The 49,005-nt window shown below is 70.3% G+C and carries 52 protein-coding genes and 1 pseudogene (1 of these 53 running past the window's edge); 29 read left to right on the forward strand and 24 right to left on the reverse strand.

Annotated elements, in window-relative coordinates; genetic code table 11:
* From H7I41_RS05640 to H7I41_RS05650, 3 genes are all read right to left on the reverse strand, one after another.
* Positions 1-3,475, reverse strand: partial view of a type I polyketide synthase gene (locus H7I41_RS05640; RefSeq protein WP_264011585.1) — the 5' portion only. It extends 704 nt beyond the left edge of the window; only the first 3,475 of its 4,179 coding nucleotides appear in the window; its start codon is at positions 3,473-3,475; its stop codon lies off the left edge, out of view.
* Positions 3,472-5,190, reverse strand: a complete 1,719-nt coding sequence (locus H7I41_RS05645; RefSeq protein ID WP_264011586.1) for a fatty acyl-AMP ligase — start codon at positions 5,188-5,190, stop codon at positions 3,472-3,474. Before H7I41_RS05645 ends, H7I41_RS05640 begins: the two co-directional genes overlap by 4 nt.
* Before the next feature lie 184 nt (positions 5,191-5,374).
* Positions 5,375-5,641, reverse strand: a complete 267-nt coding sequence (locus tag H7I41_RS05650) for an acyl carrier protein (RefSeq protein WP_264011587.1) — start codon at positions 5,639-5,641, stop codon at positions 5,375-5,377.
* Between the two features lie 206 nt (positions 5,642-5,847).
* On the opposite strand from H7I41_RS05650, the gene H7I41_RS05655 reads away from it, so the two are divergent.
* A complete protein-coding gene (locus H7I41_RS05655; RefSeq protein WP_372503684.1) occupies positions 5,848-7,185 on the forward strand; it encodes a phosphatase PAP2 family protein in 1,338 nt (445 codons plus the stop codon).
* A gap of 6 nt (positions 7,186-7,191) precedes the next feature.
* Here H7I41_RS05655 and H7I41_RS05660 read toward each other — a convergent pair whose 3' ends face one another.
* The 5 genes from H7I41_RS05660 to H7I41_RS05680 all read right to left on the reverse strand — a co-directional run bounded on the left by H7I41_RS05660 (position 7,192) and on the right by H7I41_RS05680 (position 12,265).
* The gene (locus tag H7I41_RS05660) at positions 7,192-7,404 is read right to left on the reverse strand and encodes a hypothetical protein (protein ID WP_264011588.1); all 213 of its coding nucleotides are present in this window, start codon (positions 7,402-7,404) and stop codon (positions 7,192-7,194) included.
* A gap of 97 nt (positions 7,405-7,501) precedes the next feature.
* Positions 7,502-8,677 (reverse strand): cytochrome P450, encoded by a 1,176-nt coding sequence (locus H7I41_RS05665; RefSeq protein ID WP_264011589.1) that lies wholly within the window; start codon positions 8,675-8,677, stop codon positions 7,502-7,504.
* Positions 8,674-10,194 (reverse strand): bifunctional 3-(3-hydroxy-phenyl)propionate/3-hydroxycinnamic acid hydroxylase MhpA, encoded by a 1,521-nt coding sequence (gene mhpA, locus H7I41_RS05670; RefSeq protein ID WP_264011590.1) that lies wholly within the window; start codon positions 10,192-10,194, stop codon positions 8,674-8,676. Before mhpA ends, H7I41_RS05665 begins: the two co-directional genes overlap by 4 nt.
* The gene (locus H7I41_RS05675; RefSeq protein ID WP_264011591.1) at positions 10,191-11,126 is read right to left on the reverse strand and encodes a fumarylacetoacetate hydrolase family protein; all 936 of its coding nucleotides are present in this window, start codon (positions 11,124-11,126) and stop codon (positions 10,191-10,193) included. The genes mhpA and H7I41_RS05675 overlap by 4 nt, the downstream gene beginning before the upstream one ends.
* Positions 11,123-12,265 carry a VOC family protein gene (locus tag H7I41_RS05680; protein ID WP_264011592.1) on the reverse strand — a complete coding sequence of 381 codons (1,143 nt, stop codon included), beginning with the start codon at positions 12,263-12,265 and terminating at the stop codon, positions 11,123-11,125. Before H7I41_RS05680 ends, H7I41_RS05675 begins: the two co-directional genes overlap by 4 nt.
* Positions 12,266-12,391: 126 nt before the next feature.
* Between H7I41_RS05680 and H7I41_RS05685 the strand changes: the two genes are divergently transcribed.
* Positions 12,392-13,054: a TetR/AcrR family transcriptional regulator gene (locus H7I41_RS05685; RefSeq protein ID WP_264011593.1), complete on the forward strand. Its 663-nt coding sequence runs from the start codon at positions 12,392-12,394 to the stop codon at positions 13,052-13,054.
* A 2-nt stretch (positions 13,055-13,056) separates the two neighbouring features.
* On the opposite strand, the gene H7I41_RS05690 is transcribed toward H7I41_RS05685, so the two are convergent.
* Together H7I41_RS05690 and H7I41_RS05695 are read right to left on the reverse strand one after the other, a co-directional pair.
* Complete coding sequence (locus tag H7I41_RS05690) at positions 13,057-13,422, reverse strand: hypothetical protein (protein WP_264011594.1); 366 nt, start codon at positions 13,420-13,422, stop codon at positions 13,057-13,059.
* A gap of 111 nt (positions 13,423-13,533) precedes the next feature.
* On the reverse strand, positions 13,534-13,998 hold the full coding sequence (locus tag H7I41_RS05695; RefSeq protein WP_264011595.1) for a lipoprotein LpqH: 465 nt from the start codon (positions 13,996-13,998) through the stop codon (positions 13,534-13,536).
* 131 nt (positions 13,999-14,129) lie between these two features.
* Between H7I41_RS05695 and H7I41_RS05700 the strand changes: the two genes are divergently transcribed.
* Positions 14,130-15,038: a haloalkane dehalogenase gene (locus tag H7I41_RS05700; RefSeq protein ID WP_264011596.1), complete on the forward strand. Its 909-nt coding sequence runs from the start codon at positions 14,130-14,132 to the stop codon at positions 15,036-15,038.
* Here the strand turns inward: H7I41_RS05700 and H7I41_RS05705 are convergent.
* A complete protein-coding gene (locus H7I41_RS05705; protein WP_264011597.1) occupies positions 15,035-15,448 on the reverse strand; it encodes a lipoprotein LpqH in 414 nt (137 codons plus the stop codon). The genes H7I41_RS05700 and H7I41_RS05705 overlap by 4 nt on opposite strands.
* A 69-nt stretch (positions 15,449-15,517) precedes the next feature.
* On the opposite strand from H7I41_RS05705, the gene tgt reads away from it, so the two are divergent.
* The 4 genes from tgt to hpnE all read left to right on the forward strand — a co-directional run bounded on the left by tgt (position 15,518) and on the right by hpnE (position 20,744).
* A complete protein-coding gene (gene tgt, locus H7I41_RS05710; RefSeq protein WP_264011598.1) occupies positions 15,518-16,753 on the forward strand; it encodes a tRNA guanosine(34) transglycosylase Tgt in 1,236 nt (411 codons plus the stop codon).
* Positions 16,754-16,860: 107 nt separating this feature from the next.
* The gene (locus H7I41_RS05715) at positions 16,861-18,078 is read left to right on the forward strand and encodes a saccharopine dehydrogenase family protein (protein WP_264011599.1); all 1,218 of its coding nucleotides are present in this window, start codon (positions 16,861-16,863) and stop codon (positions 18,076-18,078) included.
* Between the two features lie 10 nt (positions 18,079-18,088).
* Complete coding sequence (locus tag H7I41_RS05720; protein ID WP_264011600.1) at positions 18,089-19,393, forward strand: acetyl-CoA hydrolase/transferase family protein; 1,305 nt, start codon at positions 18,089-18,091, stop codon at positions 19,391-19,393.
* Positions 19,386-20,744 (forward strand): hydroxysqualene dehydroxylase HpnE, encoded by a 1,359-nt coding sequence (gene hpnE / locus H7I41_RS05725; protein ID WP_264011601.1) that lies wholly within the window; start codon positions 19,386-19,388, stop codon positions 20,742-20,744. The genes H7I41_RS05720 and hpnE overlap by 8 nt, the downstream gene beginning before the upstream one ends.
* Here hpnE and H7I41_RS05730 read toward each other — a convergent pair.
* Positions 20,731-21,522, reverse strand: a complete 792-nt coding sequence (locus H7I41_RS05730) for an amino acid ABC transporter ATP-binding protein (protein WP_264011602.1) — start codon at positions 21,520-21,522, stop codon at positions 20,731-20,733. The genes hpnE and H7I41_RS05730 overlap by 14 nt on opposite strands.
* Positions 21,519-22,922 (reverse strand): ABC transporter permease subunit, encoded by a 1,404-nt coding sequence (locus H7I41_RS05735; protein WP_264011641.1) that lies wholly within the window; start codon positions 22,920-22,922, stop codon positions 21,519-21,521. The genes H7I41_RS05730 and H7I41_RS05735 overlap by 4 nt, the downstream gene beginning before the upstream one ends.
* A gap of 135 nt (positions 22,923-23,057) precedes the next feature.
* On the opposite strand from H7I41_RS05735, the gene H7I41_RS05740 reads away from it, so the two are divergent.
* Positions 23,058-24,194, forward strand: a complete 1,137-nt coding sequence (locus H7I41_RS05740; RefSeq protein WP_264011603.1) for an FHA domain-containing protein — start codon at positions 23,058-23,060, stop codon at positions 24,192-24,194.
* Positions 24,195-24,203: 9 nt separating this feature from the next.
* Here the strand turns inward: H7I41_RS05740 and gluQRS are convergent, their stop codons facing one another.
* Positions 24,204-25,085 carry a tRNA glutamyl-Q(34) synthetase GluQRS gene (gene gluQRS / locus H7I41_RS05745; RefSeq protein WP_264011604.1) on the reverse strand — a complete coding sequence of 294 codons (882 nt, stop codon included), beginning with the start codon at positions 25,083-25,085 and terminating at the stop codon, positions 24,204-24,206.
* Positions 25,086-25,127: 42 nt separating this feature from the next.
* On the opposite strand from gluQRS, the pseudogene H7I41_RS05750 reads away from it, so the two are divergent.
* Positions 25,128-26,421: pseudogene (locus H7I41_RS05750) on the forward strand (13E12 repeat family protein).
* A gap of 131 nt (positions 26,422-26,552) precedes the next feature.
* On the opposite strand, the gene H7I41_RS05755 reads toward H7I41_RS05750, so the two are convergent.
* On the reverse strand, positions 26,553-27,185 hold the full coding sequence (locus H7I41_RS05755) for a class I SAM-dependent methyltransferase (RefSeq protein ID WP_264011605.1): 633 nt from the start codon (positions 27,183-27,185) through the stop codon (positions 26,553-26,555).
* A gap of 75 nt (positions 27,186-27,260) precedes the next feature.
* Between H7I41_RS05755 and H7I41_RS05760 the strand changes: the two genes are divergently transcribed.
* Positions 27,261-28,154, forward strand: a complete 894-nt coding sequence (locus H7I41_RS05760; RefSeq protein WP_264011606.1) for an alpha/beta fold hydrolase — start codon at positions 27,261-27,263, stop codon at positions 28,152-28,154.
* Here the strand turns inward: H7I41_RS05760 and H7I41_RS05765 are convergent.
* From H7I41_RS05765 to H7I41_RS05775, 3 genes are all read right to left on the reverse strand, one after another.
* Positions 28,146-28,361, reverse strand: coding sequence for a hypothetical protein (locus H7I41_RS05765; protein ID WP_264011607.1), 216 nt, complete (start codon positions 28,359-28,361; stop codon positions 28,146-28,148). The genes H7I41_RS05760 and H7I41_RS05765 overlap by 9 nt on opposite strands.
* Before the next feature lie 143 nt (positions 28,362-28,504).
* Positions 28,505-29,092: a TetR/AcrR family transcriptional regulator gene (locus tag H7I41_RS05770; protein ID WP_264011608.1), complete on the reverse strand. Its 588-nt coding sequence runs from the start codon at positions 29,090-29,092 to the stop codon at positions 28,505-28,507.
* A 24-nt stretch (positions 29,093-29,116) separates the two neighbouring features.
* Positions 29,117-29,962 carry an alpha/beta fold hydrolase gene (locus H7I41_RS05775; protein WP_264011609.1) on the reverse strand — a complete coding sequence of 282 codons (846 nt, stop codon included), beginning with the start codon at positions 29,960-29,962 and terminating at the stop codon, positions 29,117-29,119.
* A 60-nt stretch (positions 29,963-30,022) separates the two neighbouring features.
* Between H7I41_RS05775 and H7I41_RS05780 the strand changes: the two genes are divergently transcribed.
* The 4 genes from H7I41_RS05780 to H7I41_RS05795 all read left to right on the forward strand — a co-directional run bounded on the left by H7I41_RS05780 (position 30,023) and on the right by H7I41_RS05795 (position 33,472).
* Positions 30,023-30,652 (forward strand): TetR/AcrR family transcriptional regulator, encoded by a 630-nt coding sequence (locus H7I41_RS05780; protein WP_264011610.1) that lies wholly within the window; start codon positions 30,023-30,025, stop codon positions 30,650-30,652.
* A gap of 75 nt (positions 30,653-30,727) precedes the next feature.
* The gene (locus H7I41_RS05785) at positions 30,728-31,741 is read left to right on the forward strand and encodes a vWA domain-containing protein (protein WP_264011611.1); all 1,014 of its coding nucleotides are present in this window, start codon (positions 30,728-30,730) and stop codon (positions 31,739-31,741) included.
* Between the two features lie 28 nt (positions 31,742-31,769).
* A complete protein-coding gene (locus H7I41_RS05790) occupies positions 31,770-32,723 on the forward strand; it encodes a vWA domain-containing protein (protein ID WP_264011612.1) in 954 nt (317 codons plus the stop codon).
* A complete protein-coding gene (locus H7I41_RS05795) occupies positions 32,720-33,472 on the forward strand; it encodes a hypothetical protein (RefSeq protein WP_264011613.1) in 753 nt (250 codons plus the stop codon). The genes H7I41_RS05790 and H7I41_RS05795 overlap by 4 nt, the downstream gene beginning before the upstream one ends.
* 6 nt (positions 33,473-33,478) lie before the next feature.
* Here the strand turns inward: H7I41_RS05795 and H7I41_RS05800 are convergent, their stop codons facing one another.
* Positions 33,479-33,847, reverse strand: a complete 369-nt coding sequence (locus H7I41_RS05800) for an STAS domain-containing protein (RefSeq protein WP_264011614.1) — start codon at positions 33,845-33,847, stop codon at positions 33,479-33,481.
* A 162-nt stretch (positions 33,848-34,009) separates the two neighbouring features.
* Between H7I41_RS05800 and H7I41_RS05805 the strand changes: the two genes are divergently transcribed.
* Genes H7I41_RS05805 through H7I41_RS05825 form a run of 5 tightly spaced genes read left to right on the forward strand, consistent with a single transcriptional unit; the run spans position 34,010 to position 38,542 of the window.
* On the forward strand, positions 34,010-34,900 hold the full coding sequence (locus tag H7I41_RS05805; RefSeq protein WP_264011615.1) for an STAS domain-containing protein: 891 nt from the start codon (positions 34,010-34,012) through the stop codon (positions 34,898-34,900).
* A 28-nt stretch (positions 34,901-34,928) separates the two neighbouring features.
* Entirely contained in the window at positions 34,929-35,303 is a 375-nt protein-coding gene (locus H7I41_RS05810; protein ID WP_264011616.1) for an STAS domain-containing protein, read from the forward strand.
* Entirely contained in the window at positions 35,300-35,722 is a 423-nt protein-coding gene (locus H7I41_RS05815) for an anti-sigma regulatory factor (RefSeq protein ID WP_264011617.1), read from the forward strand. The genes H7I41_RS05810 and H7I41_RS05815 overlap by 4 nt, the downstream gene beginning before the upstream one ends.
* A gap of 4 nt (positions 35,723-35,726) precedes the next feature.
* Positions 35,727-36,353 carry a SpoIIE family protein phosphatase gene (locus H7I41_RS05820; RefSeq protein ID WP_264011642.1) on the forward strand — a complete coding sequence of 209 codons (627 nt, stop codon included), beginning with the start codon at positions 35,727-35,729 and terminating at the stop codon, positions 36,351-36,353.
* Positions 36,350-38,542: a SpoIIE family protein phosphatase gene (locus tag H7I41_RS05825; RefSeq protein ID WP_264011618.1), complete on the forward strand. Its 2,193-nt coding sequence runs from the start codon at positions 36,350-36,352 to the stop codon at positions 38,540-38,542. The genes H7I41_RS05820 and H7I41_RS05825 overlap by 4 nt, the downstream gene beginning before the upstream one ends.
* A gap of 22 nt (positions 38,543-38,564) precedes the next feature.
* On the opposite strand, the gene H7I41_RS05830 is transcribed toward H7I41_RS05825, so the two are convergent.
* Together H7I41_RS05830 and H7I41_RS05835 are read right to left on the reverse strand one after the other, a co-directional pair.
* Positions 38,565-39,584, reverse strand: coding sequence for a cobalamin B12-binding domain-containing protein (locus H7I41_RS05830; protein WP_264011619.1), 1,020 nt, complete (start codon positions 39,582-39,584; stop codon positions 38,565-38,567).
* On the reverse strand, positions 39,581-40,891 hold the full coding sequence (locus tag H7I41_RS05835) for a PP2C family protein-serine/threonine phosphatase (protein ID WP_264011620.1): 1,311 nt from the start codon (positions 40,889-40,891) through the stop codon (positions 39,581-39,583). Before H7I41_RS05835 ends, H7I41_RS05830 begins: the two co-directional genes overlap by 4 nt.
* Positions 40,892-41,066: 175 nt before the next feature.
* Here H7I41_RS05835 and H7I41_RS05840 point away from each other — a divergent pair, with 175 nt between their 5' ends.
* The 7 genes from H7I41_RS05840 (at position 41,067) to H7I41_RS05870 (ending at position 45,446) form a co-directional block, all read left to right on the forward strand.
* The gene (locus tag H7I41_RS05840) at positions 41,067-41,411 is read left to right on the forward strand and encodes an STAS domain-containing protein (protein ID WP_264011621.1); all 345 of its coding nucleotides are present in this window, start codon (positions 41,067-41,069) and stop codon (positions 41,409-41,411) included.
* 49 nt (positions 41,412-41,460) lie between these two features.
* Positions 41,461-41,919: an ATP-binding protein gene (locus tag H7I41_RS05845; protein WP_264011622.1), complete on the forward strand. Its 459-nt coding sequence runs from the start codon at positions 41,461-41,463 to the stop codon at positions 41,917-41,919.
* A gap of 85 nt (positions 41,920-42,004) precedes the next feature.
* On the forward strand, positions 42,005-42,406 hold the full coding sequence (locus tag H7I41_RS05850) for an STAS domain-containing protein (protein ID WP_264011623.1): 402 nt from the start codon (positions 42,005-42,007) through the stop codon (positions 42,404-42,406).
* Positions 42,407-42,489: 83 nt separating this feature from the next.
* On the forward strand, positions 42,490-43,686 hold the full coding sequence (locus tag H7I41_RS05855; RefSeq protein WP_264011624.1) for a cytochrome P450: 1,197 nt from the start codon (positions 42,490-42,492) through the stop codon (positions 43,684-43,686).
* A 4-nt stretch (positions 43,687-43,690) separates the two neighbouring features.
* Positions 43,691-44,116 (forward strand): nuclear transport factor 2 family protein, encoded by a 426-nt coding sequence (locus H7I41_RS05860; RefSeq protein WP_264011625.1) that lies wholly within the window; start codon positions 43,691-43,693, stop codon positions 44,114-44,116.
* Positions 44,117-44,160: 44 nt separating this feature from the next.
* A complete protein-coding gene (locus tag H7I41_RS05865; protein WP_264011626.1) occupies positions 44,161-44,568 on the forward strand; it encodes a VOC family protein in 408 nt (135 codons plus the stop codon).
* 2 nt (positions 44,569-44,570) lie between these two features.
* A complete protein-coding gene (locus tag H7I41_RS05870) occupies positions 44,571-45,446 on the forward strand; it encodes a rhomboid family intramembrane serine protease (protein WP_264011627.1) in 876 nt (291 codons plus the stop codon).
* Here the strand turns inward: H7I41_RS05870 and H7I41_RS05875 are convergent.
* From H7I41_RS05875 to H7I41_RS05885, 3 genes are read right to left on the reverse strand one after another with little or no spacing between them, the layout of a single operon-like run.
* Complete coding sequence (locus H7I41_RS05875) at positions 45,443-46,399, reverse strand: TIGR03557 family F420-dependent LLM class oxidoreductase (RefSeq protein WP_264011628.1); 957 nt, start codon at positions 46,397-46,399, stop codon at positions 45,443-45,445. The two genes, H7I41_RS05870 and H7I41_RS05875, sit on opposite strands and share 4 nt — an antisense overlap.
* Positions 46,400-46,454: 55 nt before the next feature.
* Positions 46,455-46,715 carry a hypothetical protein gene (locus H7I41_RS05880; protein WP_264011629.1) on the reverse strand — a complete coding sequence of 87 codons (261 nt, stop codon included), beginning with the start codon at positions 46,713-46,715 and terminating at the stop codon, positions 46,455-46,457.
* 37 nt (positions 46,716-46,752) lie between these two features.
* Positions 46,753-46,977 carry a hypothetical protein gene (locus H7I41_RS05885; protein WP_264011630.1) on the reverse strand — a complete coding sequence of 75 codons (225 nt, stop codon included), beginning with the start codon at positions 46,975-46,977 and terminating at the stop codon, positions 46,753-46,755.
* A gap of 181 nt (positions 46,978-47,158) precedes the next feature.
* Between H7I41_RS05885 and H7I41_RS05890 the strand changes: the two genes are divergently transcribed.
* The 3 genes from H7I41_RS05890 to H7I41_RS05900 all read left to right on the forward strand — a co-directional run.
* Complete coding sequence (locus tag H7I41_RS05890; protein ID WP_264011631.1) at positions 47,159-48,067, forward strand: oxygenase MpaB family protein; 909 nt, start codon at positions 47,159-47,161, stop codon at positions 48,065-48,067.
* A 2-nt stretch (positions 48,068-48,069) separates the two neighbouring features.
* Positions 48,070-48,321 (forward strand): hypothetical protein, encoded by a 252-nt coding sequence (locus H7I41_RS05895; RefSeq protein ID WP_264011632.1) that lies wholly within the window; start codon positions 48,070-48,072, stop codon positions 48,319-48,321.
* A gap of 33 nt (positions 48,322-48,354) precedes the next feature.
* On the forward strand, positions 48,355-49,005 hold a 651-nt coding region (locus H7I41_RS05900; RefSeq protein ID WP_264011633.1), incomplete at its 3' end, for a hypothetical protein.

Below are 49,005 nucleotides of genomic sequence, written 5' to 3' on the forward strand. Positions count from 1 at the left end.
GCAGCTCGTCGAGCGCGGCGTGGTCGTTGTGCGGGAACGGCCGGCGGGTGGCCCCCGACAGGATGCAGCCCTGCATGATGCTGTCGTGCGCGAGGCTGTCGTGGATCACCAGGTCGCCCTGGCCGAGCAGGTGCCCGATGACCGTGACGTTGGTGGCGTGGCCACTGACGAGAGCGATCGCGTCCTCGGTCCCGAGCAGTTCGGCCAGTGCGAGCTCCAGTTCGCGGTGCACGGGCTTCTCACCCGAGATCGGCCGCGACGCAGAGCACGAGCTGCCCCAACGGCGCACCGCGTCAGACACCGCCTCGGCCACCGCGGGGTGGCCCGACATCCCCAGGTAGTTGTAGCTGGAGAAGTTGATCACCTCGGCACCGTCGATGATCGAGGTGTCACGGGTGACGCCGTCGTTGACCCTGAAGTAGGGGTTGTCGACGCCGATGGCCGCGCCGAAGGCGAATCGCTCGGCCAGCGCCTTCACCTCGTCGAACTCCGCGATCCGGAACTGCGGGCGGACGGCCGGCGCCGCTGCGGGTGCCGTTGTCGGAGAGGGGGTTTCCTGCCCGCCTGCCATGCTGATCACATCGGCGAGTGTGGTGGCCGGGCCGAAGCCGGCCGGGTCGATGGCGACGCCGGGGAGCTTTCTCGCCAGGCCGCCGAAGACGTCGGCCACCATGATCGAGTCGAACCCGAGGTCGCCGACGATGGTCTGCGCGCTGCGGAGATCCTGCTCGGGGAATCCGCTGACCCGCGCGATCTCGGAGCGCACGATCGCCGTCGTGTCAACGGCCGGGTTCGCCTGCGGCGCAATCGCGGTCGACGCGGGAGCCGGTGCCCTGCCCTGACCGTACGCGGCGAGCACGGCCGCCTGCTCGCGGAACAGCGCGATGAGATCGTCCATCGTCGAATCCTTCGTTGAGACATTCGCCGGCCCGGCGGCTGCCGCAGTCGGTTCGGTGAACCAGAACCGGTTGGCGGTGCTGAACGAGTAGCCGCTGAGCCGGTGAACGGCCCGGGCCTCCGGCGGGTACAACAGGTCCCACTCGGGGTCGAGTCCGTCGCGGTACAGCGCGGCGACGGCTCGGGTGAGGTCGGTGCCGACGGCCAGAGCGGGTGGCGCACCCTGGTGCGCTCGCGTGATCATCTGCGCTAGCGTGCGTTTGGCGCCGAACTCGACGAGATGCGTCGGCTCGGCCTTCATCGCCTCCGCTACCGCGTCGGCGAACCGCACGGTGGCCCGGATGTGGGCGGTCCAGTACGCGGCGTCCATCGGTTCGTCATCGCTGAGCAGCCGGCCGTGCAGAGTGGAGAAGACCGGCACGGCGGGCAGTCCGTAGGAGCACGATGCGGCGACGGCGGCGAACTCGGTGGTCATCGGGTCCATCAGCCGCGAGTGGAACGCGTGCGAGACGTTGAGCCGGCGCACGGTGATCCCGGCTGCTTCCAGGCTGTTCGCGGCGTCGTCGATCGCGTCCGTCGCACCGGACAGCACGATCTCGCCGGTGCCGTTCACCGCGGCGAGGTCGAGGGGAAAGTGGTCCGCAAGCTCGACGATGGTGCCCGCGTCGGCGCGCACGGCGAGCATGCCGCCGCCGGGCGGTAGCTGCTGCATGAGACGGCCGCGTGCGGCGATCAGGCGGCACGCGTCGTCGAGGCTGAACACCTCGGCCACGGCGGCCGCCGTGTACTCGCCGATGCTGTGCCCGAGCAGCCAGGCCGGGTCGGCGCCGAGCCGGCGCAGCGCCTGGGCCTGCGCGTACTGCAGCGCGAAGATCGCGGGCTGGGCGAACTCGGTGCGATCGATGCCCGTGTCGTCCATGACGTCGCGGATGGAGGACCCGAGATGCGGGGTCATCGCCGCGTCGACCTCGTCGAAGGCGTCCCGGAACACCGTGCTGGTCTCGTAGAGAGCCGTCGCCATGCCGGGGTACTGGGTGCCCTGGCCGCTGAACAGCCAGCCGGTCGACATGCCGCCTGCGGTGCCCGTGGCGTACTCCCCGCGCAGCGCTGCGACGGCCTCGGCACGGTCGCCGGCGACGATCGCCAGCCGTACCCTGCCGGAGGCCTTGATGCGGTTGGTCGACCAGCACAGCTGCACCAGTGGAGCGTCGCTGTCCTCGATGTCGCGGGCCAGCAGTGATGCGTTGCGGCGCAGATCTTCTGCCGAGCCCGCCGAGAGGGTGAGCACTCCGGGGCCGGTCGCCGCAGGCGCAGGCTCGGCCGGCGGCGCGCCGGCGAGGACCATGTGACAGTTCGTGCCGCCGATGCCGAAGCTGGAGACCCCGGCGATCGCGGTGCCCGGCGCCAGTTCCATCGGCTCGGCCAGCATCCGCAGGCCGCCGTCGGCGAGCCGCAGTTGTGCGTTCTCGGAGTCCGCGAAGCGCGACGGCGGCACCACTCGATGGTGCAGGCTGAGAACCACTTTCAGCAGGCCGGCGATACCGGCTGCGCCCTCGGTGTGGCCCAGGTTGCCCTTGATCGACCCGACGGCGCAGGGCGTGTCGCGGCGTGAACGGTGAGCGTGTGCAAGCGCTTTCGCCTCGATCATGTCGCCGAGCAGGGTCCCGGTGCCGTGCGCTTCGATGAAGTCGATCTGCTCGGGTTGGATCCCCGCGGCGCGGTAGGCCGCCGCGGCGACCTGCTGCTGCGCCCAGCGGTTCGGCGCGGTGATGCCGTTGCTGCGGCCGTCGCTGTTCACCGCGCTGCCCTTGATCACGGCGTAGATCGGCAGCCCGGCGGCGAGCGCATCGGAGCACCGGCGCAGGACGACGACGGCGACGCCCTCACCCCGGCCGATGCCGTCTGCCTTGCCGCTGAACGGTTTACAGCGGCCGTCCGGCGCCGCCAGGCCGGCCTTCGTGTAGAAGACGTTCAGGGCGGGCGTGAGGCTGAGGTTAACACCGCAGGCGATCGCCTGATTGCACTCGCCTGCGCGCAGCGACTGGACGGCCAGATGCGCTGCGACCAGTGACGACGAACATGCGGTGTCCACGGCGAGGCTCGGGCCCTTGAGGTCCAACTGGTAGGACAGCCGGTTCGCGGTCATGAAGTAGCCGTTGCCGGTGCCGTCCTGCGCGCTGATGGTGCGGTAGTCGCTCATGTGCAGATGAGCCCATTCGTTGGCCATCACGCCCACGAACACCCCGGTGTCGGAACCGGCCTGCCCCCGAGGGTCGAGGGTGGCGTTCTCCAGCGCGCGCCACGTCGTCTGCAGCAGCAGCCGCTGCTGCGGGTCCATCGCCTCCGCCTCGCGCGGCGCGATGCCGAAGAAGTCGTTGTCGAACGCATCGGCGTCATCGATCAGGCCGCCGGCCCGGTGGTTGACGACGCCGTCGTCGAGCAGTCCCGCGGCGTCCCACCGCTCGGCCGGGATCTCGTCGATGCCGTCCGCGCCGTCGAGCAGCAGCCGCCACAGTGCGCCGGGGTCCGCTGCCTTGGGGAAGCGGCAGTCGAGGCCGACGACGGCGATGTCGGTCATCGCGGGCGCTCCTCGTAGACGATGTCGGTGAGTTCGCCCTTCAGGAAGGCCTCCCGCATCGATGCGCGCTGCACCTTCCCGCTGGTGGTGAGGTGGATACCGCCGCGTTCGACGAACACCACGCCGGGCGCGGGGATCTCGAAGCCTCTTGCCACGGCGGCTCTGACGGCGGCGGCGAGTTCGGCGCAGCTCGTGTCGCCCAGCAGCTCGGTCTTGACGGCCTGGATCAGCACCAGGCGTTCGGCGTCGTCGACGTCGACCGATACCGCGCACCCCCGTGATCCGGCGACGGCCGGGTGCACGTCCTGGACGAATTCCTCGATGTCCTGCGGGTAGAGGTTGCGGCCGTTGGCGATCAGCAGGTCCTTGAGGCGCCCGGTGACGAAGAGCTCGCCGTCGTGCAGCAGCCCGAGGTCGCCGGTACGCAGGTACGGCCCCTCGCCGTCGGCGGTCTCGGCGCGGAACTGCTCGGCCGTCTGCACGGGACGGCGGTGGTAGCCGCTGGCGACGCTGCGGCTGCGCAGCCAGATCTCGCCGACGGCGTCCTCGGGCAGCGGATGCGAGGTCTCGGGATCGACGATCCGCACCTCGACGCCCGGCGCAGGCGGGCCGGAGCTCACCAGGGCGACCGCACGGCCCATTGCGGGTACGTACCGGTGCTGTTCGAGGGCGTCGACGTCCGCGTCGAGGTGACGCGGGCCGTCGCTGCTGAACGTGGCCATCAACGTCACCTCGGCCATGCCGTACGCGGGGCGCATCGCCGCATGCGCGAAACCGGCCGGGGCGAGCAGGTCGGTGATCCGCTCGATGGTGCGGCGCCGAACGGGCTCGGCACCGTTGAGCGCGACCTCCCAGCACGACAGGTCGAGGCCGGTGAGCTGCTCCGGTGTGACCCGGCGCGAGATCAGGTCATAGGCGAAGTTAGGTGCGGCGGTCATCGTTCCGCGGTGATCGCTGATCGCCTTCAGCAGCCGGACGGGTTGTTTGAGGAACGCCAGCGGCGACATCGTCACCAGGTCCGCGCCGTTGAAGAACGCCAGCATCTGACCCATCAGCCCCATGTCGTGCCAGTGCGGGATCCAGCCGACCATCACCGACGCCGTGTGTGCTCGGACGGCTTGGGTCATCACGGTCTCGTTGTGCACCACGTTGCCGTGGGTGACGGCGACGCCCTTCGGGTCGCCGGTCGAACCGGACGTGTACTGGAGGAACGCGACGGTGTCGGCGGTGAGGTCCGGCATCGTCCACGAGTCCGCATCGGCGAGCGGCCGGTCATCGGTGGCCACGCACCGCAGCGGGCCGGCCAGATCGAGTCCTTCGATTCCGGCGGCGAAAAGCCCGCGCAGGCTCTCCGTGGTCAAGGCCAGCCCGCTGTCCGCGTCGCGAAGAATCCCCGCGACCCGCTTCATGCTCCGCTGATCGACGGGCAGGGGCGTGGGTATCGCGATCGTCCCCGCGTAGAGGCAGCCGAGGAACGCCCGCCAGAAGGCGATGCCCGGTTCGAACAGCAGCAGTACGGGCCGCTCGGCCTCCGGTTGTGAACTCAGCCAGGCGGCGAGTTCGCGCGCATCACGGTCCAGATCGGCGTAAGCCGTGACCTCGGGGACGAGATGTCGTCCGGACTCGTTGAGGAAGGTGAAACAGCGGTCATCGGGATGGGCCTCGAACTGCGACCGCAGTTGCGAGACGAGATCCGTGCTGTGCGACGTCCTCATACGGCTCCTGCGGGGTGAGCCAGAATCAGCAAACCAGTGCAGTGACGATGATCGTCGCTGAAACACGGTTCCACAACCCCGATTGCTGGACTGATGCAGGAAACGCGGTTTGCGGCGGAGTCAATTTCGGCAAATATCTTGCCGTTGTCAACGACCGGACGGGCACCGCGGACGGTGTCGCGCTCTAGGCCACCTGCTGCTGTTGCGCGGCGACGGCGCTGCCGATGAAATCGGCGATGTGGGACAGCGTGGGGTAGTCGAAGATCATCGTCGGATCGACGTCGATGTCGAAGTGCAGTTCGACGTCACCCACCAGGCTGATCGCGTGCACCGAGTCGACTCCCATCTCGGCGAGCGGAACCATGGGGCTGATGGTGGTCACCGGCACCTCCAGGTAGGACGCGAGTCGAGCGGTGAGCCAGTGGAGGATCGGGCGGCGGTTCGTGGTCATCTCGGACTCCTCAGGTCGTCTGGATGGGCTTGAGGTCAATGGTCTTCGCGCGGCGCTTCTTCGGTAATCGCGCGGAAGCCAGAGTTCTGTCCTCGACGGGAAGGCTTTTCTAGCCGTCGGGTAAGGACCGTGGGGAGGCATCCGGTCTGGGCGGTTTCTCCGGGTCTGCGCACGCTGCCGCCGGTTCGCCACCTAACATTCATGTGGTGTTCATCGGCGACGCGCGACGACTGCGGTTGCCGGTGCAGTCGGCGCGCACCTGGGTGACGATCGCCGTCACAGCCGTCGTCCTGTTTCTGATCGGGCTGCAGGTCGTCGCGATAGCCCTCGGGTTTCAGGGTCCGCTGCACAGCCTGATCAGCGATTACGTCGCCACCCCGAAGTCGGCCACCGTCGGCTGGGTCGCGCTCGGCGTGGCGATCGTCGGGCTGTCGAACCGCAACCGGATCCTGGTCCTGTCGCTCGCCGCGGCGCTCGACGTGGTGTTCGCCCTGGAGCGGGTGCTGCGCGGCGGTGTGCTCACGGTGGGCAACGGACCGATGATCGTGCTCACCGGGTTGGCCGTGGTGGCGTTGCGGAAGTTCAGCGGCGTCGAACGCATCAACGCGCTGCGCGGTGTCGCCTGCGGCGCCCTGCTCGTGCTGGCCACGAAGGCCGGCGACGCGTGGTTGAGCATCACCGCGGTTGTCCGGCCGGCGGTGCTCGACGAGTACGCCCTGATGGCCGATCACGCACTCGGGCAACCGTCGTGGTTGATGGGCCAGGTCGTCGACGCGGGCGGCCCGCTGCTGACCGGCGTGCTGCACTGGGTGTACATCGAGTTGCCCGTCGCGGCGATGATCGTGGCGCTCTACCAGTTGCGCAACGTCCGCACCGGCGTGTGGCCGCGGCACTTCCTGATCCGGACGTTCCTGGTGCTCGGCCTGGTCGGGCCGGCCATCTACGTGCTGTTCCCGATCGTGGGTCCAGGGTTCGCGTTCGGCAGCGAGGGTGACGGCTTCCAGCTCGGGAACTACTGGCCGCACGCGCTGCCGCCTGCCCTGACGCCTGAGGCCTTCGCCTTCGACGGTTCGACGCCGCGCAACTGCATGCCGTCCATGCACACCGCCTGGGCGCTGGCGGTCTTCATCCACTCCCGCGGTGGACCGCGGTGGCTGCGGTGGGGCGGCACCTTCTGGCTGGTGTGCACCGTCGCGGCGACGCTCGGCTTCGGCTATCACTACGGCGTCGATCTCGTCGCGGGCGCGGTGTTGTGCATGACCATCGAGTCGGCGCTGCGCGAACCGGTCTCGGGCCGCGGCCGGTCGTCGGTGCAGTTGGTCGCTTCCGGGGCGGCGTTCCTGGTGGTGCTGTTGGTGTGCTGCCGGTACTTCGCCGAGGAGATGGCTCGCTACCCAATGGTGTTCGGCCCACTCACCGTCGGGGCGCTGGTGGTCTTCGGTATCGCGTTCTACGCGACCTTCTTCGCCCGGCGGGCCGGCGCCGACGCCGCGGTCGTGCAGGCCCCGGCCGGGACGGCGTCGACTTCACGCCTAGTTCGGTGACGTCGGCTACCTGCCGTTGAGGGAGAGCCCGTACTCGTACTCGTATTCCAGCGCGCGGCGCCTGACGCTGGTCCTCGAGCTGCTCGTGCTCTCGGAGCTGTGAGCCACGTCTTCGTGGGTGTCGCTGGCAGGTGTGGCGGTGGCCGTCGCCGTCGAGCCGATTCCGGCGACGGCCATGGCCACCAGTGCGGCGATCACGCCTATGCGTAACGATGTCATGAGGAGATGGTCCTGTGCGCCCCTCATCCGCGTAATCGCCGGCAGGGCAGACTTTCCCGAGGGGACGACAGGTTCTCCTGTCTTCCCGGCAAGGCGCCTACGCGGGGACCAGCCTGATCGGCAGCCGCTCGTGGCGGCGGATGATGTTGTTCACCGCCCACACCGGTTCGCCGGTGACCTCGATGCGGTCCACCCGCTCGAGCAGCGCGCGCAGCATCGCGGTGGTCTCCAGCCGGGCCAGTCCCTGGCCCGCGCAGGCGTGGGCGCCGTTGCCGAAGCCGACGTGCCTGCCCGCGTCGCGGCGGATGTCGAAGGCCTCCGGGTCGTCCCACTCGTGCTCGTCGCGGTTGGCCGACGCGTACATCACCAGCACCCGCGCACCGGCCGGGACCGCGGTCCCGGCGATCTCGGTGTCGGCCCGCACCCGCCGGGCGAACGCGCGCAGCGGCGACTCGTAGCGGACCACCTCGTTGACGGCCTTCGGGATGAGCGACGGGTCCTCCTTGAGCAGCCGCCACTGCTCGGGATGGGTGGCCAGCAGGTAAAGCGCATTGGAGATCGCGCTGATCGTGGTGTCCAGCGACGGTGCGATGTAGTCGACCAGCAGCGCCGGGCACTCGGCGTGCGACAGCAGGCCCTCGTCGGCCGCGCGCAGGAGCTCGTCGGCCATGCTGCCGTCGAGCACGGTGCGGTCACGCACCACCCGCCTGGCGAATCGCAGCATCTGCACTGTTCGCGGAATCGCCTTGCACGCCTGCCAATTGACGGGGCCGAGGACGTCGAAGGTCGCGCCGCCCCAGTCGATGAGGTGGGCACGCTGATCGCGCGGCCAGCCGACGAGGTCGGGGACGACGGCCAGCGGCAGTGTCGACGCCAGCTCGACGGCGTCGACGGATCCGCGTGCCACCGCACGGTCCACCACCGTCGAGGCCTGGAGATCCACCTCGTCGCCGATGTCGCGCAACGCCCGCGGCATCAACCGGTGCGCGACCAGCTTGCGTCGCCGGGCGTGCTCCTCGCCGTCACTGGCGAGCGTGGTTCCGTTGGACAGCCGGTTGCTCAGCGGGTTGAGGGCCACACCGCCATCCGATGCGAACAGGGCGTCGTCCCGCAGTGTCGCCTTGCACTCCGCATAGCGCGGCAGCGCGTAGACCCGGTGGCGGGCCGACCACACCACGGGTCCCAGCGCGCGCATCCGCCGGTAGTGCGGGTACGGGTCGACGATCGCCTTCCGCGTGTAGAGGCCGGGCCGGTAGACGGGAGTCGCGCTCATCGGGTTCGTCCCGCCGTCGAGCGAGAGGCGGGAAGCGATTCGAACAGCGCTGCGGTGTCGCGCCCGGCGCACATCACGGTGCGGTCGGGGCGGACGACGGCGACCGTGACGCGGCCGCGGCGCAGCCACTCGGCGACCTCGCCCCCCGCTTCGGCGACGTGCACGACGGCGCCGGCCCGCTCGGCGAGTGCGGCATCGGCCGCACTCAGCGGTGTCGCGGAGACGACAGCGAAACCAATGCCCAGCACGCTGTCGAGCCTTTGGCCCTCCGATACAACGGGATTGGGGCACAGTCGGCCCCCGAGTCCGCGGACCTTCCGGCGCACGAGCGGCGACCGGTGCAGCCGCGGGGTCTGCGAGTCCAGCAGCTTGGCGCCGATCGCGGGGATGCGGTGCAGCCGGGGCACGATGGCGCGGCGGGCCAGACTGCCGAGCTCGCCGCCGGCGGTCATCGCGCGGCCGACGTTGAGCGCCAGGCCGATCATGTGCCGGGCGTGGGGTTTACGCTCCTGCTCATAGGTGTCGAGCACGCCGCGCGGAAGGGTGTCCGTCAGTACGCCGGCCAACTTCCACGCCAGGTTCATCGCATCGCGCAGGCCCGCGCCGAGGCCCTGGCCGACGAACGGCGGCGTCAGGTGCGCGGCATCCCCGAGCAGGAACGCATTCCCGCGGCGCCAGCGGTCGGCGATCTGGGCACGGAACGTGTACTCGGTGACGCGCAGGACGTCGAGTTCGTGGTCGGGCACGCCCGCGGTCCACGGCTCGATCAGCGGGCGCAGCGCGGCCAGCGACTGATAGTCCGCCGCGGATTCGCCTGTGCGCAGACGGAACTCCCAGCGGTACCGGGTGTCGCCGATCCGCATGTACGTGGCGGCCCGGTCCGGGTCGCACACCTGGTGCACGCCCTCCCACTGCCGCAGGTCCTCGGCGGTGGCGACGTCGACCACCAGCCAGCGCTGTTCGAACTTCAGGTCGCGCATCGCGGAGCCGATCGCCGCGCGCACCAGGCTGTTGGCGCCGTCGCAGCCCAGCACGTAGTCGGCGGTGATCACGTGCCTGCGTCCGTCGGTGCGGTCGACCGCGGTGATGCGGGCGGGTCCGACGGTCCCGGCGACGACCTCGACGACCTCGACACCGCCGAGCAGTTGCGCGCGGGGGTGCCGCGCCAGGTTGGCCCGCAGCAGCGTCTCGAGCTCGGGCTGGTCGAACATGTTCGCCTGCGGGAAGCCGTTCGGGCTGTGGCGCGGGTCGCGGCGGAACTCGGCGAGCACGGTGAGATCGCGGTCGAGGAGCCGCAATCCGAGACCGGGGCGGGAGACGGCCATGAACTGGTCGGCGACACCGAGCCGTGCGATGATCCGGCACACCTCGTCGTCGAGGTGAACGGCGCGGGGCTGCGGGTAGACGGCGGTCCACCTGTCCAGCACCAGCACCTCGACGCCGTACTGCGCCAGCAGGGTGGCCGCGGCGACGCCGGTGGGGCCGGCGCCGACCACCGCGACCGGGACGTGGGTCACGCGTATCTCACCCGCAGCCGTTGCGTGGAGAGGTCGACGGCGCCGTCGTCGGTGGCGACCGAGGCCTCGACGACGTCGCCGTCGCGCAGGTATTTCGGGTTGGCGGCCTGGCGCTTGAAGAAGGCCTTCCACTTGACCGCGGGCGGCAGCAGGCTCCCGATGATCTCGATCGGCTTCGGCGGGGCGCTCAGGGCGGTGCCTGCCGGAGTGCCGGTCAGGACGAGGTCACCGGCGGCCAGGTCCTGGAAGCGGGTGAGCGACTGCAGGGCCTGCAGCGGGCGGTAGAGCATGTCGCCCTCGACGAGTGCGTTCTGCCGCTCCTCACCGTTGACCGACAGCCGCAGCCGCAGATCGCCGAAACGCTTCAGTTCGTCGGCGTCGACGAGGACGAGTTCGGGGCCGACCGGGGTGAACGTCGGGTAGGACTTGGCCTCGTAGAACTGGGTCTGCGGCAGCTGGATGTCGCGGGCGGAGACGTCGTTGGTGATCACCAGGCCGGCGATCGCACCGGGCAGATCGGCCTCGGACAGCCGCGTGCCGACCGGGATGTCGCGTCCGATGACGAGGCCGATCTCCACCTCGTAGTCCAGGAACCGGACGTGCGAGGGCCTGACGATGTCGGCGAAGGGGCCGCTGATGGACGCCGAGGACTTGCGAAAGAAGGTGAGCGGCACCGTCTTCGGATCCATGCCCGAGTCCTTGACGTGGGATTCGAAGTTGGTCATCTGCGCCACCACCCGGCACGGCGCGGTGACGGGGGAGAGCAGCTCGAGGTCGGCCAGCGGGACGGATTCGCCCGCGGCCGCGGCGTCGATGGCGGCCCGGTCGGCGAGCAGTTCGGCGGTCGACCCGGCGGTGGTGGCGATGCGCGCGGCGCCGGATGCGGTCTTCACCCACCAGGCGTCGGCGGTACGCAGCACGGATGTGGTCATGAATTGGCAACTTTCAGTAGGCCGATCAGGCGGTGGACGTCGAACTCGTTGCGGTCGCGCAGGGCAGTGATCATCGACGCGGCTTCGTGCCGCGCAGACCGGGGTGTGGTGCCGAGGAAGTCGCGGGTCACCGGTGGGCCCCACTGGGAGAGCCCGGATGCGGTGAACGGCGCCCAGCCGGGTTCGAGGGTGTCGTCGAACATGTCGCCGTCGGCGAAGTGCTCGACGAGGAAGCCGTCGGGGTCACGCCAGTAGTCGAACAGCTGGCTGCCCTGGATGTGGCGGCCGATGCCCCACGACCGCAGATAGCCGCGCTCACTGAGGTATTCACCGCCGGCGGCGAGCGCGTCGAGGTCGGTGACCTGATACGCCGAGTGCACGTACCGGTTCGACGGTCCGAGCGCCAGCGCCAGGGTGTGGTGGTCGGCGGGCGTCGCGCCGCGGTCGCAGCGGATGAAACTCATCGTCGGCCCGCGGTCCCGCTGGCCGGGGAAGTACAGGAAGTCGCTGACGATCATCCCGAGGTTGTCGAGGTACCAGTTCAGCGTCTGCAGGTAGCGGGTCGACTGCAGCACCACATGCCCCAGTCGCTGGATCCGGGCGGGCACCCGTGGCGGGCGTTGCGTCACGTTGACCCGGTGCACGGTCCGGCCCGCGTTGACGGTGAGAGGCGGCTGCGGCGGCAGGGTGGGCAGCTCGTGCATGCCTGCGACGACCTTGACCGGCATACCGCTGGGGTCGACGAGGTCGACGGCGATGCCGCCGATGGACTCCGGGAGGGGCAGGACCGGGCGTCCGGCGGCGTCGGCGAGGCGGAGCACGTCGACCTCGTCGGCGGCCCGCAGCGCCAGCCCGGCGAACCGGGTGCGCTCGCCGTGGCGCAGCAGCACGCACGGTGCGCCCGCGTCGGTGCCACGGAGCTCCAACCGATCGGGGTCGCGCAGCGCCGTCTGGAATCCGAATGCGCGGGCGAACGCCTCGGCCCGGGTGAGGTCGGGTTTCTCGAACTCGAGCCACGCGATGTCGACCACCTTGATGACCGGCTTGCGGGCCCGGCCGGGGTGCTCGCCGCGGCGTGCGCCGTCCTCGCTGTGCAGCTCTTTGTGCACGTCAGCCGGGCGGCTGAGCTCCAGCGCCATGGCGACCTCCTCGTCTAGTGACGAAATCGTCACATGCGACGCAACGCTCAGTCAAGTGTTGCTGACGAAATCCTCAGATCTGACTGAAGCTGCTATGGTGAGGCGGTCGCAGGAGGGCGGAGGTTCATGTCGAGTCAGTCCGAGACCCCGGTGAGCCGTTCCGAGCGCCGCAAACAGCGCACCCGCGCCGCACTCGTCGCGGCCGCCCAGGCTTTCATCGCCGCCGGCCGGCTGAACGCGCCGGTACTCGAGATCACGCAGGCCGCCGACGTCGGCATGGGCTCGTTCTACAACCACTTCGACAGCAAGGAGCAGTTGTTCGAGGCCGCCGTGACCGAGGTGCTCGACGCGCACGGCGCCCTGCTCGACGACTACACCGCTTCGATGAACGATCCCGCGGAGACGTTCGCAGCGTGTTTCCGGCTGACGGGCCGGCTGTTCCGGGCGCGGCCGCAGGAGAGCCAGGTCCTGCTCGCCAACGGGATGTCGCTGCTCAGCTCGGATCGCGGCCTGGCCCCGCGGGCGTTGCGCGACATCCGTGCCGGGGTCGCGGCAGGCCGGTTCCGAGTCGAGGATCCCGAGCTGGCGCTGGCCGTCGCCGGCGGGGCACTGCTCGGGCTGGGCAATCTACTGCGGGCACAACCCCAGCGGGACGACGCTGCGGCCACCGACGTCGTCACCCGCGACGTGCTGCGGCTGTTCGGGATGACCGACGCGCAGGCGCGAGAGGTGTGCGAGCGGCCCTTGCCAGAGATTCCGGCGCTGCAGCGCTCGGACTCGGTCGCCTGAGGTCAGTAGAACGACGGGTTGAAGTCGTGGCGCCAGCTGCCGCCGATGCAACTCAGCGGCAGGCCGTCGGGAGATTGGGCGACACCGCTCTCGCCCTCGCACGACGAGCTGTTGGTACGGATGCCGACGAGCGGTCCGGACGCCCGCCAGGTGTTCGGGGTGCCGCACCTCAGCGTGTTGCCCGAGGCGTCGAGGCCGTAGACCCAGCGGGTGCCGCCGTTGCACGGGCCGCCCAGTTCGACGCCGCGGTTGACGTAGGAGACGCAGTCCGCGCCGTCGCAGGTGGTGCTCGGCGGCGCGGCGTGGGCGGTCGCAGCGGGCACGGCGATCAGTCCGCCGGCCAATGCCAGCGCGGCCAGAATTCTCATGCGCATCAGACTAGGCCCTCGGCTCCTGCCGTTCGGCGGTTCCGCCGGTCTCGGGAGACACAAACGGCGGCGCCCCGATCGGGGACGCCGCCGACGTGCTGTGGCTGGGAACTACGGGCAGGTGACACTCAGCTCGAACGGCTTGGTGATCTGGCCCGCCATCGGGTTGGCCATGTCGACGCCGGTCGCGTTGCCCTTGATCGTGTAGGTCTTGTCGTCCTTCTCGACCTCGGCATTGCCCTGGCCGGTGCCCTCCTGGTAGGCGAGCGTCACGCCGTTGACGTTGCCCAGGCCGACCGACCGGACGACGGGTTCGTCACCCTCGCTGATCACCGCGCCGATGCCGCCGGTGGCCTGGCCGAAGCCGATGTTCAGGTTGCCGCCCATCGAGGTGCAGGCGACAGTGCCCTGCAGCTGCTGCTCCTGGCCGTCGACCGTCAGCTTCGTCTCACCTGTCCCCGACGAGCTCGATGCCGACTCCGTCGCCGAGCTCTCCTTGGAATCCGACGAACAGCCCGACAGGCCGGCGATGACCAACGCCGCGCCTCCCACAGCGATCACAAAACCGCGATTCACACTGCTCTCCTTTTGTTGTGCGGCCCGTCAACGCCGGGCCATCCTGAGCAGTATTGCCCTGCCCCACCGCTGTGGTGCGTGTTTGTTCCAAATTCGCCGTGCCATGGACGGGTGCCGGTAACTTCGCCGTCATGCAGACCTTGCGCACGCCGGACGAGCGGTTCACCGATCTGCCGGAATTCGCCTACCCGCCACGGTATTGCGAAGTCGACGACACCGAAGACGGACGGCTGCGGGTGGCCTGGGTCGAAGACGGTCCGGCACAGGCCGATCCGGTGCTGATGCTGCACGGCGAGCCGTCGTGGTCCTTCCTGTACCGGCGGATGATCCCGATCCTGGTGGCGGCCGGGCATCGGGTCGTCTGCCCGGATCTGGCCGGATTCGGCCGCTCCGACAAGCCCACCCGCATCGAGGACCACAGCTATGCCCGCCACGTCGAGTGGATGCGCGCGGTGGCCTTCGACGAGCTCGACCTGCGGCGCGTGACACTCGTCGGCCAGGACTGGGGTGGGCTCATCGGCCTGCGGCTGGCCGCCGAACACCCGGATCGCTTCGGCCACATCGTCGTCGCCAACAGCGGGCTGCCCACCGGCGACATCCCGATGCCCGACATCTGGTGGCGGTTCCGCGAGGCGATCCAGGGCATGGACACCATCGACGTCGGGCGATTCGTGCAGTCCGGATGCGTCCGGCCGATGGACGACGCCGTGCGCGGCGGCTACGACGCGCCGTTCCCGGACGACTCCTATTGCGCGGGACCGCGTGCCATGCCGGGCCTGGTGCCCACCGCCCCCGATGATCCCGCGTCGGAAGCCAACCGGGCGGCGTGGAACACCCTGCGCGACAGCGAGACCCCGATGCTGGTGGCGTTCAGCGACAGCGACCCGATCACCGGCGCGATGGGCCCGATCCTGCGGGAGCAGATGCGCGGCGCCCAAGGCGTCGACCATCCCACGATCCGCGGAGCGGGCCACTTCCTGCAGGAGGACGCCGGCGAGGAACTGGCCGAGGCGATCGTCAGGTTCCTCGCAGCGGGCTAGGGGCAGGTGGCCTCGACCTCGAACGGCATGTCCACCGGGACGTCCGGGTTCGCCGGGTCGGTGCCCATGCCGGTGCCCGTCACGGTGTACCGGGCGTCGTCGCGGGTGACCTCGGCCGGCGTCGCCGCCACGCCCTGCAGGTAGGCCAGTGCCGCGCCGCCGGATCCCACCTCGCCGATGTTGACGGACTCCACCACCCCTCCGTCCACCACGACGGTCGTCTTCTTCTCGCCGTCCAGGGTGATCGTCGCGCGCGCACCGTCGACCGCGCACTGCACGCCGGTGACCGCTCCGACGTCGTTCCCGCCCAGCACCACCCTGCCCTGACCGGTCGGGGCCTCGGACGAGCAGCCGGCCAGTGCGGCGACCAGGGCCGCGCAGCAGGCGGTGAGAGCGAGTCGGGTGTTCACGAGCACCGAGTATGGGGGCCGGTGGGGTCGCGCCGTAAATCCCCAGGCCGCCGGTGTTGAATACCTGACGTGGACGAGCGGTTCTTCACGGTCGAGGCGGAGCTGCCGGGGCAGTTCGGCCGTGTCGGTGTCATCCACACCCCACACGGCGACATCCGGACGCCGGCCTTCATCGCGGTGGGCACCCAGGCCACCGTCAAATCGGTGCTGCCGGAGTCGATGAAACAGCTTGGCGCACAAGCCGTGCTGGCCAACGCCTACCATCTGTACCTGCAGCCGGGGCCCGACGTGGTCGAGGCGGCGGGCGGCCTCGGCGCCTTCATGAACTGGCCGGGCCCGACGTTCACCGACAGTGGCGGGTTCCAGGTGATGTCGCTGGGCGTCGGGTTCAAGAAGGTGCTCGCCATGGACACCGACCGGCTGCAGGCCGACGACGTGATCGCCGACGGCAAGCAGCGGCTGGCCCACGTCGACGACGACGGTGTGACGTTCCGGTCGCATCTCAACGGGTCCATCCACCGGTTCACCCCGGAGGTGTCGATCGGCATCCAGCAGCAGCTGGGCGCCGACATCATCTTCGCCTTCGATGAGCTGACGACGCTGGTGAACACCCGGGCCTACCAGGAGCAGTCGGTGGAGCGCACGCACGCCTGGGCGGTGCGCTGTCTCGCCGAGCACCACCGGCTCGCCGCGGCCCACCCGCAGCGCCCCCGGCAGGCGCTGTTCGGCGTGGTGCAGGGCGCACAGTACGAGGACCTGCGGCGGCAGGCGGCGCGCGGGCTGGCCGAGATCGGCAGGCAGTCCGGCCCCGCCGAAGGCTTGAGTTTCGACGGCTACGGGATCGGTGGGGCGCTGGAGAAGCAGAACCTCGCGACCATCGTCGGCTGGGTCAGCAGTGAGCTGCCCGCCGACAAGCCGCGGCACCTCCTCGGCATCAGCGAGCCCGACGACCTGTTCGCCGCCGTCGCGGCCGGCGCCGACACCTTCGACTGTGTGTCGCCGTCACGGGTGGCCCGCAACGCCGCGGTGTACTCGGCCGACGGCCGGTACAACATCACCGGATCGCGCTACCGCCGCGACTTCACGCCGCTCGACGACGAGTGCGACTGCTACACCTGCGCGCACTACACCCGGGCCTACCTGCACCACCTGTTCAAGGCCAAGGAGATGCTGTCGGCGACGTTGACCACCATCCACAACGAACGCTTCATCGTCCGCCTGGTCGACCGGATCCGCGCGGCGATCCTCGCCGGTGAGTTCGACGAACTGCGTGAGCACGTGCTGGGGAGGTACTACTCGCGCTGAGCGACCCCACGACGTAATCCGTCGCCGTTCCGCGGTAACGCGACGGTTTCATCGCCGCAAGGCGCTAAGCTCGCCGAAATCCGCACACATTGGGTACGGTCTTGCCCATGCGGATTCTTCTTGTCGGTGCCGGCGGTGTCGGTGCGGCGTTCTGTTCGATCGCCGTGCGGCGGGACTTCTTCGAGCAGGTGGTGGTCTGCGACTACAACGAGGCCAGTGCGCAGCGTGCCGTCGCGGCGGTCGGCGACCAGCGGTTCAGCGCCGCCCGGGTCGACGCGACCTCGGCCGACGCGGTCGCCGACCTGGTTCGCGAGCACCGCATCACCCACGTGATGAACGCCGTCGACCCGCGATTCGTGATGCCGATCTTCACCGGAGCCCTCGCCGGGGGCGCGGACTACCTGGACATGGCGATGAGCCTGTCGCAGCGCCACCCCGACCAGCCCTACCAGCTCACCGGCGTCAAGCTGGGCGACGAGCAGTTCGCGGTGGAGCAGGACTGGGCGGCGGCCGGCCGGCTGGCGCTGGTCGGCATCGGCGTGGAGCCCGGGCTCTCCGACGTGTTCGCGCGCTACGCCGCGGACCACCTGTTCTCCGAGATCGACGAGCTCGGCACCCGCGACGGTGCCAACCTGACCGTCGAGGGCTACGAGTTCGCCCCGTCGTTCTCCATCTGGACCACGATCGAGGAGTGTCTGAATCCTCCGGTGATCTGGGAGGCGGACCGCGGCTGGTTCGTCACCGAACCGTTCAGCGAGCCGGAGGTGTTCGACTTCCCGGACGGCATCGGGCCGGTCGAGTGCGTGAACGTCGAGCACGAAGAGGTGCTGCTGATGCCGCGCTGGGTCAAGTGCAAGCGCGCCACGTTCAAGTACGGCCTCGGCACCGAGTTCATCGACATGCTCAAGGCGCTGCACAAGCTGGGCCTCGACCGCACCGAGAAGGTGACGGTCGGCAGTGCGAACGGCCCCGTCGAGGTCAGCCCCCGCGACGTCGTCGCCGCCTGCCTGCCCAACCCGGCGACCCTCGGCCCGAAGATGAAGGGCAAGACCTGCGCCGGGCTGTGGGTGACGGGGACCGGCAAGGACGGCAACCCGCGCTCGACGTACCTGTACCACGTGGTGGACAACGAACAGACGATGGCCGAGTACGGCCACCAGTGTGTTGTGTGGCAGACGGCCATCAATCCCGTTGTCGCACTTGAACTCTTGGCCAACGGCACCTGGAGCGGGCGCGGCGTGCTGGGGCCGGAGGCGTTCGACGCGCAACCGTTCCTCGACCTGCTGAACGAATACGGCTCACCCTGGGGCGTCAAGGAACTGTAGTTTCGGGCGCATGCCCCAAGAGCTCACCGCCGAGCAGGCCGCCGCACGACTGACACCCGCCGACACGCTGGGGATCCCACTCGGCCCTGGCCAGCCCCCCGCGTTCCTGCGCGCACTCGGGGAGCGGGAGGACTGGACGGATCTCCGGGTCTTCGGCGCACTGCTGGCCGTGATGACCGACCTGTTCACCCGGGAGGGAGTGCACTACCGGTCGGGGTTCTACGGCCCCCTCGAGCGGGCGCTGCTCGGCGCGGGCGCCCGGGTTGAGTTCGCGCCCGCGGACTTCCGCCGCTTCGGGCCGCTGCTCGAGCGTCAGTGCCCGCGGGTGATGACGACTGTCGCCGCGCCGCCGGACGGCGACGGCTGGTGCTCACTCTCGCTGCACGCGGGCGGGACCATCGACGAACTGCGGCGCGCGGGCGCCGATCCCGACCGGCTGCTGGTGGTCGAGGTGTCGGAGGCCTACCCGCGCACGTTCGGCCTCGGTGAGCAGCACCGCCACGCCCTGCACGTCGACGAGATCGACATCCTGGTGGCCTCGAGCGACGCGCCGCTCGAATTGCCGGGAGGTGACGCGGAACCGTCCGACGCCGACCAGGCCATCGCGAAGCACGCCGTCGGCTTCATCTCACCGGGGGCGACCCTGCAGGTCGGAATCGGCTCGATTCCCAATCAGATCGCGACGCTGCTGGCCGAGGGCGACGGCGGCGACTACGGACTGCACAGCGAGATGTTCACCGACGGCTGCATGAAGCTGCACCGCGCGGGCAAGATCAGCAATGCGCGCAAGGGCCAGTACGACGGTGTGAGCGTCACGACGTTCGCCTTCGGCTCCAAGGACCTTTACGCCTGGCTGGACGGCAACACCGACGTCGCCTTCCTCCCGGTCGAGATCGTCAACTCGCCGGAGGTCATCGCCGCCAACGACGGCATGATCTCGATCAACGGCGCCCTCGCGATCGATGTCCAGGGACAGGTCGTCGCCGACACCATCAACGGCGACCAGTTCAGCGGGATCGGCGGCGCCGAGGACTTCGTGGCGGGCGCCGGACTCGAAGTGTCGGACCGCTCGCTGATCTGCCTGCCCGCGACGTACACGAAGGACGACGAACTCCGCTCGCGGATCGTGCCGGCCTTCGGCCCCGGCGCGCTGATCACGACGCCACGCCACCACGTCGACGTGATCGTCACCGAGTACGGCGTCGCCGAACTGGAAGGTCTCACCGTCCGCGAGCGCGGTGAGGCACTGGCCGCGATCGCACACCCGAAGTTCCGCGACGAACTGCTGGCCGCATCCGAGGGCACGAGTGCCTGACGACGCCCGCCGCTTCGTCGTCATCGGGGGCGGTCTCGCCGGCCTCGCCTCCGCGGTGTGGCTGGCCGAGGCGGGCAGGGACGTCACGCTGCTCGAACGCCGCGGGCAGCTCGGTGGGCGCACGCACGCGATGCGCGCCGACCTCGTCGACGACGTCCCGGACAACGGTCAGCACGTCGTCGCGAGCGGATACCGGAATCTGTGGCGCTACCTCACCAGCGTCGGCACCCGCCAGTACATCGAGTTCCCGAAGCGCTCGACGCTGCGCTGGCCCGACGGCCGCAAGACCACGGTGCAGACCAGCGGAATCGGTGCGCTGCGAACACTGTTTGGTGTGCATCCCGACGCAGGTGTCCTCGACCGGTTGCGTGCCGCCCGCGCCACGATCCGCCTCGGTGTCCAGGCGCTGCGCCAGCCCGCGGACCTCGCCGACCTCACCACAGAGCAGTGGTTCGAACGGGTGGGGATGCCGGCCACCGCACGAGAAGCGCTGTGGGACTGGCTCGCCCTCGGCATCGCGGCCGAACCGGTGTCGCGCGAGTCGGCGCGGGTGTTCGCCAACGTGCTGGCCACCGGCATCCGCCTCGGCATCCGGCACCGCGTTCCGGTGACCATCGGCTACCCGACCGTGGATCTCGGCACGCTGTACATCTCGGGCGCCGTGAGGTTGTTCGAGGAGCGTGGCGTCACGGTGCGGTATCGCACGGTCGCCAGGCGCATCGTCATCGAGGACGGCGCCGTCACCGGGGTGCTGCTGGCGGACGGCACCACCGTCCCGGCCGACGCGGTGATCTGCGCGGTGCCCAACTCGGCGATCGGCGGACTGCTCGACGACCTTCCGGAGCACGCCGAGATCTACGCGGCGGCAGACAAACTGGGGTATACCCCGATCGTCAGCACCAACCTCTACCTCGACCGCCCGCTGGGCACCGAATCCGCGTTCGAGGGGCTCATCGGCGGCACCGGCGTCATCGACGAGGTGTTCGACCGGCAGATCATGCACGGCAGGCGCACCGACCGGGCGTGGCTGTACTGCCTGACCACCAGCGGCGCCTACGAGCAGATCCACAAGAGCAACGACGAGATCGTCGACGAGCAACTGGCCCTGCTGCGTCGCTACTACCCAGCTGCCGTGGACGCGAAAGTGGTTCAGGCGCAGGTGGTCAAGATGCCGAAGGCGACCTTCTCGCAGGTGGTCGGCACCGATGCGCTCCGCCCGCCGCAACGCACGTCGGTGCCGTCGCTCGCGCTCGCCGGGGACTGGACGGCCACCGACTGGTCGGCGACGATGGAGAGCGCGGTGCAGAGCGCGGCGAGGGCCGTCGACCTGGTTCTCTCTACAGAGGGTTGAGGATCCGGTCCAGGAACTGGCGGGTCCGCTCCTCCTTCGGGTCGCCGATCACCTCGTCGGGGGTGCCCTGCTCGAGGATGATGCCCTGGTCGGTGAAGAGCACCTGCTGGGAAACCTGTCGGGCGAACTGGATCTCGTGCGTGACGATCACCAGGGTCCAGCCCTCGACGGCGAGGTCCTTGATCACCGACAGCACCTCACCGACGAGCTCGGGATCGAGCGCGGAGGTCGGTTCGTCGAACAGCACCAGTTTCGGCTTGAGCGCCAGCGCCCGCGCGATGCCGACGCGCTGCTGCTGACCGCCGGAGAGCTGGTACGGGTACTGGTCGCGTTTGTCGGCGAGACCCACCTGGCCGAGCAATTCGACAGCCTCGGCCTCGACCTCGTCGCGGGGTCGCTTCTGGACGATCAGCGGGCCCTCGGTGATGTTCTGCAGCACCGTCTTGTGCGGGAACAGGTTGTGGCTCTGGAAGACGAAGCCGCTGCGCGACTGGAACCGGCGCACCTCGGGTTTGGGCACCGGGGTGGAGAAGTCGATCTCGACGTCGTCGACCCTGATAACCCCGGCATCGGCTCGATCGAGCGCGTTGAGGGTGCGCAACAGCGTGGTCTTGCCGGAACCGGACGGACCGATGATCGCGGTCGCCGTGCCCCGCTCGACGGTGAACGAGACGCCGTTGAGGACGTTGTTGTCGCCGAAGGCTTTGTACACACCCTCGGCGACGACGCGGTAGTCGGTCTCGGACTCGGTCTGAGATCCGGTCGGGGAGTCGGTCATCGGGCCACGAACCTTTCCAGTCGGCGTTCGAAGCGGTTCTGGGCGAACGACAGCACCAGGCAGATCACCCAGTAATACAGCGCCGCGGTGCCGTACAGGGCGAAGAACTCGAAGGTCGGCGCCGCCACGTTCTGCGCCGTCCGGAACAGTTCGGTCACCAGGATCACCGACGCCAGCGACGTGTCCTTCACCAGCGAGATCAGGGTGTTGGACAGCGGCGGCACGGCGACGCGGGTCGCCTGCGGGAGGATGATCCGCCGCAGCGCGCCGGTGTAGTTGAAGCCGATGGTCTCGGCTGCCTCCCACTGACCCTTGGGAATGCTCTGGATCGCCGCGCGGATGATCTCCGCGGCGTAGCCGCCGACGTTGAGGCTGAACGCGATCACCGCCGCGGGGAACGGGTCGATCCGCACGCCGATCTGCGGCAGCGCGAAGAACACGATGAACAGCTGCACGAGCAGTGGCGTGCCGCGAATGATGGAGATGTAGAAGCGCGAGACACCTGCCAGCAGCCAGTTCGACGACAGCCTGCCCAGCGCCACCACCAGGGCGATGACGAGACCGATGGCGAAGCTGATGATCGTCAGCGGGATGGTCATGGTGAGCGCGGCCTTGGCCAGCGGCCAGAGGTTGTCGGCGATCAGTCGCCATGTGCTCTGTGGCGGCGGCTTGGACAGGTCGATGGTGAGGTACTTCTGCGACAGCTCCGAGAGCTTGCCCTCCGCGCGCAGTTCGTTGAGGGCACGGTTCAATTCGGGCAGCATGCCGCTGTTCTTCCGGGCGGCGAAGGCCTGCTCACTCGTCTCGCCCGTGTTCGCGGCGACCTTGATCGGAGCGTCGGGACGTTCGGACAGGTAGGCCTGCACGCTGAGGGTGTCATTGACGACGGCGTCCACCCGGCCGTCGTTGAGCACGGCCATCGCCTGTGCGAAACCGTCGACCGAGACGATCTGCGCGCCCGCCTGCCGTGCCACGTCCGCCCAGTTGCTGGTCGGGCTTTGGGCGGCGCGCTTGCCCTTCAGGTCGGCCAGGGACGTGATGGAGGTGTCGTCGGCGCGGGTGACGATCACGCCCTCGGCGGTCGAATAGGGCTCGGAGAGATCGTATTTGGCCTCCCGCTCCGGGGTGATCGTCACCTCGTTGGCGACGATGTCGAAGCGGTCGGCTTCCAGGGCGGCGAAGATGGAGTCCCACGACGTCTCGACGAACTCGACGCGCACCCCCAGCTTGTCGCCGACGGCGCGCGCCACGTCCACGTCGTAGCCGGCGAGTTGGCCGCCCTGTGCGGGGTCGTGGAACGAGTAGGGCGGGTAGATGCCCTCGGTGCCGACGCGCAGCACCCCCGCGGCGGCGATCGGTTCGTCGCTCTCGTTCTCCGAGGACGCGCACGCCGACAGCATCAGCGCGGCGAGCAGGAGCACCGGCAGAAGGGCTCTTCGTAGGGAGTGCACCGGCGGACGCTAGCAAGCCGGCGGCGCCATAAGAAGAGTTCTGCTCACGTCGTCATCGATGACGCTATGGTCGGGGTCGGGTGTGTGATCACCATCGGCACAGACAGCGGCGAGAAGAAGCGGGAGGAAATGGCCGGACGCGAGCCTCCTGAGCTCACCATCATGTGCGCCGACCATGCACCGCACACCATCCGCGCCAGCGCGGGCGCCATCACCGTCGGCCGCGACCTGCCCGCCCACATCCGCATCGTCGACCAGCGGGTGTCGCGCACACACCTTCTCATCGAGCCCGCGGGAGGCGCCTGGACGGTCACCGACGCCCACAGCACCAACGGCACCTTCCTCGACGGCGAACGCATCGAGGGCCGGGTCGCCGTGACCGACGGCCTCACCGTCCGGATCGGCCATCCCGATGGCATCGCCGTCACCTTCAAGCTCGCACCGTCCGACGTTTCCGCAAACAAGCCACCGACGTTGCCGCAGACCCGGCACGGCGACCAGGAGATCGACACCGACGAGATCGATCCGCGCACCGCCGTCGCGGGCGCCGCCGTCAGGGCCCGCCGAGAAGAGCTCGGCTTCTCCCGCCAGGACCTCGAGGACGACGGGGTGATCGGCACGGTCGACCTCGCCGCCTTCGAACGCGGCGCCGTCTGGCCCGGCGAGGGCGTGCGGGCCAGGATCGAGAAGACGCTGAAATGGCCGGTGGGCACCCTCGACCGCGTGCACTCGGGCGGGACCATTCCGGACGAACCCGACGAGACGACCGAATTCATCACCGAGAGTGTGCGTATCGCGGTGCTCGTCGACTCGTACGAGCTGACGCTGAGTGCGATCAAGGCCAGGGCGGCGGCCCTGTCGGTCGTGGCGTCGGCGACGTTCGACGACGACGCGGCACTGCTGGCGGACCTGCGCCGGCTCGAGGCGTCCGTCGTGGACACGATCCGCGGGGCCAAGGAGACGTCGGCGCTGGTGCTGGTTCTCAGCGCCGTGCGGCGCACCTACCGCCAGCTGGTCTCCCGCGCCGCAAGTGCGCCCGAGGCGCCGCTGAGCGTGCGGCTCTATGCCGCACGGCGCGAGGCGGAACTCACTCCCGACGAGACAGCCACCGCCGCGGGTGTCGACGCGCAGGTGGTCGCCGACGCCGAGGCGGATCGCGAGATCAGCGCCGTCGCCGTGGCCGCGTTGGAGGCGTTCCTCGCCGAGCTCGCCCGCCGCTGAGCGGAATCGCTACCCGGGCAGATAGATCCACGGTTCGCGGGGAAGCGCCGCCGGGTCGAACCGGCTCGCCAGCTCGGCCAGTGTGGCTGCCGGCCGGCCGAGTGACTCCGCGATCTGCGCGACGGCCCGTCCGACACCGATCTCGGTGAGGGTGACCGCGCCGTCGCGTTTGGCCAGCCGGACGCCGTCGGCGTTGAGCACGAGCGGCACGTGGGCGTAGGTCGGTTCGGGGTGACCGAGCAGTCGGGCCAGGTATGCCTGTCGGGGCGAGGACGCCAGCAGGTCGTCACCGCGGACGATCTGGTCGACGCCCTGGGCGGCGTCGTCCACCACCACCGCGAGGTTGTAGGCGGGTACGCCGTCGCCGCGCCGGACCACGAAGTCGTCGACGACGCCGGTGTATTCGCCGTGCAGCAGGTCGGTGACCGTGTAGGTGTGCACGTCGGTGCGCAGCCGCAGCGCAGGCGGCCGGTCGGTTTCGGCGCGACGGCGACCGCGTTGCGCGGCGGTCAAATCCCGGCAGGTGCCCGGGTAGGCACCTTCCGGCGCGTGAGGCGCCCGCGGTGCCTGCGCGATATCCCTTCGGCTGCAATAGCATTCGTAGATCCGGCCGGCGCCGGCCAGCTGGTCGACGACGGCGTCGTAGCGCTCGCGGTGCTGTGACTGCCACTCCGCGGGGCCGTCCCAGGTGAGCCCGATGGCGGCGAGGTCGTCGAGTTGGCGCTGCGCCACATCGGTGCGGGTGCGGTCGTCGAGGTCCTCTACCCGCATCAGGAAGCGTCTTCCGGTGGAGCGGGCGAACAGCCACGCGAGCACCGCGGTGCGCAGGTTGCCGATGTGCAGATCGGCCGACGGGCTCGGCGCGAACCGGCCCGCGGGGGTGCGGGTCACGACCGCAATCTAGCCGGAACCGCCGTGTCGGTGGGTGTCGGTATGATCGAACACATGTTCGATGTGCTGGAAGCCGGGTTCCGGGACCGGTTGCGGGAGCTGGAGTCGCAGAAGGCTGCCGCGGCCGCCGAGCAGGCCCGGGTCGCCGCCGCGTGGGATGCTGTGCGCCGCGCGCGGGAAGCCGCCGAGGGTGTGGCGGCGTCCAAGCGGGGTCGGGGTTTGGCCACCGAGATCGCGCTGGCGCGGCGGGCATCGCCGAATCAGGGTGGGCGGCATCTGGGGTTGGCCCGGGCGNGGCGGCGTCCAAGCGGGGTCGGGGTTTGGCCACCGAGATCGCGCTGGCGCGGCGGGCATCGCCGAATCAGGGTGGGCGGCATCTGGGGTTGGCCCGGGCGTTGGTCCATGAGATGCCGTGCACGTTGGCGGCGTTGGAGTGTGGGGTGCTCACCGAGTGGCGGGCGACGATCATCGTGCGGGAGTCGGCGTGCCTGTCGGTGGAAGACCGGCGCAGGTTGGATGCCGAATTGTGCGGTGAGATGGCCCGCCTCGAAGGGTGGGGAGACGGTCGGATCGAGGCCGAGGCGAAGAAGATCGCCTACCGGCTGGACGCGCAGGCGGTGGTCGACCGCGCCGCGAAGGCGCCCAGTGAGCGGACCGTGACGATCCGGCCCGCCCCCGATTGCATGGTGTACGTGACCGCGCTGCTGCCCGTCGCCCAAGGGGTGGGGGTGTACGCCGCGCTCAAGCGTGCGGCCGACACCACCGGTGACGGGCGTTCGCGCGGGCAGGTGATGGCCGACACCCTCTTCGAGCGGGTCACCGGCCAACAGGCCGCCGATCCGACACCGGTGAGCGTTGATCTGGTGACCCCGGATCGGGTGCTGCTGGGCGGGGACGGCGAGCCGGCGCACCTGCAGGGCTACGGGCCGATCCCGGCGGCCATCGCGCGGCGAATGGTGGCCGATGCTCCGGTGCCGGGGCGGCGGCGCTGCGGCGGCTCTACGCGCGGCCGTCCTCGGGGGCGTTGGTGGCGATGGAGTCGCGGTCGCGGTGTTTCCCGAAAGGGTTGGCGAGGTTCATCGATCTGCGTGATCAGCGGTGTCGTACCCCGTATTGCGATGCGCCGATCCGCCACCACGACCACGCCCACCCGCACCACAAGGGCGGGCCCACCAGTGCGGTCAACGGTCTGGGNGAGTGCGCGCGNTGCAATTACGACAAGGAAGCCCCGGGCTGGCAGGTCGCCACCAGCGAGGTCGACGGCGTCCACACCGCGCAGTTCGTCACCCCCAGCGGGGGCCGCTACCGCTCGACCGCACCACCCCGGGAAAACTGAACATCCTGGTCAAGCGACCCCACCAGCGGATCACCTGCGGCCCGGCGTTACTCAAGAACCGGCTACACCCAGACCCGGAACGATATCGGCCACGTCGAACGTGACCGCCCGGAGTCCAAGCGTGTGCCGGATTACCGGCCGCCGACGGTGATCATGTCGGACACCAGCTGGGTCCAGCCTGGACGGCGGACGCGGTGCTGGTCGACGAGGGTGAAACCGGCGTCGGTGAACAGTGTGCGCATCTGCGCGGGCGACGGGTTGTGCGCGGGACTGCGGCGACCGAGGGTCAGCCGGTCGAAGGGTGCAGGCAGATTCGGGTTGATCGTCGTGACGGCGACCAGACCACCGGGCGTGAGCACGCGATGGAACTCGCGGAGCGCCGCCGGCTGATCGAAGAAGTGGAACGCCGATGTGGTGACCACCGCATCGAGCGCACCGTCGTCGAACGGCAGCCGCTCGGCCGGCCCCTTGCGCCAGTCGACCTTCGCCGACCGGGCGTGCGCCTGCTCGAGCATGCCGTCGGACATGTCGACGCCGTAGACCTCGTCGGGCCCGAGCTCGCGCTGGATGCGGTCGGCCAGGATGCCGGTGCCACAGGCGATGTCGGCGACCCGCCGGGCTCCGTGGGTGCGCAGCCGGTCGATCACCTCGTTCTGTGCCGGCCGGTACACCAGGCGTTGCAGCAGCTGCTGGTCATAGAGGGGCGCGGCCACACTCCAGAATCGCGTGATCGCGTCGTTCAGCCCCCTGCGCGGCTCCGTCACCACCTGTATCGCCTCCGATTCGCCTCGACGATCCACAGTACCGAGGCGGCCTGTGGGCGCCGGTAGGGTCACGGAGTGCCCGCACTGACGACGCTTCTGCGCGTCCCGTCCGGACCCGTCGAGATCGCCGTGCACGCCACCGGGGAACCGGACGGCCGCAGGCCGGTCGCGGTGCTGCTGCACGGCACCGGATACGTGGCACAGGTATGGGCCGACGTGGTGCCGCATCTCGCGCGAACCCACACCGTGCTGTCGATCGACCGTCGCGGCCATGGGATGAGCGGTCAAGCCGCAGGCGGATACGAATTCTCCGACTTCGCCGACGATCTGTGCGCGGTCGTCGACGCCCTCGGCATCCAGGACGCGCTCGGTGTCGGGCACAGCGCGGGCGCGACGGACCTGCTGCTCGCCGCGGCACGCCGGCCCGGTGCGTTCTCCCGGCTGTTCACCGTCGAACCGACGGCGATGGTGCCGCGCGAAGGCGTCCTGGAGCAGGAACTCGGCAAGCTGCCCCGCGCGGTGGTGGTGAAGGTGCAGCGGCGGCGCAACGCGTTTCCCAGCCGGCAGGAAGCACTCGGCCATCTCAGCCGCACAGCGGGATTCGCGGGCTGGCAAGATGGCGGACTGCGGGCGTTCGGTGACTTCGGACTGGTCGAACGCGACGGCGCCGTGTATCTGCGATGTCACCCGGAGTCCGAGGCGGCGATGCTGCGGCCGATCTTCCACGTGATGGAGCAGTCCTACACCCGCTCCGAGGTCTTCGCGCCGCTGCGCGAGCTGCGCATGCCGGTGTGCGTCGCCTCCTGCGCGAACTCCGAGCCCGTCTACGCCCCGATGGTGGCGGCGGCCCGGGAACTCATCCCGGCCGCCCGCCACCTCACCTTCCCGACGGGTCACTGTGTGGCCCAGCAGGATCCGGACCTCTTCGCGTCCGCTGTGCTCGACTTCGCGGCCACTAGATCAACGTGAGCAGTCCGCCTTCAGGGTGACCCTGCGTGAGTCGGCCACCGCGAAGGGGTTCTTCCCGTCCTCGTCACGCAGGACGAATCCGGCCTGCCCCCGAGGGTTCCGGTCGGTGCCGGCGCAATCGTCGGTCGCCGCCGCCGCCGCCGGTGCGAGGATCGTGGCGCAAGCCGCCGCGGCGATACCGGCGGAGATCAACAGGTGGGTCCTCATGGTCGTGCCTTCCATTCGTTGTGACTGTTCAGAAGGCTCTACGGGGCACGACGCGAAAAGGTTCACCGCATCGGCTCGACTTCTCGCGTTGATTTTGCGGTGAGGGTGCAGAAGTGCGAGTGACGGGCGCCCTCAATGCAAAGTCAACGCAATGGAGGCGCGGGCAACGGCTGCGCGCCCTGGGCGCTGAACGCGTCGAACATCAGGCTCAGATAGCGGCGGCGCACCGCCTTCGGCTGGTTCATCGCCACCGATGCGGTGGTGACCATCGCGACGAAGTTGACCACGTCGTCGGCGGTCAGGTCCGGCCGCAGCAGGCCGGACTCCTTGGCGTGCGCGATCATCGCCTCGAACTGCTCGCGGTCACGGGTGAACAGGTCGACGGTCAACTCCGCCAGGTCGCCCATCGAGGCCAGCAGTGACCGCTGCTCGAACATCGCGTCCTCGAGGCGGGCCAGCGCGTCGATGAACGCCTCGCGCGGCGCGTTGTCGCCCAGCGCGGTGATGGTCGGCCGGATGTCGTTGACGACGATGTCCTCGTACACCGCGGCGGCCAGCGCGCGGCGGTTCGGGAAATGCCGGTACAGCGTCGCGTTGCCGACACCCGCGGCCTTCGCCACCTGACTCAGGGTCGCGGAAGTGCCGTCGCGCGCGAAGATCTCGCGTGCGGCGGCGATGATCCTGCTGACGTTCGCGAACGCGTCCGACCGTTGGTGACCTGTGCGCACCACATTCAAATGGTAGCGCGCTCCCAGTTACGCGTCGGTCTTTGCGGTGATCGAGCTGATCGCGTCGGCCACCGCCTGCGGGGTGTCCTGCGCGACGAACGTCCGGGCATCCGGCACCTCGACCCACGTGGCGTCGGGGAACAGCGCGGCGAGGCGCCGTCCGAGGGCAGGGGTGAAGCTGCGGTCGAGCATCCCCCACACCACCGTGACCGGCTTGGTGAACCGGGGCAGCCGCGTCGCCACGTCGGTGAGGTCCGTCTTCGCGACGTTGCGTAGCAGCCTCGCCAGTTCCCGCCGGATGCGCGGATCGTTCTGGCACGGCGCCACCCACGACGCGGTGAGCGCCGGATCGGTCCGGAACAACATCCCGAATCCGATCGGGGAGTGGCGCAGCGCGGTGACCCGCATCAGGTTCATCAGCAGCTTGATCGACAGGTTCCCGCGCAGCGTCGCGAACACCAGGTTGAACGGGAACGGTGGGAACTTGTCGAACGCGTCGCAGTTGGTCAGCACCAGCCTGCCGACGGACTCGGGGTAGGCGTCGACCACCAGCTGGCAGATGCCGCCGCCGGTGTCGTTGCCCACCAGGGTCACGTTCTCCAGTCCGAGCGCGGCGATGGTGTCGCGGACCATCGTGGCCACGCCCATCGGAGACAGGTCGGCGCGCTCGCCGGCCGGCCGGGTGTGCGATCCGAGCGGCCAGTCCGGCAGCACGCAGCGAAAACCCCTGCGGGCCAACTCGTCCGCGACCTCGGACCACAGCCGGTGGTCGACGAGGATGCCGTGCACGAACAGGACCGGGGGATGGGGCGAGTCTTCCGGGCCGACGACGCGGTAGTCGAGGGTGGCGTCCTCGAGGGTCAACTGGGGCATCTCGGATATCCTTCGATAGACATTTACAAACACTCGGTATGAAAGTTACGTGCAGACTGTATGAAAGTCAACGGTTCCCCGGACGGCCGGCCCGTGCGCCGCTCTCAGGCGGAGCGCACCGCCGAGACCCGAGCGCGGCTGATGGCGGCAGGCCGCCGGTTGTTCGCCGACCACGCCTTCGCCGACGTGTCCACCCAGCAGATCGTTGCGGCGGCCGGTGTCACCCGGGGCGCCCTCTACCACCAGTTCTCCGACAAGGCGGCGCTGTTCGAGGCCGTGTACGAGCAGGTCGAGGAGGAACTCGTGGCGAGCATCGCCGAGGCCATCGCCACCGCGGCGCCCGGCGACCAGCTCGAGGCGATGCGGCACGGCGTTCGGCTGTTCCTCGACCACTGTGCCGCCCCCGACGTGCACCGCATCGTGCTCGTCAACGCGCCGGCGGTGCTCGGCTGGGAGCACTGGCGGGAGGTCGGTGCGAAGTACGGCCTCGGGGTGATCGAGGCGATGCTCTCCCAAGCCATCGCCGACGGCGTGCTCCCCGAGCAACCGGTTCGGCCGACGGCGCACGTGCTCCTCGGCGCCCTCGACGAGGCGGCGCTCTACGTGTCGCGCGCGCAGGACCCCGAGGCCGCGCAACGCGACATGTACGAGGTCTGCGACCGCATCATCCGCGGGATCGCCGCCCGTTGACCGCAGCAAACCGCGGCCACGTGTTGAGAGCCGACGCGCCGGGTACCCGGAACGCGCTATGAGCGAACACCGACCATGGAGCTGACCTGGTGGCCGGTCGCGATCGCCGGGTTCGCCCTCCTGGCCGTGGTTGTCGGCCTGGCCGTACTGCTGCCGATGGTGCACGCGCCGCGCCGGCTGCGACCCCTGGCCAACGTCGACCGCCTCACCCGGCTGCCCGAATACGCCAGGGCCGCGCGCGTGCGCCGGGCCTCGGCGCTGGCCACCGTGCTGATGCTGACGGTGCTCTTCGGCGCCGCCGTGATCGCCGGCGCCCGGCCCGTCGACGTGCGCACCGCCGAGGAGAGCCAGCCAGAAGAGGTGATGCTCTGCGTGGGTCAGCCCGCCACCGATCCGGCCACCGCGACGTTCCTGTCCTACTTCGCCGGGCAGGTCACCAGGGGACCCGGCACCGAGCGCATCGGACTGACGTCGTCGAACCGGCGGGTCGTCCCACTGACCCGCGACTACCAGTACGCCGCAAGCCGATTCAACGACTACGCAGGCATCGAGCCGGCGTCGGACGAGGCGGGCTCGTTCGCACCCGCGGTCACCTACATCGACTACGCGCGCACCGTCGAGGACGTACTCGCGCTGTGCCTCACCGGCTTCCCGACGGACGAATCGGCGACCGGATACCGCAGATCACTGATCTATCTGGGGCCGAGCGTGTTTCGCACTGACACTGCCGAGCCCGGACTCTTCGACGCCGACCAGGTGAGCGACCTCGCGGCCGATGCCGGCGTGCAGGTGAACGTCGTCGCGGTGGCCGACCCCACCGAGTCGTCGCGGGACGCCGACGCCGCGCTCGAAGGCCTCACCGAACGCACCGGCGGCCGGTTCTTCCGTCAACTCCCCGGGGGCGTCGGCGGCGGCGCCGACCAGCTGACCAGCCGTCTGGACGCCATCCGCGCCGACCCGCCGCCCGCCGTCCCCGCCGACAGTGGGCTGTTCGCCAGGCTGCCCGGCGAGTCGCCTGCCGTGCCGCTGACCGTGGCGCTGCTGTCGGCCGCCGTGCTGTCGGTGGCCCTGGTGGTGCTTCGCCGATGAGCGCTTGCGCGAAGAGGAGACGGCACCGATGAGCGTCGACCCCGTCCTGCCCGGCCCGATCCTCGCGGTGGTGGCCGCGGCGCTGATCGTCGCCAGGCTGGTCACCCTGCGCCAGGTGTTCGTCGCCACCGGCGCGCAGCGGCGGGCGGCCGCGCTGCGCTGGAGCGGCCTGACCCTGGCGGTGCTCCTGGTGCTCGCGGCGCTGGCCCGGCCCGGCGCGGGAACCGTGGAGTCGGACTCCGCCGCGGCGGCGCCCTTGGGCGTGCCGAACGTCTTCTTCGTGGTGGACCGGTCGGTGGACTCCGGCGTTGCCGACTACGACGGCCGGCCCAGGATCGAGGGCATGCGGACCGACATCGAGACCCTGATCGAGCGGTATCCGCAGGCACGGTTCGCCGTGATCTCGTTCGCGGCCCGCCCGTCGCTGGACTGGCCGCTGTCCGACGACGCATGGAGCCTCGAACCGGTGGCCGCAGCGCTGACGCCCTACCCAGCACCGCCCGATGCGGCGTCGCAGGTCAACGTCGCCGCTGCCGCGAATCCCCTGCGCTACCAACTGATCCAGGCCGGCCAGCAGTATCCGGATTCGCGCAACCTGGTGTTCTACCTCGGCTCCGGCGCGGGTGGCTCGCAGGCGCCGCAGGGCCGCTTCGAGATCGAGGCGGGCATGGTCGACGGCGGTGCGGTGCTCGGCTACGGCACCCCGGCACCCGGCGACGGCGCCCCGCTCGACGAGGCCGCACTGCAGCGAGTGGCCGATCAGCTCGGCGTGCCCTACGCCCGGCGTGACGCGGGACCGCCGCTGGAAAGCGTGCTGCCCGCGCCGTCCTCCGCCGACACCGACGCCGACCAGAACACCCCGCGGACTGAGTGGTACTGGCTGCTCACCCTGCTGGCCGCCGCGCTGGCCCTGGCCGAGATCTACCTGATGGTCCGCGAACTGCGCAGGCACCGGGCGGCCCGACGGGCGGTGACCTCGTGACGCGGCGACGGGGGGCTACCCCGCGGCGACTGAGACTCCGCAGACGGCTGCTGATCTTCTCCGCGCCGGTGGCGGCGCTGGCGCTCATCGTCGCGCTCAAGCTGATCACCATGGTGGCGGCGGGCAGTTCGGCCGTCGACGACTACGCCGAGCGGGACCTCGACGGCCTGTCCTCCGACGTCGCGGTGCTGCAGTTCGGCAACGTCGTCGAGACCGCGAAGGCGCCCTTCGCCGCGGGCACGCTGGCGGTGCTCGACGGCCGCCTCGCCGACGCGGACGCCGAATTCGGCGAGGCCCTGCGCCGCACCGAGCCCGCGCTGTCCTGCCCGGTGCGGGTCAACCTCGAGCTGGTCCGCGAGACCCAGGGCGACCTGGCCGGCTTCGCCAGGGACCCGGTGGCCGCCCGCGAGCGGTACACCAGCGCGCTGGCGATCGTCGAGGGCGCACCGCCGGAGTGCTTCGCCGGCAACACCGACCCCGACGAGGAGCGCCGCGCCATCCGCGACGACGCCGCCGAACGGTTGGCCGCGAAGATCGCGAACGCCGACGCGATGCCGCCACCGCCACCACCGCCGCCGCCTCCGCCCCCTCCGCCACCGCCTCCGCCCCCGTCGGCGGGGTCACCGACAGAGGACGACGAGGAGCAGCGGCCCGACGATCCGCGCAGGCTCGACCCGCGCGGGGGCGATCCGCTGGAGCGGTTGAAACGGGTGCTTCGGGACGCCGCCGGAGCCGTTCCGGCCGGCTGAGCCGGGTCAGACGGTGGCGTCGCCGTCGCGCAGATCGGCCAGCGCGTCGTCGAGCGTGGCGTGCAGCGGGAACACGTCGTCCAGCCGCGTCAGCTGGATCGGCCGGGCGGTGACGGGGCCGGCGGCCACCACCGCGTAGCGGGCCGACGGGCTGACCTTCTCGTGGGTGGCGACCAGGATCTGCAGGCCCACCGACGCCAGGAACGTCACCTCGGACAGGTCGATGATCAGGGCCACGGGACGCTCGTCCACCAGGCCCGCGACCACTTCCTCGAGGGTGGCGGAGGTGGCGAGATCGACCACGCCGCCCACGGCGAGCACCGCGATGCCGTCGACGTGCTGCACCGAGGTGGAGATCGCTTGCGAAGCTGACAACTGCCGTCCTTACGTCGCCATCCGCCGGTGGGCGGACGTTGGAAGCCTAACCGTCTCGGGCAACACGGAAAAAATACTTCACCGGAAACGGGCCCACCACCGGGATAGGCTCGTCAGGTGACTCGCGCGCCGGGTGCGCGCACGCGCAGGCCGGGAGAGCACATGACCGAGATGTCGACCGATTTCATTGCCGCGGGCGCGCCCGGCATTTCCACCGAGGGGCTGTTGCCGCAGCTGGTCAAGCATCTGCGGCAGAACCGCACGGTGCTGCGCGAGGAGTGGGCCCGCCGCATCACCGCGGCCGAGCTGCTCACCGCGATGACGCCCGAGGAGCTGTTCTCCGAGGCGACCGCGGTCTACGACAACTACGTCGAGGTGCTGGAGACCGGCAGCGTGGAGGCCCTGCAGGCCTACGCCCGCGACCTGTCCGAACGCATCATCCCGCGGGGCGTCGAGACCGACGAGGTGCTCGGGATCGTGCTGCTGCTGCGCGATGTGCTGGCCCGGTCGCTGTTCGAGAAGTACCAGACCGACTTCGACCTGCTCAACCGCGTGCTCGACGCCTACGAGCCGGCCGCCAACCGCATCGCCAACACCGTGGGCGTCAGCTTCGTCCAGGAGCGCGAGCGCATCATCCGCCAGCAGCAGGAGGCCATCCGCGAGCTGTCCACCCCGGTGCTGCAGGTGCGCGAGCAGTTGCTGATCCTGCCGATCATCGGTGTGCTGGACAGTCAGCGGGCCCGCCAGGTGACCGAACAGCTGCTGCGTGCGATCCGGGCCAACCGCGCCAAGGTCGTCGTCATCGACATCACCGGCGTCCCGACCATCGACTCCACGGTCGCCAACCACCTGGTGCAGACCGTCGACGCGTCCGGCCTGATGGGCGCCAGCGTGATCATCACCGGGCTGTCCTCGGAGATCGCCCTGACCTTGGTCACCATCGGCCTCGACCTGTCGAAGATGAACGCCGTCGGCGACCTGCAGGGCGGCATCGAGGAGGCAGAACGCCTACTCGGATACGAGGTGAGCCGCACCGGCGAGCAGAACGGCTGAGCGCGCCCACTGCGCCGCAACCACTTCCATGCCGGTACCCATCCTCAAGCAGGGCGCGATCCTCATCGCGACCGTGCAGGCCGCGCTGACCGACTCCGACACCGAGCGGCTGCAGGACGACCTGATGGAGCGGGTAAGCCGGTTCCGCGCGCAGGGCATCATCGTCGACGTGACCGCCATCGACGTGATGGATTCCTATGCGGCCCGGTCCCTTCGGACGATCGCGCACATGACCCGGCTGCGCGGCGCCGACACCGTGATCGTCGGATTGCAGCCCGAGGTGGCGTTCGCGATGGTGCAGCTGGGGCTGGTGTTCGACGGCATGCACACCGCACTCGACCTGGAGGAGGGGCTGGCTCTGCTGCACCGCCGGGCGCCGGGCGACGAACGGCCGCGACCGTGACCCCGCCGCGGTCGGCGGACTTCGTCGTCGACGTCAACGACTCCGACGACATCGTCACCGCGCGCCAGGCCGGCCACGAACTCGCACGCCGGCTGGGCTTCTCGCTGACCGACGTGACGATGGTGGCCACCGCGATCTCGGAGATCGCCCGCAACATCACCAGCTACGCCGGTCGCGGCGAGGTGCGGGTGGGTGTGCAGTACCGCGACGGGCGCAGGGCGCTGGTGGTGCGCGCCGAGGACGACGGCCCCGGCATCGCCGACATCGACCGCGCACTCGAGGACGGCTACTCGACCGGCCGCGGCCTTGGTCTCGGCCTGCCCGGCGCCCGGCGGCTGATGGACCGGCTGATCATCGAATCGACACCGGGGCAGGGCACCGTCGTCGAGATGTGGAAGTGGACGCCCGACGATGGCTGAGACGATGGCCCAGCACGGCCGGCTCGGCCCGATGGAGTGGGCGGCGGCGGCGCGGCCGGTGCCCGGCCAGGTGGTGTGCGGTGACCGGTCGGTGGCGGTCGGGGTCGGCGCGAACGCCGCGCTGTTCGGCGTCATCGACGGCCTCGGCCACGGCGAACCCGCGGCGGCCGCGGCCCGGTGTGCCGAGCAGGTGCTCCGGCACGCCGACGACCGGCCGCTCGACGACCTCATGACGCAGTGTCACCGCGAGATGACCGACACCCGCGGCGCCGCGATCACGCTGGCGCGGGTCGACTTCGACGCGGGCATCCTGCAGTGGGTGGGCGTCGGGAACGTGTCGGCGGACCTGGTCGCCCGCGCACCCAGCGGCATCGACACCCGCTCGTCGGCCCGGCTGCTCGGCGGCATCGTCGGGTACCGGCTGCCGGAAATCGCCGCGCCGGAGGGCCTACCGGTGCGGCCCGGCCACCTGCTCGTGATGGCCAGCGACGGCTTGGACGAGAACCGTTTGCAGGCACTCGATTTCGCCGCACCGGCCGACACGCTCGCCGAGCAGATCCTGCAACGGCACAGCAGGGCCGGCGACGACGCGCTGGTGCTGGTGGCCCGCCACCGCGGGACGGCGCCGTGACCGCCGAGTTCCGCGCCGCCTACACCGACGCGCTGCGCGCCTACCTCGCCGGCCGCGACGAGGCCGGTCTGGAGGTCGGCCACGAACTCGGCAGGCGCGCGCTGGCCGAGCGGATCAGCACACTGGACATCGTCGAGAATCACTTCCTCCTGCTCGGTTCGGGCGACGATGAATCCGAATCCGCTGCGGCGCTTCAATTCCTGCTGCAGACACTGGCCGCCCTCGACGTGGCGACCCGCGGATTCCTCGACGGCACACAGCGTTACGAACAGCAGCGCGCCCGCGCCGACGGCCTCGCCGACCGCGACCAGTTCCGCACGGCACTGGTCAACGCACTGCAGGAGGGCTTCTTCGTTGCCGATGGCGACGGCACGGTGGTGGAGATCAACGACGCGTTCACCGAGATCACCGGCTACGACGCGGCTGGCCTGCCCTACCGGTGGCCACACCCCTGGCTGGTCGATCACGGGCTCGCCGACCGCCAGCTCAACCAGCTGATCGAGACCGGGGACCTGCAGGCCGAGACCGAGATCCGCCGCCGCGACGGCGCGCCCGGATGGGCGGCGGTGAGCATCAACGCCGTGCCCGCCGCGGGGTCTGCACGGGCGGTCTACGTCGGCACCATCCGCGACGTCACCGTGCTGCGGGCCGCCGCGGAGCGGGAACGGCTGCTCGCCCGGCTGGCCACCGCGATCGGGCTGGCCAAGAGCATGGCCGAGGTGCTGGCGATCACGCTCGAGGAATGCCGGGCGGCGATCGACCTGCAGCGGGTGCTCACGGTGACCTGGCGCAGCGGCGACGAGCCCGCGGTCCGGGCGGCCGGTGAGCCGGCGGGCGCGCAGTGGTCCGACCTCGATCCGGACCTGCAGACCACCTTGGGCCAGGCCCGGCAGTGGCCGCCGCTCACCATCGAGCCGGTGTTGTCACCCGACGGCTCTGACGCCGCCTGCGGGATCGTCGCCATGCTGCCCGGCGCCGGTGACACCGCGGTGGTGCTCGAGCACCAGCGGCCCCGGCAGATCAGCGTCGACGACCGGCTGCTGCTGACCGCGCTGGTCGGCCATCTCGGCCTGGCGATCCAGCACGTCCGCCAGTTCGAGACGGCGCGCGAGGCGTCGCTGACGCTGCAGCGGGCGATGCTGCCCACCAGCAGTCCGCCCGCCGGATTCGCGGTGCGCTACGAACCGGCCGTGGCGCCGCTGGAGATCGGCGGCGACTGGTACGACGTGCTGCCGATCGGCGAGCGCACCATCGGCATCGTCGTCGGCGACTGCGTCGGGCGCGGGCTGCCCGCCGCCGCCGTGATGGGCCAGCTGCGAAGTTCGGCGCGCGCGCTGCTGCTGACCGGCGCCGAGCCCGCGGTGCTGCTCGAAGAGCTCGACTCGGCGGCCGCGCTGATCCCGCACGCCTACTGCGCGACGGTGTTCCTCGCAGTCCTCGACATCAGGACCGGAGAACTGCGCTACAGCAACGCCGGCCACGTGCCCGCGGTGCTCGCCACACCGGCGTCGCCGCCCAGCGTGCTCTCCGACGCAGCGACGGTGCCGCTCGCGGTGCGGCGCACCGGGCCACGTCCGCAGGGCACCCGCACCCTGCCGCCGGGTTCGGCGCTGCTGCTCTACACCGACGGGCTGGTGGAACGGCGGGACGCGCCGATCGACGACGGCATCGACCGCGTCACCCGGGTACTGGCCGCCGAACTGTCCTCGCACGCCGACACCATCGCCGACGCGGTGCTGCGCGAGTTGGCGCCGCCCGCGGGCTACGACGACGACGTCGCCGTCCTGGTCTACCGGCGGCCGCCCGCGCCACTGCACCTCGAGATCGCCGCCACCCCCGCCAATCTCGGCCGCGTCCGCACCGAGCTGACGGCGTGGCTGACCGAGGTCGGCGCGGGGCAGGAACTCACCACCGACGTCGTGCTCGCCGTCAACGAGGCGTGCACCAACAGCGTCGAACACGGGTACCGCGATGTCGCCGCCGGGGTGATGATCGTCGACGCCGCGGTGTGGGGCGACGAGATCGTGGTGCGGGTCCTCGATTTCGGCACCTGGAAGACGCCCGACGAGAAGCCGCGGACCCGCGGCCGGGGGCTGCCGATGATGCGGGCGGTCAGCGCACGGGTCGACCTGGGCCCGTCGGCGTCCGGAACCACGGTCGAGATGGTGTTCCGGCTCGCACCGGGGTGACCGCGGAAAATCAGGTGCCTGCCTAGAGATCGGGCCAGTCCCCGGTGAAGTGTTCGGCGACCAGCCGGCCCGCCAGCGGGTAGTCGCGCAGCGCCGACGTCATCAGCGTCCCGAGTTCGGTGATCGCGGTGGCGTCGGCACCCCGGGTGCGCAGCAGTTCGGCGATCCACGCGGAGGTCTCGGCGACCGGGCGCGGATCGGCGGTCAGCAGGGCGGCCGCCACCGCGTGCAGCGCCTGGTGCAGGGCGTCGCCTGCGACCTCGAGCACCCGGCTGTCGACGCCCACCTCGCGGGTCGGTGACCAGCGGTCGCGCAGCATCGCAACCAGCCGCCGGTGGTCGAGATCGAGTGCAGACTGCTCGGCGACGGCGTCGGCGGGCAACGGGGTCGCCGGCGGCACCACCGCGGGCAGGCCGGCCAGCACCGCCACCGCGCCGTGGGCGTCGGGCGCCCACGCCGTCGCCCCGAGCGCGGTGGCCCGGACGTCGTCATAGCCGAACGCAGGTCCGCCGACCACGACGGGAACCCCCGCGCCGGTGCCCGCCTCCATGAACCGCCGCGTCGTCGGCAGCGAAGCCAGCACCGAGCAGCTCACCGCGATCGCGTCGGGCCCGAGGTCCTGCAGGTGCTGGCTGAGCCGCAACGGCGTCGTGGCCGCGCCGAGCAGCGTGCTGTCCCAGCCGTTGGCGCGCAGCGCGCAGGCGATGATCATCGCGGGCAGCGCGTGCCACTCCCGCTCCGCGCACGCCACCAGGACGCGGCCGCGCGTGACCGGCACCTGCCGGACGTGCCCGGCCACCGCCGTCGTCGCCGCGACGGCGATCGCGGTGGCGGCGTGCTCCTCGGCGACCGTCCACTCGCCGCGCTGCCAGCGGGACCCGACGGTGCGCTGCGCGGTGGCGACCACGTCGGTGAGCACCGCCACCGGATCGGCGCCGTTGGCCAGCAGGCGTGTCACCAACGTCGTCGCGGCCACGGCGTCGTTGGCCGACAGGGCGTCCTCGTAACCGTTCAGTGCGTCCGTCAGGACGGCGGTGTTCACCTCCCGCACGTCACCGCGAGCAGCGCGATGTCGTCGTGCGGGCCGCCGTCGACGAATTCGATGACGTCCTGCTCGATGGCCTCACACACCACATCGGGTGCGGCCCCGGCGTATGCGGGCAGCAGGGCGGTCAGCCGGTCGACGCCGTAGAAGCCGTCGGCGCCGCGGGCCTCGTCGACCCCGTCGGTGAACATCAGCAGGGTGTCGCCGCGCTCCAGGCGCAGCGTCGCGGTGCGGTACTTCGCCTGCGGCGCCAGCCTGATCGCGGTGCCGAAGATCTCCACCTGCTCGACGACGCCACCGGCGCGCAGCACGATCGGGGCCGGGTGGCCCGCCACCGCGATCTCGACGTCGGCCCCGCCGTCGGCGGATGTCCTGACGCGCGCGCACGCCACGGTGACGAACTGGTCGGAGCCCGGATCCCACAGCACGTGGTTCAGGGCGCCGAGCACCACGGCGGGCCGCGGGTCGAAATACGCTGCAGTGCGCAGACTCTGGCGGGTCTGACCGGTCAGCGCGGCGGCCTCGACGCCCTTGCCGCAGACGTCGCCGAGCGCGAGCAGCCAGTCGCCGTCGGCCCCGAACACGTCGTAGAAGTCCCCGCCGATCTCGAGATGCTCGGCCGAGGGCCGGTACCGCGCCGCCAGCCGCATGTCACCCACCTCGGGCAGTGCGGGCGGCCGCAGGCTGCGCTGGAGAATCGACGCCACCCGCCCCCGCTCCTCGTAGAGCCGGGCCGAGTCCAGTGCGACCGCCGCGCGGGAGGCGACCCGCTCGGCGAACGCCACCTCCTCGCCGTCGAATCCGCGGCCCTGCCCGCGGGTCATCATCAGCACGCCGACCGTCGCCCCGCGGGCGGTCAACCCGAGCAACAGCACGTCGGCCGGTCGCAGGGCGTCCACCTGCTCGCGCAGCCGGGGATGCCGGATGATGCCGAACATCCCGTGCTCGGCGGAGCCGGTCGCGTCCGTCCCGATCCCGAAGTGCAGGAGCTCGCGGTGGCCGGTGCGCAGCACCCGGTCCGTGGCGAGGCCGTCGATCACCGACCGGGGCACCACCTCGGTGAACGCGACGTCGTCGCCGCCGTGCACCTCGAGTCCGCCGGTGCGGTTGTCGGGCATCACCAGTGCGGCCCAGTCGGCGATAGCGGGGCGGATGAGGCTGAGCACCCGCAGCACCGTCCTGCGGTAGTTGAGCGAACCGGCGAGATCGACCTCGATGGAGTCCATCAGCCCGCGACGCTGCGCCGCAGCGGCCAACTCCGCCTGGATCGCCGACGGCTGCTGCGCCATCCGGTTACTCGCCATCGCCTTTCACCGTAGCCGCACTCGCCCGCCTGATCACCTCACGAGCGGGTCGGTCGGATACGCTGTGATCCGTCGCCCGATCCCCGCGGGTCCGGTGGCGACGATTCCCGGGTTCAGCCTGAAGCCTCCTGTGAAGTTGTGTGCGTCGTTCGACGGCGCCGAGACGAGGTGGGCTGTGACGGCTGAAGACCATCGCGAGCAATGGCTCGGCAGCGTCGTCGTCGTGCGCGCGTCCGGCGCGATCGACATGCTGACGGCACCGGCGCTGACCGAGAAGGTGCGGGCGGTCGTCGCGCAGGCGCCCACCGCGGTGATCATCGACCTGACCGACGTCGAGTTCCTCGCCTCCGCCGGGATGCAGGTACTGGTCAACACCCACAACGAGGTCACGCCCGCGGTCCGGTTCGCCGTCGTCGCCGACGGTCCGGCGACCAGCAGACCACTCAAGATCACCGGCCTCACCGATCTGATCACGCTGTTCTCGACACTGGACGATGCCCTGGATCACATCGCATCGTGACCTGCCGCGGGGAGTGACTCCGTGGGGAAGCGGGTAGCCAACGAAGATCATGGCTTTCGCACACTCGCTGACCGACACCGCCGACGCCGCCTTCGTCCGGACCGCCGCAGCCGAAGCCGGTGCGGTGAGCAGCCTGAGGGAGGAATTCTCCCGCTGGCTGCGCAACGGTTTCAGGCTCGACGCGGTCCGCTACAGCGACATCGTGCTCGCGGTGAACGAGGCCATGGCCAACGCCGCCGAGTTCGCATACCGGGACGGCGGGCGGGACCGGACGTTCTGCCTGCAGGCCCGTCGTGAGGGACCGGGCGTCCTGGCCGTCACCGTCGCCGACCGCGGGACGTGGCGGGAGGCCGCACCTGCCTCGAAGGCTTCCGCGCGGGGCCGCGGCATCCCATTGATGCGGGCACTCGCCGACCGGTTCGCCATCGACCCGTCGCCACAGGGCACTCGCGTGTATCTGGGATTCGACGGATGCGCGGCTACCTTGCGCCCGGTCGCGTCGGCCTGACGGAAATTTTTTTCACCTGAGGTTTGGTTGCCCATTGCAGTGGGAACGAAACGCCCACCGGGCCCCCTGCTGATGGAGTCACGCCGTGACGATCGCATACCTGCACGGTCAGGCACCCGCGTGCTGGCCGTCGATCGCATCGCGGGTCGCGGCTGTCGGCAGTACTCGCGGGCGCGGGGCGTCGCAGCGCACCACCGTGAGGGTGTGCGGCGAGGTGGACGCCGCCAACGCCAAGGATTTCGCGGTCGCGGTGTATGAGGCGATACCTGCGGCCGCCCGTTCCGTCACGCTGGACCTCACCGACCTGGACTTCATCGCGGTGGACGGCATCGCCGCCCTGCACGCCATCAACGCCCACCTGACCCGCAGTGACGTGACGTGGCACGTACTGCCCAGCCGCGCGGTGAGCCGCGTCCTCGACCTGTGCGACCCGGTGGGTCTGATCCCGCGGTCGATGCCCGAACGGGCCCGCGGCGCGACAGCCTGAACCGTTGACCGCCCTGCCTGCGGGCTGCTAGTCATACACGGACGCATTGTTGAGCGATCGCTCAGTGCACGCAGGGAGCCACGATGACCACCGCCGCCGCGGTCTACTACGACCCCTACTCCATCGACATCGTCAACGATCCCTACCCGACCTACGCGCGGCTGCGCGAAGAGGCGCCGCTCTACTACAACGAGCGCTACGACTTCTGGGCCGTCTCCCGGCACGCCGACGTCGAGGACGCGCTGTCGAACTGGCAGACGTTCTCGAACTCCCGCAGCGACATCCTCGAACTCGTCCAGTCCGACTTCGACATGCCCGAGGGCGTGATGATGTTCGAGGACCCGCCCGTGCACAGCATGCTGCGCGGCCTGATGTCGCGGGTGTTCACGCCGCGCCGGATGGCCGAGATCGAGGACCAGATCCGCCGGTTCTGCATCGGCTGCCTCGACCCGCACGTCGGCACCGACGGCTTCGACATCATCGCCGAGCTCGCCGCCATGATGCCGATGCGGGTGATCGGCATGCTGCTGGGAATCCCCGAGTCCGAACAGGTCTCGGTGCGCGACGCCAACGACGCCAACCTGCGCACCCAGCGCGGCGCGCCGATGAAGGTGGTCGCCGCCGACAGGATCGCCGACGGCCGCATCTACGCCGACTACGTCGAGTGGCGCTCGCACAACCCCTCCGACGACCTGATGACGGCGCTGCTCAACGTGGAGTTCACCGACGCCGACGGCGTCACCCGCAAGCTGACCCGCAAGGAGGTGCTGCACTACACGCAGGTGGTCGCCGGTGCGGGCAACGAGACCACCGGCAGGCTGATCGGCTGGCTGGCGAAGGTGCTCGCCGAGAACCCAGACCAGCGCCGCCGGGTCGCCGAGGACCGCTCGCTGCTCAACCGCGCGATCGACGAGACGCTGCGGTTCGAGCCGACCGGCCCGCACGTCGCGCGCTACCTGGCCCGCGACCACGAGCTGTACGGCACCACGGTGCCCGCGGGCAGCGCCATCCTGCTGCTGTTCGGCGCCGCCAACCGCGACCCGCGCCGCTACCGCGACCCCGACACGTTCGACATCGGCCGCGACAACATCAGCCACCTGACCTTCGGCAAGGGCGTGCACTACTGCCTCGGCGCGAATCTCGCCCGTCTGGAAGGCCGGATCGCGCTCGACGAGCTGCTCAACCGGTGGCCTGAGTGGGGCATCGACTACGACAGCATGGAGCTCGCGCCGACATCCACGGTCCGGGGCTGGGAGCGGTTGCGGATCGTGGTGTCCTAGACCGATGACGACGACTCCCGAGGACTTCCTCGCCCTCACCAACGCCAAGGGCCGCTACTGCTACACCCTGGACACCCGCGACTGGGCGGGGTTCGGCGACCTGATGACCGACGACATGGAACTCGACGTCAGCGACGGCGGCACCGGCGTGCCCGTCATCACCGGCCGCGACGCCGCCGTCGACATGATCCGGTCCTCGCTGACCAACGCCCGCTCCGCCCACCAGGTGCACACACCGCTCATCGAGGTCGACGGCGACGAGGCCACCGTCGTGTGGGCCATGCAGGACCGGGTGGTGTGGGAGAACGGTCCCGCGCTCACCGGTTACGGGCACTACCACGAGCGCTGGGTCCGCCAGGACGGCGCGTGGAGGATCAAGGCGCTGCGACTGACCCGGCTGATCATGGAGTTCACCACCCCCGGGTCCTGACGTCCGCGCGCGCAGCTCGCCCGCCGACCGGGACAATGGCGTAGGTGAAGTTCGATCTGCTCACCCCCGGCATCGAAGTCGGCCTGGTGACCACGAATCCCGACCCCATGGTGGCGTTCTACGAAGGCTTCCTCGAACTGGAGTTCCAGGGGGAGCTCGAGTTCCCCGGCGGCAGTCAGCGGCGCTACACGCTGGGCAACGGCGTGCTCAAGCTGGTGACGTACAGCCCGCCGCCGCCGCAACCCGCGGCGCCGGGCGGCGGGCGGGCCCAGGCCGGCGTCCGGTACGTCACGATCGGGGTGCAGAACCTGCGCGCCGTCGCCGAGGAGTTCGCCGCGTCGCCCTACGACATCGTCGAACCGCTGACCGAGTTCGCGCCGGTGCCGGGGATGGGCTGGATGTTCGTCGCCGACCCCGACGGCAACTGGATCGAACTGTTCGGGACGCTGTAACCATGGCCTACCCGTATCCGCAGCAGTCGCCGGCCGAGACGCCGACCTGTTACCGCCATCCCGACCGGCAGACCTACGTGCGATGCAACCGCTGCGGGCGGTACATCTGCGGTGAGTGCATGCGCTCCGCGGCGGTGGGCCATCAGTGCGTCGAGTGCGTGAACGCGGGCGCCAGGACGGTGCGGCCGGTGCGCACCCCGTTCGGCGGCCGCGCCGGCGCCACCAAGCCGATGGTCACCTACGTGCTCATCGCGGTCAACGTGCTGGCGTTCGTGCTGCAGACCGCCATGCCCGAACTCGAGCGCGAGCTCGTGCTGTGGGCGCCGGGAGTCGCGTCCGGCGAGTGGTGGCGGCTGGGGACCTCGGCGTTCCTGCACTACGGCATCACCCACCTGCTGTTCAACATGCTGGCGCTGTACTTCGTGGGACCCCAGCTGGAAGCGGCGCTGGGCCGGCTGCGCTTCGGCGCGCTCTACGGGTTGAGCGCACTGGGCGGCTCGGTGCTCGTCTACCTGCTCTCGCCGCTCAACACCGGCACCGCGGGCGCATCCGGCGCGGTGTTCGGCCTGTTCGGCGCGACGTTCGTGGTGGCGAAGCGGCTCAACATGGACATCCGCGGGATCGCGGCGATCATCGTGCTGAACCTCGTGTTCACCTTCGTCTACCCGCTGATCAGTTCGCAGGGCATCAGCTGGCAGGGCCACATCGGCGGGCTGGTCACCGGTGCGGCGGTGGCCGCGGCGTACGCCTACGCCCCCCGCGAGCGGCGCGACCTGATCCAGGCCGGTGTGACGGCAGCGGTCCTGGTGGTGCTGGCGGCGCTGGTCTGGTGGCGCACCGGCGAACTGCTCGACCTGTTCGGCGGCCCGTTGCGCTAGGACCGCAGCTGCGGCAGCACGTCGCGCTGCCAGGACTCGAAGAAGCCGTCGAGGTCCGGTCCGATCTGCTGGACGAAGACCTCGTCGACCCCGGCGTCGAGGTACTCGCGCACCTGTGCGGCGTGCTTGTCGGGATCCGGGCCGCATGTCACCGACTCGGCGACCTTCTCCCGCGGCACCAGAGCGCCGGCGTCGGCGAAGTCGCCGGGGCGCGGGAGTGTCTGGGCGAGCTGGCCGGGCAGGCTCTCGTTCGGCCACAGCCGGTGCGCGGCGTCGAGGCCCTTCTCCGCGTCGCGGTCCCAGCTGACCTTGGTGCCCGCCTGCACCGGCTTGTCGCCGCCACCGGAGTCGCGGAACGTCTTGATGAGCTCGGCGTCCGCCATCGTGGTGGCGAAGCCGTCGCCGATGCGGCCGGCCAGCTCGGCGGCCTGCGGGCCGAAGCCCGAGACGTAGATGGGCACCGGCTGCTCGGGCAGCGTGTAGATGCGGGCCTCCTGCACCTCGTAGTGCAGGCCGTGGTGGCTGATCTCCTTGCCGCCGTGCAGCAGCCGGATCACGTCGACGGCCTCCTCGAGCATCTCCAGCCGCACCCCGACCGACGGCCAGTGGTCGCCGAGCACGTGCTCGTTGAGCGCCTCCCCGCTGCCGACCCCCAGCACGAACCGGCCGTCCAGCTGGACGGCGGCGGTGGCGGCGGCCTGCGCGATGATCGCGGGATGGATGCGCATGGTCGGGCAGGTGACGCCGGTCGCGACGGGCAGCGACGTCACCTGTGACAGCGCACCTATGACTCCCCACACGAACGGGCTCTGGCCCTGTTCGTCGTTCCACGGGTGGAAGTGGTCCGAGATCCACAGGGACTCGAAGCCCGCGGCCTCCGCACGCCTGGCCTGGTCCACCAGTTCGGCAGGGGTGTACTGCTCACACGAGAGGAAGTATCCGATCTTCGCCATGGCGCGGGGGGTACCCCCCGCGGCCGCGGCTACGCCTGATCCCGCGCTGTGTGCGCTACCCGTTGTGCTGCGTCGGGCTCTGCGGGGACTCCCACTTGCTCTCCAGCGAGCGGGCGACCACCGTGCCCGCCGGATACTCCTGCTGGAAGGTCTCGCCGTCGGTGTCCTGGAACGTGACGGTGAAGACGGTCCCCTGCGGCGTCTCGTCGGCGCTCTTGAACACCACCTGGTACGGCCGTGAACCGGACCCGCGGTCGACGTCGACGACGTCGCCCTCGGCCACGTCGTCGATCGGATCGTTGGCAACGTTGGACATGGCCCCGACGGTAGCCGACGGCTCGGGGCATGCACGCTCAGGTCATACAGACATTGGAGAACAGCAGCACCGGCCAGGACGCGATCGAGCCCAGGAACGAGATCGCCAGGTCGGCGCCCTCCATGCCGCGCAGGTGCTCGGTGTGGGTGCTCGACCAGATGACGCCGACGATCAGGTACGGCGTGCCGAGCAGCAGTGCGATGCCGATCAACTCGGCGATGCTGAGCTTGTAGGCCAGCAGCTGACGAAGCTTGGTCTCCATCGGTGTCCCCTCCATCCACTCCACCGGAATGTTAACGGGCGTTCGTGACTGACGGGGCGGATCACGCCGATGAGAACCGCTGTTGTCAGTCGAATACCGCGCCGGTGCGACGTCGATGTGTACGGCTGTTTTCGCGAGAATGTGTTCCCGTGCGCGCCGCCGGTGTGGCACGCTGACGGACATGGCAGTGCCGGGGGAGAGCCAGCCGACAGTCGAGGACCGCGTGTTGACCAGCAGTGACACCCGCATCACGATCAGGCGCCGCACCGCGCGCTGGTCCGACGAAGCCGTCACCGTGGCCGACGCGATGGATTTCTGGTCGTTCGCGGCGGGCGCGGCCAACGTGATCATGCAACTCTCCTCGCCGGGGGTCGGCTACGGCGTGGTGGAGAGCAAGGTGGACTCCGGCAACCTGCTCAAGCATCCGTGGAAGCGGGCCAGGACGACGTTCCAGTACCTCGCGGTCGCGATCCTCGGCACGGAGGCCGACCGGGCGGCGATGCGGGAGGCCGTCAACGGCGCCCACCGCCACGTCAAGTCGGAGCCGGGAAGTGCGGTGCGCTACAACGCCTTCGACCGCGACCTTCAGATGTGGGTCGCCGCATGCCTTTTCGTCGGGCTCGAGGACACCTACCAGCTGCTGCGCGGTGAGATGACCCCCGAGCAGTCGGAGCAGTTCTACCGCTCGGCGTGGACGCTCGGCACCACCCTTCAGGTCACCGAGGACCAATGGCCGGCCAGCCGAGCCGGTTTCGACGAGTACTGGAACACCGCCTGCGCACGCGTGGCCGTCGACGACACGGTGCGCGCGTACCTCGAGGACCTGATCGACCTGCAGATGATCCGGGCGCCGCTGCGGGTGACGTCACGGCGCCTGCTGAGATTCCTCACCATCGGCTTCCTCGCCCCCGTGTTCCGCGACGCTATGGGGGTGCGGTGGAGTGACGCCGAGCAGCGATGGTTCGAAAGGCTTTTCCGGACAGTCGCTCTCGTCAACCGGTTTCTTCCGCCGTTCATCCGGCAGGGCGGCAGTCTGGTGCTGCTCGCCGACGTCCGCCGCCGCATCCGCCGCCACCGCCCGCTGATCTGACCATGGACACGCTGCGCCGCCTGCTCGCCCGCGAGTTGACCGTCGCAGGATGGCTCGAGCTGGGCATGTGGCTCGCGATCCCGTATCTCGCGATCGGCATCGGGTTCACCTTCTTCCAGCCGGAGTTCGCCCGGCTCGCCGAGCTGCGACTGCAGGCCACGCTGCCTGCGGGCGCCAATCTGGTGGCCTTCGGCGAGTCGGTGCTCTACTGGCCGGTGCTGCTGCTCGCGCCCGAGGTGTGCGCGGCGGTCTAGCATTCGCCACGCCCGGCGCGGGATCATGGCCCGATGGCCGACAGTGCGACCGATCAGGCGATCGACGAGCTGTACCGGGCGGCGCCCGAGGAGTTCACCGCGCTGCGGACAGAGCTGGCCAAGAAGGCCAAACAGGGCGGTGACGCCGAAGGGGCCAAGGCGATCTCGGCGTCACGCAAGCCGACCACCTCGGCGTGGGTGGTCAACCGGCTGATCCACGACGACCCCGAGATCAGGTCGAGGCTCACCGATCTGGGGGAGCGGCTGCGCAGCGCGCACTCCACGATGGACGGTGAGCGCATAAGGCAGTTCTCCGGCGAGCAGCGCCGTCTCGTCGTGGAGCTGACCCGCACGGCGTTCCGGGTCGCGGGCATCGCCAACCCGTCGGCGGCGCTGCGCGATGACGTCACCGACACCCTGCAGGCGGCCGTCGCGGATCCCGACGTCACCGCCCGGCTGGGCCGGCTGGCCAAGGCCGAACAGTGGTCGGGGTTCGGCGAGTTCGGAGAGATCTCGCAGGTCTCCACGACGGCGCGCGGCAGCAGGGCCACGCCGAAGGCCACCCCCGCGCCTGCGCCTGCACCCGACGGCAGCGCCGACCGGGACGGCGCCGACCGGGAGAAGGCCGAACGGGACAAGGCCGAGCGGGAGCGGCGCGAGCGGGCGAGGGCCGTGCTCGCGGCC

The sequence above is a fragment of the [Mycobacterium] manitobense genome (assembly GCF_025821665.1).
In the GTDB taxonomy this organism is placed as follows: Bacteria; Actinomycetota; Actinomycetes; order Mycobacteriales; family Mycobacteriaceae; genus Mycobacterium; species Mycobacterium arseniciresistens.

Excerpts from the sequence above, each read along its gene's own strand:
- H7I41_RS05645 (WP_264011586.1), bottom strand. The coding sequence starts at position 5,190 with ATGAGGACGTCGCACAGCACGGATCTCGTCTCGCAACTGCGGTCGCAG.
- H7I41_RS05650 (WP_264011587.1), bottom strand. The coding sequence starts at position 5,641 with ATGACCACGAACCGCCGCCCGATCCTCCACTGGCTCACCGCTCGACTC.
- H7I41_RS05660 (WP_264011588.1), bottom strand. The coding sequence starts at position 7,404 with ATGACATCGTTACGCATAGGCGTGATCGCCGCACTGGTGGCCATGGCC.
- H7I41_RS05665 (WP_264011589.1), bottom strand. The coding sequence starts at position 8,677 with ATGAGCGCGACTCCCGTCTACCGGCCCGGCCTCTACACGCGGAAGGCG.
- H7I41_RS05675 (WP_264011591.1), bottom strand. The coding sequence starts at position 11,126 with ATGACCACATCCGTGCTGCGTACCGCCGACGCCTGGTGGGTGAAGACC.
- H7I41_RS05680 (WP_264011592.1), bottom strand. The coding sequence starts at position 12,265 with ATGGCGCTGGAGCTCAGCCGCCCGGCTGACGTGCACAAAGAGCTGCAC.
- H7I41_RS05685 (WP_264011593.1), top strand. The coding sequence starts at position 12,392 with ATGTCGAGTCAGTCCGAGACCCCGGTGAGCCGTTCCGAGCGCCGCAAA.
- H7I41_RS05690 (WP_264011594.1), bottom strand. The coding sequence starts at position 13,422 with ATGAGAATTCTGGCCGCGCTGGCATTGGCCGGCGGACTGATCGCCGTG.
- H7I41_RS05700 (WP_264011596.1), top strand. The coding sequence starts at position 14,130 with ATGCAGACCTTGCGCACGCCGGACGAGCGGTTCACCGATCTGCCGGAA.
- H7I41_RS05715 (WP_264011599.1), top strand. The coding sequence starts at position 16,861 with ATGCGGATTCTTCTTGTCGGTGCCGGCGGTGTCGGTGCGGCGTTCTGT.
- H7I41_RS05720 (WP_264011600.1), top strand. The coding sequence starts at position 18,089 with ATGCCCCAAGAGCTCACCGCCGAGCAGGCCGCCGCACGACTGACACCC.
- H7I41_RS05730 (WP_264011602.1), bottom strand. The coding sequence starts at position 21,522 with ATGACCGACTCCCCGACCGGATCTCAGACCGAGTCCGAGACCGACTAC.
- H7I41_RS05735 (WP_264011641.1), bottom strand. The coding sequence starts at position 22,922 with ATGCTGTCGGCGTGCGCGTCCTCGGAGAACGAGAGCGACGAACCGATC.
- H7I41_RS05765 (WP_264011607.1), bottom strand. The coding sequence starts at position 28,361 with ATGAGGACCCACCTGTTGATCTCCGCCGGTATCGCCGCGGCGGCTTGC.
- H7I41_RS05775 (WP_264011609.1), bottom strand. The coding sequence starts at position 29,962 with ATGCCCCAGTTGACCCTCGAGGACGCCACCCTCGACTACCGCGTCGTC.
- H7I41_RS05780 (WP_264011610.1), top strand. The coding sequence starts at position 30,023 with ATGAAAGTCAACGGTTCCCCGGACGGCCGGCCCGTGCGCCGCTCTCAG.
- H7I41_RS05785 (WP_264011611.1), top strand. The coding sequence starts at position 30,728 with ATGGAGCTGACCTGGTGGCCGGTCGCGATCGCCGGGTTCGCCCTCCTG.
- H7I41_RS05790 (WP_264011612.1), top strand. The coding sequence starts at position 31,770 with ATGAGCGTCGACCCCGTCCTGCCCGGCCCGATCCTCGCGGTGGTGGCC.
- H7I41_RS05805 (WP_264011615.1), top strand. The coding sequence starts at position 34,010 with ATGACCGAGATGTCGACCGATTTCATTGCCGCGGGCGCGCCCGGCATT.
- H7I41_RS05810 (WP_264011616.1), top strand. The coding sequence starts at position 34,929 with ATGCCGGTACCCATCCTCAAGCAGGGCGCGATCCTCATCGCGACCGTG.
- H7I41_RS05820 (WP_264011642.1), top strand. The coding sequence starts at position 35,727 with ATGGCCCAGCACGGCCGGCTCGGCCCGATGGAGTGGGCGGCGGCGGCG.
- H7I41_RS05835 (WP_264011620.1), bottom strand. The coding sequence starts at position 40,891 with ATGGCGAGTAACCGGATGGCGCAGCAGCCGTCGGCGATCCAGGCGGAG.
- H7I41_RS05845 (WP_264011622.1), top strand. The coding sequence starts at position 41,461 with ATGGCTTTCGCACACTCGCTGACCGACACCGCCGACGCCGCCTTCGTC.
- H7I41_RS05855 (WP_264011624.1), top strand. The coding sequence starts at position 42,490 with ATGACCACCGCCGCCGCGGTCTACTACGACCCCTACTCCATCGACATC.
- H7I41_RS05860 (WP_264011625.1), top strand. The coding sequence starts at position 43,691 with ATGACGACGACTCCCGAGGACTTCCTCGCCCTCACCAACGCCAAGGGC.
- H7I41_RS05870 (WP_264011627.1), top strand. The coding sequence starts at position 44,571 with ATGGCCTACCCGTATCCGCAGCAGTCGCCGGCCGAGACGCCGACCTGT.
- H7I41_RS05875 (WP_264011628.1), bottom strand. The coding sequence starts at position 46,399 with ATGGCGAAGATCGGATACTTCCTCTCGTGTGAGCAGTACACCCCTGCC.
- H7I41_RS05880 (WP_264011629.1), bottom strand. The coding sequence starts at position 46,715 with ATGTCCAACGTTGCCAACGATCCGATCGACGACGTGGCCGAGGGCGAC.
- H7I41_RS05885 (WP_264011630.1), bottom strand. The coding sequence starts at position 46,977 with ATGGAGACCAAGCTTCGTCAGCTGCTGGCCTACAAGCTCAGCATCGCC.
- H7I41_RS05890 (WP_264011631.1), top strand. The coding sequence starts at position 47,159 with ATGGCAGTGCCGGGGGAGAGCCAGCCGACAGTCGAGGACCGCGTGTTG.
- H7I41_RS05895 (WP_264011632.1), top strand. The coding sequence starts at position 48,070 with ATGGACACGCTGCGCCGCCTGCTCGCCCGCGAGTTGACCGTCGCAGGA.